Origin of the sequence: Streptomyces sp. NRRL F-5630, from assembly GCF_000719475.1 — a bacterium.
In the GTDB taxonomy this organism is placed as follows: domain Bacteria; phylum Actinomycetota; class Actinomycetes; order Streptomycetales; family Streptomycetaceae; genus Streptomyces.
Genome location: NZ_JOGO01000050.1, coordinates 1 through 55,902 on the forward strand (window position 1 = coordinate 1; position 55,902 = coordinate 55,902).

Below are 55,902 nucleotides of genomic sequence, written 5' to 3' on the forward strand. Positions count from 1 at the left end.
GGCCGGGGGCGGGGGGCCCGGGGCCGGGGGGAGGGTGCCGTCCACCGCGAAGGCGGGGGGTGGGGGCGGGGCGCTGTCCGTGGTGGCGACGGCGTAGAGGGTCGTGGTGGCGAGGAGGCCCGAGAGGGTGAGCGCCGCGCCGGTGCGGGCGCGGCCCGAGAGGCGGATGCCGGTCAGGGCCGCTTCCAGGGCGGGGGGCTTCGGCCGTCCCGGGACTTCGCCCTCCGCGAGGAAGGCGCGCAGGCGGGCTGTCAACTGCTGCGGTCGCGCGGCGAGTTCCGGCAACTGAGCGGTCAGTGTGTCGCGGGCGTGGAGCAGGCGGTGTGCCGCCGCCGGGGTGCTCGCCTCCACCTCGGCCGCCGTCTCGGGCAGGTCGAGCCCCACCCCCTCGTACAGCAGCACCACCCTGCGGTGCGGCGGAGGCAGACGCAGCAGCGCTCCCGCGAGCGCCGCCTGCGCCGCGTCGGCGGGCGCCACCCTGCGCCCCCGGCCGCCGAACCCGCGCCACGGCGACAGCGCCGACTCGTGCACCACCGCCCGCACCCACCCCTCCGGGTCCGGGTCGCGCGCCACCTCCGGCCACCGCTCCCACGCCTGCCGGAAGCCGCTCAGCACGGCGGCGAGCGCGACGCGCGGACGGCTCGTCAGGAGGTACGCCTGACGGAGCAGAGGGAGCGCGGCCCGCGCGTAGAGCACGGCGAAGGCGGCGTCCGGCGGCCCGGGGAGCGGGAGCGGCCCGGGGGCGGTGTGCGCGAGGTCGGGGGCCACGAAGGACGCCTCGGCGCGGCGGGGGGCTCCGGCGGGACGCACCGCCTCGTCGTGGGGACGCGCCGCCTCCTGGGCGATACGCGCCGCCTTCGGGGCGGGGCGTGACGCTTCTTCGGCGGGGCGTGACGCTTCTTCGGCGGGGCGTGACGCTTCGTCGGCGGGGCGTCCCGGAGCGCCGATACGGGGTTCCTCGCCTGTACGCGGTGCCTCCTCGGCAGTGCCCGTGTTCCCCGAACGCGGTGCCTCCTCGCCGGTACCTTCCGTCGCGCCCTCCGGCGTCGGCCCGGTCGTCAGTTCGGCCAGGAGGCTCGCGTACGCCTCCAGCCGCCTGCCGTGGGGGCGGGCGCGGCCCTGTTCCCAGGCGCGTAGTTTCTGCGTGCTCACGCCGAGCCGCGCCGCCGCCTGAGCGCGGGTCAGTCCCGCCCGCTCGCGCAGCAAGCGGCGGTCGGGGGCGGGCGGCAGGGCGCGGGTCGTGGGCCCCGACGCCGCGTCAGGAGCGCCTTCGCGGGGCTGGACGGACGTGCCGTGGCTCATCGCGCACCCCCGTGGCGAGGGGTTCCCTGGCGGCGCGGCGCGTCGCTCCGTAGGTAAGATCGCATAATCGCATATTGGGCGACACCTCCGGTACGCGCTTCTTGCACGGGTATCGACTGGGTCATTGGGAGCATGGCCCGGTGACCGAGATGACCGATCCGCCCGGGGCCGCCACGTCCACGCCCCGGGGCACTCCCGCCGCCCCGCCCGTCGCCGCCCGCCTCGGCAGACGGCTGCCCGCCTTCATCGCCTCGCTCCTCGGCGGGGCCTTCGCCGCCGGGCTCGGACTCGGCGCGCTCGCGGTCCTCGTCATGGTGCTGTGGATCAGTTCGCCGTTCCCCGACAGCGGGCCCGGCGGCGCGCTGCGGCTCGCCGCCTCGCTGTGGTTCCTCGGCCACGGCACGACGCTCGCCCGCTCCAGCCTCGTGACCGGGGAGACCGTCCCGCTCGGTATCGTCCCGCTCCTGCTGCCGTTGCTGCCGCTGTGGCTCCTGCACCGCGCGGCGCGCGAGGCCGCCGAACCGGAGGAGAGGGACGGCCTCCCGCCGGTACGGGCGAGGGGGCGGCTCGGCGGGCGCGGGGTCGCCGTGGCCGGGGTGTGCGTCGGCTACCTCCTCGTCGCGGGCGCCGCGCTCTTCTACGCGCGCGGCGGCGACCCGGCGCCCGAGCCGCTGAGCGCGCTGCTCCACGTACCGCCGCTCGTCGGGCTCGCTGTGGCGTCGGGTGTGTGGGCGGCGCACGGGCGTCCCGACCCGCTGCCCGCCCTCTCGGTACGGCTCGGGGCGCGGCGGGAGGTCCTGCCGACGGTCCTGCGGGCCGCGACCGCCGCCGTGCTCGGCCTCGTCGCGGGCGGCGCGCTGCTCCTCGTGACGAGCCTGAGCGGCGACTCCCACGCCGTGCGCGGCGCCTTCGACCGGGTCACCGACGACTGGTCGGGACTCGCCGCCGTCCTCCTCCTCGCCGTCGCCCTCGTCCCCAACGCGGTCCTGTGGGCGGCCTCGTACGCGCTCGGGCCCGGATTCCTCGTGGGGACGGGTCACTCCGTGGCGCTCTCCGGAGCGGCACCGCTCGGCGGGCTGCCGCCCTTCCCGCTCCTGCCCGGCCTCCCGGCCGACGGCGACCCGGCGCCCTCGACGTGGGCGGTGCTCGCGCTGCCGCCGGCCGCCGCGCTCCTCGGGGGCCTCCTGGTGGGCCGCGCGGCGGCGCCCGCCCGGCCCGAGGAGAGGGACGAGTCGGCGGTGTGGTCACGTGGCACGACGGTCCTGACGGCGGCCTGCGCCGCCCTTCTGGCGGGCCTCGTCGTCGGCGTACTCGCCACGGCGGCGGGGGGCCCGCTCGGCACGGGTCCCCTGCGGGACTTCGGCCCGGTGGGCTGGCTCACGGGGGCGGCCACCTTCGTCTGGGCCGCCCTCCTGGGGGTCCCGACGGCGCTGGGGCTGCGGGCCTGGCGGCTGCGGGGGACGGCGCCGGAGCCGGAACCGACGGCGGACGCGGTAGCCGTATCCGGGGCCGGGCTGCTGGGCCCCTCCTCGCCCTCCCGGGACCTCTCCGGCCTCGCGGTCCCGCCCGGCCGCTGGTGGCTGCCGCGTCGCGACCGCGAGGCGGGGGCGGCCGGGGGAGAGGCGGCGGGGCCGGTCGTGGAGGCGCGGGCGGCCGGGGAGACAGCGGCGGATTCGCGTACCGGGGAGGCGGTCGGCTTCCCGGAGGTCGCTGACGCCGCGGAGGCGGCTCAGGTGCCGGGGGCGGCGGATGTGCCGGAAACGGCCGACGTGCCGGAGGCGGTTGACGTGCGGGAGGTGGCCGACGTGCGGGAGGCGCGCGAAAACCCCGGCACGGGCGCGGACTCGGACTCCGGCGCGGGCGAGGCCCAGGCGGACGTCGCGAAGGACGCGGCTGGTCCGCCGGACACGAAGGACGTGAAGAGCGCCGAGGACACGAAGAGTGCGACGGACGCCGAGGGCGCGAAGGCCGGGGCCGACGAGGAGATCGAGGCCCTTCTGGACGAGCCGGGTCCGGGGACTCGGCCGGGTCCGGGGACGGCCCGTGGCGAGGGCGACGCGGGGGAGGGGCTCTCGGAGGGCGGCGCACGGTAAGGGCTGGGGCCGGGGGCGGGCACGGCGGCGCGCTGGACAGGGATACGCCCGGTCCGCCCGCCGCCGGAACCCCAGCGGCGGAGGCCGGTGGAGCCCCGGGGGCGGAGGCCGGTGGAGCTGTTCCGGCCGGTGGCCGGTGCCGCCCCCGGCCGCACGGCGGCCTGACGAGGGGGCCGGGCCGGGTTATTCGGCCAGGAGGGGGCGGAGTTCCTTCGGGAGGAGTTTCTCGCAGGCGTCGCGGGAGGCGTGGGTGGCCGCGTCGTCCACGCAGGAGAAGTAGTCGCTGTAGACGCCGTGGAAGATGAAGACGCTGGCCACCGCCGCGATGCTCAGAGCCGAGGTCACGATGCCGGTGACCGCCGAGGGCACCTGGGGGCGGGTACGGGTGACGGGGCGGCCGTAGGGCGTGGGGGACGCCGGGGCCGGGTGCCTCGCCACCTCCTCCCGCGCTCTCGTGGCCGCCTCCTCCGGGTCCTGCCCCTTCGCGACCGCGCGCAGCGCCGCCTCCGACTCCTGCGGGGTACGGGCCCGGCCGCGCAGCGCCGAGATGCCCCAGTAGAGGCCGAGGGCGCCGAGCAGCAGGGCGAGATAGGTCCAGCCGAGGAAGAGACCCAGGACGAGACCCCACGTCCCGGCCATCAAGGCGTAACGCGCGTGCCGTTGCACCGGGTCGGTCGGGTCCCAGCGGGGGATGCGGGGGAAGGGACCCCCCGGACCACCGTTGCCTTTGCCGTTGCCCGGCCCCTGGCCGGGACCTTGGCCGGGCCCCTGCTGCGGGCCGCCCTGACCGGGCCCCTGCCACGGTCCCTGCGACCCCTGCCACGGTCCCTGCCCCTGCGGCCCCTGCCCCTGCGGTCCCTGCCCCTGCGGTCCCTGTCCTTGCGGATCCTGCCCCTGCCGCCCCTGCGGCGGGGTGTCCGGGTGGTCGCCCCAGCCGCCGCCGCGCCACGGCTCGGGCTGTCGGCCGCTCCACCGCGTACCGCCGCTCTCGGGAGCGCGCGGGCGCCACGGCTGGTCCGGGCGGTCGGCGGGCGGAGCGGCGAAGGGATTGTCCGGCTCACCCTGTGCCCCGGCCCCGCCCCGGCTGCCGGACTCCTCCCGGTCGCCGGAGCCGGACGCCGAGCCCGTACCACCGGAGTCGGTACCACCCGACCCGGTACCACCGGCCCCCGCACCGGAAGGCCCGTCGCCGCCGGACCCCGCCCCCGGGGACCCCGTACCGCCGGACCCCGTACCGCCGGACCCCTCCGCCCCTGAGGGATCGCCGCCCTCCCGCAGCGCGAACACCGGCCACCTCGCGCTCTCGTGGCTCTCGTCGCCGGGGCGGAGGGCTGTGGGGAGCACGCCGAGCGGGGCTCCGGCGGCGGCGCCCGCGGGGGCGACGGTGCGGAGGCTGGGGCGGGCGGATCGGTCCGGCATCAGGAGGCGTCTTCCCCTTGCTGTGCGGCCGCCGCGGGCGGGTGCGGACGGCCTGGACTGACGAAAGGCGGCGGTGGTGCGGGCGGCGGGCGCCCGCGCGGACACCCTTGACGCTACCTGCCGCTCGCCGCCCCTTCGGGGCTGGCCCTGCCCCCGGGAGCCCTCGGGGCCGTCCGAGCGCCCGTACGGGGGCCGGTATCGTTGCTGACGGTCGGCGGCTTCGTAGAGTTCCCCGTATCGCGTGACGCCCCACCTTCGTGCGAAGCCACAAAGGAGCGGACGCGTACGGCCCGCCGGGGTGAGTCGCGTCACACCGTGGTGACGTTCCCGGTTCCCGCAGCCCGCCGCCCGCTCCGCGAAACACCGCGGTCCCGCGCCCCGGCGCCGTACCGTCCCCTTCCAGAAAGGGCCGCCTCGTGGCCTCCGCACCACCTCCCGACCACGCGTCCGGCGTCAAGCGCCTCGTCGTCCTCGTCTCCGGCACCGGCAGCAACCTCCAGGCGCTCCTCGACACCATCGAGGAGCAGGGCCCGGAGCGCTACGGGGCACGCGTCGTCGCCGTGGGTGCCGACCGCGAGGGCATCACGGGCCTGGAACGGGCCCGCGCCGCCGGTATCCCCACCTTCGTGTGCCGCGTCAAGGACCACCCGGACCGCGCCGCCTGGGACCTCGCGCTCGCCGAGGCCACCGCCGCGCACGCCCCGGACCTCGTGGTCTCGGCCGGTTTCATGAAGATCGTCGGCAAGGAGTTCCTGGACCGCTTCGGCGGGCGCTTCGTCAACACCCACCCCGCACTGCTGCCCAGCTTCCCCGGCGCCCACGGCGTCCGGGACGCCCTCGCCTACGGGGCGAAGGTCACGGGCTGCACCGTCCACTTCGTCGACGACGGCGTCGACACCGGACCGATCATCGCCCAGGGCGTGGTCGAGATCCGCGAGGACGACTCGCCGGAGGGCGAGGCCGCCCTCCACGCACGTATCAAGGACGTCGAGCGCGCACTGCTCGTCGAGGTCGTGGGGCGCCTGGCCCGCCACGGCTACCGCATCGAGGGACGAAAGGTACTGGTTCCGTGACGACCGAGTCCACGACCACCCCCACCGACACCGACGAGGCGGGCCGCAGGCCGCTGCGCCGCGCGCTCGTCAGCGTCTACGACAAGACCGGGCTCGAAGACCTCGCGCGCGGACTGCACGAGGCCGGCGTCCAGCTCGTCTCGACCGGCTCCACCGCGGGGAAGATCGCCGCGGCCGGGGTCCCCGTCACCAAGGTCGAGGAGCTGACCGGCTTCCCCGAGTGCCTCGACGGCCGCGTCAAGACCCTCCACCCGAAGGTCCACGCGGGCATCCTCGCCGACCTGCGCCTGGAGACCCACCGCGCCCAGCTCGCCGAGCTGGGCGTCGAGCCCTTCGACCTCGTCGTCGTCAACCTCTACCCCTTCCGCGAGACGGTCGCCTCGGGCGCCACCGCGGACGAGTGCGTCGAGCAGATCGACATCGGCGGCCCCTCGATGGTCCGCGCCGCCGCCAAGAACCACCCCTCCGTCGCCGTCGTGACGAGCCCGGAGCGGTACGCGGACGTGCTCGCCGCCGCGCGCGGGGGCGGTTTCGACCTGCGGACCCGCAAGCGCCTGGCCGCCGAGGCGTTCCAGCACACCGCCGCCTACGACGTCGCGGTCGCCTCCTGGTTCGCCGACGACTACGCCGCCGCCGACGACAGCGGCTTCCCCGACTTCACCGGGGCCACCTACACGCGCTCCCACGTGCTGCGCTACGGCGAGAACCCGCACCAGGGCGCCGCGCTCTACGTCGACGGCACGGGCGGGCTCGCGCAGGCCGAGCAGCTGCACGGCAAGGAGATGTCGTACAACAACTACACGGACACGGACGCCGCGCGCCGTGCCGCGTACGACCACGGTGAGCCCTGCGTCGCGATCATCAAGCACGCCAACCCCTGCGGCATCGCGATCGGCGCCGACGTGGCGGAGGCGCACCGCAAGGCGCACGCCTGCGACCCGCTCTCGGCCTTCGGCGGCGTCATCGCCGTCAACCGCCCGGTGAGCAAGGAGATGGCCGCGCAGGTCGCCGAGATCTTCACCGAGGTCATCGTCGCCCCCGCGTACGAGGACGGCGCGGTCGAGCTGCTCGCCAAGAAGAAGAACATCCGCATCCTCGTCGCGCCCGGCGCCCCGGCGTCCCGCACGGAGACGAAGCAGATCGACGGCGGCGCGCTCGTCCAGGTCACCGACCGGCTCCAGGCCGAGGGCGACGACCCGGCGCACTGGACGCTCGCGACGGGCGAGGCGCTCGACGCCGCGGGCCTGCGCGAGCTGGAGTTCGCGTGGAAGGCGTGCCGGGCCGTCAAGTCCAACGCCATCCTGCTCGCCAAGGACGGCGCCTCGGTCGGCGTCGGCATGGGCCAGGTCAACCGCGTCGACTCCGCGAAGCTCGCCGTCGAGCGGGCGGGCGAGGAGCGCGCGGCCGGTTCCTTCGCGGCCTCCGACGCCTTCTTCCCCTTCCCCGACGGCCTGGAGGTCCTGACGGCCGCCGGGGTGCGCGCGGTCGTGCAGCCGGGCGGTTCGGTACGGGACGAACTCGTCGTCGAGGCGGCGAAGAAGGCCGGCGTGACGATGTACTTCACCGGGACCCGGCACTTCTTCCACTGAGCCGGACCCGTCCCGTGCGAGGGCCCCCGCCGACGCGAGCACGTCGGTGGGGGCCCTCGCCGTTGCCGCGACGCGGCGCGCGCGGACTCCAGGGGGTCCCGCCTCCGGGGCGTGGACCGCCGTCCGTTCAGCCGCGCGGCCTGTTGAACCAGGCGGAGCCGTCGGACTTGCCGACGAAGACGGCCACCAGCACACCCATGACCAGGTGCGGGATGCCGACGATCACGAACGGGAAGAGACCGAGCACCGCCGTCACGATGCCGAAGACGAGCGTGGTGACCCGGACCCCGTTGCCGCCGCTTCGCACCTGGAGGGCCAGGACGGCTGCGCCGATCGCCCACAGGAGGGAGAAGACGGCGATGCCCCAGGCGATGCCGGCGTTCTGCGAGTCGCTGAGCGAGGACTCGAAGTTGCTGAAGTCGTCGCCGTTGGAGGCGACGGCGCCGAGGCTGTATATGACGGTGCCTATGAGGCACAGCCCGACGATGACCCACAGGAGCACCCGCGCGGTCTTCACGCCGCCCGGCATCTCCACCGGGTAGCCCGGCCCACCGCCGTAGCCGTAGCCGTAGGGCGCGTTGGGGTCGACGGGCGGTGCCTGCGGGTAGCCGTAGCCGGGCTGCTGCGGGTAGCCGGGCAGGTTCTCCTGCGGCTTGCCGGGCTGCTGGCCGCCGGGCGGGCCGTAGGGGTTGTTCGGTTCGCCGTAGCTCATCGGGTTCCTCCGTGGGACCGTTCGGGGACGGAGCGCACCGTGGGCGGAGGAACGAGCGCGTCGTGGTCCCCCGGCACAGTCCGCGCGTAGGGTGACCATCCTTCGCGTGGGGACACGTGGTGTCCAGGTGCGGACGGAGGGCGTTGCCCAAGTGAGACGCGCCGCCCCCGTCTCCGTGGCCGCTACCCCCGCTCCGCGTCCCTCACTCCCCCGCCGGTCGGGGGCCCGGCGCGCGGTCCCGGGCCGTACCGGCACCCGGATTCGTCCCCCGCCCCCCGCATCGGCGAAGATGTGGGGTATGAGCGCGCAGATTCTCGACGGCAAGGCCACCGCGGCACAGATCAAGTCCGAGCTGAAGGACCGGGTCGCGGTCCTGCGCGAGCGCGGCCTCGTGCCCGGGCTCGGGACCCTTCTCGTCGGGGAGGACCCGGGGAGCCAGAAGTACGTGGCGGGCAAGCACCGCGACTGCGCCCAGGTCGGCATCGCGTCGATCCAGCGCGAACTGCCCGCGAGCGCCACGCAGGAGGAGATCGAGGACGTCGTCCGCGAGCTCAACGCCGACCCGGCGTGCACCGGTTACATCGTGCAGCTCCCGCTCCCCAAGGGCATCGACGAGAACCGCGTCCTCGAACTCATGGACCCGGACAAGGACGCCGACGGCCTCCACCCGATGAACCTCGGCCGCCTCGTCCTCAACGAGCCGGCCCCCCTGCCGTGCACCCCGTACGGCATCGTGCGCCTCCTGCGGCAGCACGGCGTGGAGCTGGGCGGTGCCGAGGTCGTCGTCGTGGGCCGCGGTGTCACGATCGGCCGCCCGATGCCGCTGCTCCTCACCCGCCGCTCCGAGAACGCGACCGTCACGCAGTGCCACACCGGCACCCGCGACCTCTCGGCCCACCTGCGCCGCGCCGACATCATCGTGGCCGCCGCCGGGGTCCCGCACCTCATCAAGCCCGAGGACGTCAAGCCGGGCGCCGCGGTGCTCGACGTCGGCGTCTCGCGCGACGAGAACGGCAAGATCGTCGGCGACGTGCACCCCGGTGTCGCCGAGGTCGCGGGCTGGCTCTCGCCCAACCCGGGCGGCGTCGGCCCGATGACCCGCGCCCAGCTCCTCGTCAACGTCGTCGAGGCGGCCGAACGCGCCGCCGCCTGAGCGGAGTCCTCCGGGGCGCGACCGCCTTGTCCCGCTCGTCGCGGGGTACACCCGCTTCGTGCGCGGCGGTTCGCGCCTGGCGGGGGCGGGCGCGCGTCGCCGGTCGTATGGGGCGGGAGCACGTCGCCGGGGTACGGGGTGGGCGTGCGGAGGGTGCGCACCGTACTGGTGGACGACGGGCCGGAGCGCTGCCGCCTCCCCGGCACCGCTCGTGCCGCGTACCACCTGTGCTCGTCCCGCTCCTCCGTTCCGTACCGCCCCTTGATCGCCCGTGATCGCCATCCCGTCTCATCCTGATCGCCGCCCGCCGACGAAAGGCACCACCCGTGGCCGGAGAGCCGAACGAGAGCCGCACCCCCGCGTCCGCCACGGACCACCCGGACCGCACGGAGCGCGGTGAGTCCGCGCGTCCCGGCGCCGAGCGGCGGCCGAGGCGCGAGGCGCACGGGTCCACCGCCGTGACCGCGCCCGGGGTGCCGGAGGCGGGGGGCGACGAGGAGGCCCCCGTGGTGACCGAGGTGGTCAGCGCGCCGGGGCCCGACGGGCAGCCGATGCGGGCGACGCGCGTGGTCAGCGGGATCACGCGGGACACCGCGCGCCCCGAGGGCGGCGGGCGGGCGGCCCCGGCCGACGCCCCCGCGCCCGCGCGGCAGTGGCCGATCCTCAGCGTCCTCGCGACCACGGGTATGGGGCTCCTCCTCACCGGGCTCGGCCTCTTCCGCGTCGGCACGCTGCTCGTGGGACTCGCGCTGCTGCTCGGCGCGGTGCTGCGCTGGACCGTGAACGCGGTGGGGATGCTCGCGGTGCGCTCGCGCTACACGGACACGCTCACGTACGGGGTTCTCGGCCTGGCCGTCTTCTTCCTCGCGCTCATGGTCCAGCCGGACCCGTGGCTCGTGATCCCCTTCCTCGACGAGATCCTGCACTTCACCGTCGACTGACGGCGACGGCCGCCCTGCGGGCCCGCCGGGCGGCACCCGGCGGGCTCCTCGCGCGCCCCTTCCGCCCCCTGTGGTGAACCTGCGGGCCCCGGGGATCACTTGTGCGCGAAGAATGCCCGGAAGGGATCGTTCGCTGACGTGTCCTGCCCATTTCACCCTCTTCACCCGGCACGTACCGTTCCTTCCTGATTGACTGGACGTGCCGGTGTCCGGCGTGCGACGGCGCGTCCCCCGGTTCCGAATGCTCCCGTGCGCCCCCCTTGGGTGGAACTGTCGCCCTTGGCGGGGGCGTTCTGAGGGGTGGGCCGGGGCGGGACCGGTCTGTGGCCCGGTCCCGTGGGCCGGGGGAGAGCAGGCACAGGGGAAAGAGGGGGAGACGATGCCGCGTTGGAAGGCGCTGCCCGAAGGGCTCGATCCGCAGATCCGCGAGTTCACCGGGCAGTTGCGCCGGCTTGTGGACCGCGCCGGGCTGAGTGTCGCGGCGCTGGCGGACCGTACGGGCTACAGCAGGACATCCTGGGAGCGGTATCTCGGCGGGAGGCTGCTCGCGCCGAAGGGCGCGGTGATCGCGCTCGCCGAGGTGACGGGCGCCCCGCCGCACCACCTGACGACGATGTGGGAGCTGGCCGAACGGGCCTGGAGCCGGGCCGAGTCGCGCCACGACCTGACGATGGAGGCGGTGCGCGTCTCGCAGGCGCGCGCGGCGCTCGATGAGCGGCCCGCCCCGGCGCGCGCGGCGACGGCCACGTACCCGAAGCCGGTCCGCGAGGAGCCGGTCCGGGACGCCCCGGTACCAGCGCGGGAGGTGCCGGGGCCCGTCCGGGGTGCGCCGGTACCGGGCGAGGGCGCACCTGTACCGCGCCGGGGCGCGCGGTCCGGCGCCCGGCCGCCGCGGCGGCCCCCGAAGGGCCCGCCCTCGCGCGGGCGGCGGCGCGCGACGCTGCTCCTCGCCGGGGTGACGGGCGCGCTCGTCGTGCTCGGCGCGATCCTCTTCGTGCCCCGGCTCCTCGACGACCACGACACGAACGGGCGGGCCGCGCCGAGGAGTTCGGCGTCGGTACGAGCCGCCGAGCCGCCGAAGGGGGTGCGGTGCGCGGGGGCGGGCTGCGCGGGCAGGGACCCGGAGGCGATGGGGTGCGGTGGTGAGCTGGCCCGGACGACGGACCGCGCCGCCGTCGGCACGCGGCTCGTCGAGGTGCGGTACAGCGAGGTGTGCGGCGCCGCCTGGGCGCGGATCACGCGGGCGGGGCCGGGGGACACGGTGACGGCCCGCGCGGGCCGTCGCGCCCAGCGGGCCACGGTCGAGGACACGGGCGACGCCTACACGCGGATGCTCCCCGTCTCCGGGCCGGGCAGGACCCGGGCCTGCGCCGAGGTCGGCACGGGGGAGAAGGGATGCGTGGGGAACACGGGCGCCGACGCGGCGAAGTCCCGGACGGCCGGCCCCGTGGCCTCCGGGGCCGGGACGGCGAAGGGCACGGGAACGGGCTGACTCCGTACGGGAATTCCTCCGGCCGAGTGCGCATACCCCGCGTGATCCCGGGAAGACGCGGTCTTACCCCCCCACGGGAGAGTCCCCCTCCCGGCGAAGGCCGCCGCAGCACCTTGCCGCTCGGCGGCCTTCGCCGTGCGCGGGCCCGCGCCCCTGTGGGCCCCGCCACACCCGCCCTGCGGTCGCGCCCCCCACCGGCGCGATAGCCTGAGCGGCGGATCTCTCTTGACGCCAAGAGATCGATCATCCGGCGTCGGGCCCCAGATCCACCCCTTGGGGCAGGGAACCCCACCGCCAGTCGTCTGATGGAGATCGTCATGACCCGCACTCCCGTGAATGTCACCGTCACCGGCGCGGCCGGCCAGATCGGCTACGCGCTGCTCTTCCGTATCGCCTCCGGCCAGCTCCTGGGCCCGGACGTCCCGGTGAACCTGCGACTCCTGGAGATCACCCCGGCGCTCAAGGCCGCCGAGGGCACCGCGATGGAGCTCGACGACAGCGCGTTCCCGCTGCTCAAGGGCATCGAGATCAGCGACGACCCGAACGTCGCCTTCGACGGCGCCAACGTCGCCCTCCTCGTCGGCGCCCGCCCCCGCACCAAGGGCATGGAGCGCGGTGACCTCCTGGAGGCCAACGGCGGCATCTTCAAGCCCCAGGGCAAGGCGATCAACGACCACGCCGCGGACGACATCAAGGTCCTCGTCGTGGGCAACCCGGCGAACACCAATGCCCTCATCGCCCAGGCCGCCGCCCCGGACGTACCGGCCGAGCGCTTCACCGCGATGACCCGCCTCGACCACAACCGCGCGCTCACCCAGCTCGCGAAGAAGGCCGGGGTCACCGTCGACGCCATCAAGCGCCTGACCATCTGGGGCAACCACTCCGCGACGCAGTACCCCGACATCTTCCACGCGGAGATCAACGGGAAGAACGCCGCCGAGGTCGTCAACGACGAGAAGTGGCTCGCCGAGGACTTCATCCCGACCGTCGCCAAGCGCGGCGCGGCGATCATCGAGGCGCGCGGCGCCTCCTCCGCCGCCTCGGCCGCCAACGCCGCCATCGACCACGTGTACACGTGGGTCAACGGGACCGCCGAGGGCGACTGGGCCTCCATGGGCATCCCCTCGGACGGCTCCTACGGCGTCCCCGAGGGCCTCATCTCCTCCTTCCCCGTCACGGTGAAGGACGGCACGTACTCCATCGTCCAGGGCCTGGAGATCAACGACTTCTCCCGCGCCCGCATCGACGCCTCGGTCAAGGAGCTGGGCGAGGAGCGCGACGCGGTCCGCTCGCTCGGCCTCATCTGAGCCGTCCCCCTCCGGGAGCCTGCGGACGCTTACGCCCGACCGCTCCCCGAACGGGCCCGAACCCCCCTGCCGGCCAGGTGAGTTCGGGCCCGTTTTTTCCCGCGCGGGAGGGAGGCGGGTGCCGTACAGTGTTGCCTCCGTCGCGCACGGTGGCGGGGGTGAACCCCTGTGCCCGCGCACGCCGTGTCCGTCCCGGAAGGCCCGAGGTGACCGAGCAGCCATCCCCGCGAAAGGGCCAGCGGCCCGAGCCGATCCCGACGCAGGCGACGGACTCGCCCTCCACCGACGCCTCCCCGCCTCCGGACACCGGGTCGCCCGCGGCCCCGCCGCCCCCTCCGCACACGCCGCCGCCCGTGCCCGCGTCCCCGCCGTTCCTCGCCGCCCGTGCCCCCGTTCCGCCCGCCGCCAGCGAGGCGACGCGCCTCCTGTGCGTCGGCGTGCACCACGACCGTGCCTTCCGCGAGGCGGTGCTCGACGAGCTGTACGTGCACGAGGAGCGGTTCCCCGCCCCCTTGACCGGTGTCGACGCGGGCCGGGTCCTCTCGCACGCCGTTCGCGCCCGGAACCAGGACGTCGCCTGGGCGGCCGGAATCCTCGGCCTGTGGCTGCTCGGGGTCGTCGTCACCGGCGGGCTCCTCGTCGTGGGACTCTTCGGCAGCATCGGCCTCGTCGCCGCCCGGTGGATCAGGGGCACCGGCCCGCTCGACTCCGGCATCGCCCTCGCCCGCCGGGTCGTGGCCTTCTGGGTGCGCTGGATCTCGCGCCTCTACCTCGTCTACCTCCTGGTCGTCGTCCTGTTGTTCACCGTCGTCCTGGGCGGGAGTGCCTTCTTCGGCGACACCCTCTTCTCCGGAACCCTGGTGCTGGCGCGCCTCTCCGCCTTCCTCACCCTGTGCGTGTTCGGCGGCATCGTCGCCTGTGTGGCCCTGCGGCGCGGGCAGTTCGCCCGCGTGGTGAGCGAGGAACTCTCCCCGGCCCGCTTCCCCCACGCCTCCGGCGACCCCGCCGAGACCGCCGCGGGCGAACGCCTCGTCCGTCTGCGGGCCAGGCTCCGCGCCGAACAGCACCAGCCGCTCGTGATGTACGAGGAGGACTGGCCCTTCCTCGGCTTCGGCACCCCGTTCCGCACCTGGTCGCTCGCCATCGAGCTGCGCCCGCGCGGCGACCGCACGCCCGTACCGCTCGACAACGGTGAGATCCTGCGCCGCATCGTCCCGCTCGTCGAGGCGCTGCGCGTCCCCTCGACGCGCCGGGACCCGGCGGTCGCCGGGGCCGTCATCGACCGGCTGCGTGAACTCCGCGTGGACGAGTGCGTGTTCCTGCCGGCCGACGGCATCCAGTTCCGCGACGCGGCACCGTACACACCGGAGGCGTTCGAGGCGCACCGGTCGGCGGCGCTCGAAGAGGGCGGCGAGGCGCGCCGGCACTTCCTGCGCATCCGCGTCGGCGGCTGGGACGAGGGCCTCGTCGTCACCGTCTTCGTCCGGGTGCACACGCAGGGCGGGATGCTCATGGCGGAGTTCGCGCCGCATGTCCTCCCGCCGGTGCGGCGCGCCTACCGGCTCGCCGAGCGCGACGCGCGCCGCCACCGGGCGCTCACCACGGTGGGTCACGTGGCCTGGGCGATCGTGCACACCCCGGCCTCCTTCGGGCACGCCGCGCGCACACTCGGCGGCTGGCTCCGCGGCGAACTGCTGCGCCTCTTCGCCGGTTACGCGGGCGCCCCGGCCGAGGGGCCCTCGGCCGCGGTGCGGGAACTCGGCACCGACGAGGACCTCTCGCTCTTCCAGGAGATGGACCTCGACCGCTACCTCAAGACGATCCAGGACCGCGTGGCGAGCGGAGTACGCACGGCGCTGCGTGAAGCCGGCTGGGCCACCGACGAGTTCGACCAGAGGATCGTCCACGTCGCGAACGGCGGCGTCTACATCGACTCCGCCCGGGACAGCGCCATCGGTATCGGCAATGACAACACGATCAGCCACACGGCGAACGGCCAGGGGGCGAGGAAGAATGACTGAGGAAGCGGACCGGGCCCGGAGCACACCGGCCGTCCACATCGGCTCCGTCGAGGGCAGCGCCTTCGCGATCGGCGACGGGAACCACGTCTCGTACGGGCGGGGCGGGACGGCGGCCGCCGACGAGGCGCAGGCCGCGCTCCTCGCCGCCGTCGCCGCGCTGCGTGCGGACCTCGCGCGCTTCACCGAGACCCCGCACACCGTGGCTCTCGACGCCGAACTCGCGGCCGTCGAGAGTGAGATCACCGAAGGGGGTGCCGCTTCGGGGGGTCGCCTCGCGCGGCTGCGCGAGGCCGTCGATGTCGCAGGCCCGCTCGTCGCCGCCCTCGCCTCGGGGACAGCGGTCCTCCAGTCGCTCGCCCCACTCCTGGGGGCTTGAGCGTGGCGCCCGGGAGGCCGCGCTGGAACGCGTCCGCGCAGCGTTGGGAGCACGGCCGCTCCGCGGCCGCCTCCGCGCCGGTCCGCGAGGCGGCCCCGTACGTGGTCGCGCCCGCGCGGAAGGCCCGGCCATTCCCCGACGAGACCGTGCTCCCGTCCGTCACCTGGGACCCGGGGCCGCCGTCCTCACCGTCCGGGGGCCCGCCCCGGTGGCGCGACAGACGCGCGCTCACGCTGGCGACGGCCGTCGTGGTCGCCGCCGGGGCGGTCGTGCTCACCTGGTCCCTGCTCGCCAAGGGGGACGACCCGGCGGCGCACCGCCCGGCGGGGACCACTGTCGCGCCATCGGCCGCCGAGGAGGGCGACCCGTACGGCGAGTACCCCTACGAGGAGGCCCCGTCCGACGACGAACAGCCGGAGAGCGAACGGTCGGACGAAGCGGGTGACGAGCCGTCCGCAGACGCCTCCGCCCTTCCCGATGGCTTCGTCACCGCCGACGACCCCGCCGGATACGCGCTCGCCGTGCCCGGGGACTGGGAGCGCAGCGAGAAGGACGCCAGTGTCTACTACACCTCGCCCGACGGGCTGAGCCTGCTCCAGGTCTTCGAGATCACCGGCGAGGGGCTCACCCCCGAGGACGCCCTCACCGCATCCTCGGACGATCTGCGCGCCCGCACGGAGCGGTACGAGCAGATCACGCTCGGCCCGACGCGGCCCGGCCGCGAGAATCCGGCGGGCGATGAGGCCGAACTCGTCTATTCGTACTACAACAGGAAGACGGGCGGCACCCGCCTCGGCATCGAACGCGCCTTCACCGCGAGCGACGGGAAGCGCTACGCGGTCCTCGCGGCGGCCCCCGACGAGACGGAGAAGACACAACGCAAGGTGCTGGAGACGGCGTTGGCCCATTTCGAGCCGCCGAGCGATTGATCCGGGCCGAGCGCCGTCCGCACACTCCGCGTCAGCCCGCGTGGTCGCCCGGGGTGTAGTGGCCCGGCACGTTGCGGCACGTCACGCTCAGCCGGTTCCACGCGTTGATGACCGTGATCGCGCCGACGAGCTGGGCCAGTTCGCGTGGCTCGAAGACCGCCGCCGCCTTCGCCCAGACCTCGTCGGGGACGAAGCCGTCGGTGAGGACCGTGATGGCCTCGGTCAGTTCGATCGCGGCGATCTCGCGCGCCGTGTAGTAGTGCTTCGACTCCTCCCAGGCGCTGAGCTGCACGATCCGCTCGACCGACTCGCCCGCGGCGAGCGCGTCCTTCGTGTGCATGTCCAGGCAGTACGCACAGTGGTTGAGCTGCGAGGCGCGGATGCGGACCAGCTCGGCGAGCGAGGGCTCGATGCCGCCGTGCGAGGCGGTCTCCAGGCGCATCATCGCGCGGTAGAACTCGGGCGCGAGTTTCGCGAAGTTCAGGCGGGGCGTGTGCTCGGGGAGGGTGGCGGTGGTGTTCTCGTGCGTCGTCATGCGTCCACCGTAGGAGCGCGGCGGCCCAGGAGTATGGTCCATTCCCGTGGCGAACGAGTGGGCCAATCAGGGCCTCGACCTGCATCTCGACACCGGCCCGGACGTGCCGCGCGGCACCGTGCGGGCCCGGCTCATGGCCGCGCTGCGCGAGGCGGTGCGGAGCGGACGGCTCGCGCCCGGCACCCGGCTGCCCTCCTCGCGGCAGCTCGCCGCCGATCTCGGCCTCGCGCGCAACACCGTCGCCGACGCCTACGCCGAGCTGGTCGCCGAGGGCTGGCTCACCGCCCGGCAGGGCTCCGGCACCCGCGTCGCTGCCCGCACCGCGCCCGTACGGCGGCAGGCGTCCCGCCCGCGACGCCCCGCCCCGCTCCCGCTGCACGACCTGCGCCCCGGCAGCCCCGACCTCACGGCGTTCCCGCGCGCCGCGTGGCTCAGGGCCGCCCGCCAGGCCCTCGACCAGGCCCCGGCGAGCGCGTTCGGCTGGCCGGGCACGGGCCGCGAGGAGCTGCGCACGGCGCTCGCCGAGTACCTGGCACGCGTCCGGGGCGTGCGCGCGGACCCCGGGCGGATTCTCGTCACGGCCGGGTTCACCCAGGGCCTGCGGCAGCTCCTGCCGCGACTGCGGGAGCGCGGGGTCCGTACCGTCGCGGTCGAGTCGTACGGGCTGTGGGTGCACTGGGAGGTCCTGCGGGAGGCCGGGATGCGGGTCGTCGTGCTCCCCTTCGACGCCGGCGGCACCGTCCCCGTCCCGCCGCCCGGCACGCAGGCGGTGCTCCTCACGCCGAGCCACCAGTTCCCCACCGGTGGCGCGCTGCTGCCGGAGCGCAGGGCCGCGCTCGTGGACTGGGCGCGGGCGCACGACGGGCTGGTCCTGGAGGACGACTACGACGGGGAGTTCCGCTACGACCGGCAGCCCGTGGGCGCCTTGCAGGGGCTCGACCCGGAGCGGGTCGTGCACCTGGGCACGACGAGCAAGTCCCTCGCGACCGGGCTGCGGCTCGGGTGGGCGGTCCTGCCCGCCGCGCTCGCGACCGGGTCCCTCGCGCCGCAGACGGGCTGGGGCGGTACGACGTGGGAGCCCGGGGTCATGGACCAGCTGACCTTCGCGGCCTTCCTGCGCTCCGGCGCCTACGACCGGCACGTACGGGCCATGAGGCTGCGCTACCGGCGGCGCAGGGACGCCCTCGTCGCCGCCGTCGCCGCGCGCGCCCCCGGGGTCGGCGTGAGCGGGATCGCGGCCGGGCTGCACGCGGTGCTGCGCCTCCCGCCGGGCAGCGAGCCCGCCGTCCTGCGCGCCGCCGCCTGGGAACGCCTCGCCCTCACCGACCTCGGCGGGTTCCGCCACCCGGACGCCGGACTCCCGCCGGAGGATGCCCTGGTCGTCGGCTACGCGACCCCGCCGGAACACGCCTGGCCCTCGGCTCTGGAGGCGCTGTGCCGGGTGCTGCCGTGAGGCGGGAATCCCTCGCGCGCTGACGGTGGCGCGAACCCGCCCCCGCTTCTAGGCTGTGCGGTGATTTCGGGGTACACGCGGACGGGTGCCGCAGAGGTGCGCGTACGCGACGGAACACACGGGGGAACAGCATGACCACGACCGACCCGGCAGCCGCGCCCGCCGAGGCCCTCCGCCCGCGCCGGCTGCGCTCCAGCACCGTCGTACTCGGCGGCATGGGGCTGCTCGCCGTCGCCCTCTCCGCCTGCGGCTCCGATCCCGACCGCCGCTGCGTCGACCGCGACAGCTACACCGTCGACGGCTACAAGGTCCTGGCCGACAAGAACTGCCGTACGACGAGCGGCGGTCACGGGGCGAGGAGCAAGGCGGGCGCGAAGGGCGCCGCGGCCGTCCGGCCCGCCTGGTACTACGGCTCCGAGGCGAAGAGCGGGCGCGCGGACTACGGCACCTTCTCGCAGGACAGCGCGATCCAGCGCGGCGGCCTCGGCTGCGACGACGACGACAACGGCGGCGGGTACGGGGGCTGAAGCGGGACCGGACGAGCACCGATCATGGAACGCCGCACCATCGAGCCGCGCCCGGGGTGGCAGGAGACGGTCGAGGAACAGGGCCTCATCTACCCGCTGACCCGCTACCCCGACGGCGGGTTCCGCCCCTACTGGGATGAGAGCGCGTACTACGTCTTCACGCTGCCCGAGGTCGAGGCGCTGGAGGAGACGGTCGAGGAGCTGCACGGGCTGTGCCTCGCGGCGGCGGAGCACATCGTCGCCCACGACCGCTTCGCCGACCTCGGCCTCACCGACGCGCGCCAGACGGAGCTGGTCGCCGAGTCCTGGCGTCGCCGCGCCGAACTCCCGTCCCTCTACGGTCGCTTCGACCTGCGGTACGACGGCCGGGGGCCCGCGAAGCTCCTGGAGTACAACGCGGACACGCCGACCTCGCTCGTCGAGGCGGCGAGCCCGCAGTGGTTCTGGATGGAGGAGCGCTTCCCGGGCGCCGACCAGTGGAACTCGCTCCACGAACGCCTCGTCGCGGCCTGGCGCCGCCAGGCGAAGCTCCTCCCGCCGGGGCCCGTGCACTTCGCCCACTCGGTCTCGGACATCCTCGGCGAGGACCTCATGACCGTCGCCTACCTGCGCGAGACCGCCGCGCAGGCCGGGCTCGACACCGAGGCGATCGCCGTCGAGGACATCGGCTGGGACCCGCTCTCGCACCGCTTCGTCGACCTCAGACTCCGTTTCGTGCGGAGCTGCTTCAAGCTCTATCCCTGGGAGTGGCTCGCGCGCGACCGCTTCGCGCCGCACGTGCGGGAGACGCTGGACAACGGGGGAGGCACGGGCTCGACGATGTGGATCGAGCCCGCCTGGAAGATGCTCCTGTCCAACAAGGCGCTCCTCGCGATCCTCTGGGAGCTCTTCCCCGGCCACCCCAACCTGCTGCCCGCCTACCTCGACGGGCCGCGCGAACTCGCCACGAGGGGCGGCTACGCGGCGAAGCCGCTCTTCGGCCGCGAGGGCGCGGGCGTCACGCTCCACGAACCGGGCACCCCGCCCCGCCGGCGCGCCGAGGGCGAGGACCTGCTGTGCTACCAGGCCCTCGCCCCGCTCCCCGACTTCGACGGGAACAAGGTCGTGCTCGGGGCGTGGGTCGTCGAGGACGAGGCCGCCGGACTCGGCATCCGCGAGTCCTCGGGCCTCGTCACCGACGAGTACGCGCGCTTCCTGCCGCACGTGATCCTGTAGCGCGGTCGGGGGAAGCGCCCGTGACAGCGTGGGTCAGTGGAAGTGCCCGTGGCGCCCCAGGGTCGTCACCGGCCCGGCCCCGGGCCTCGTCCACTGCGGCGTGGGGCGGCTGGTCTCGCCCCACCCGGCCGTCCCCTCGGCGTCCGTGCGCCAGTACCAGCACGGCTCGTTACCCTCGGGCCACCCCTCCGGGGTCTCCTCCCAGACCTCGCCGCGCCCGTACGGCGTCCGGTCCAGGAGCGCGAACGTCCCGCTGAACGCCTCGTTGCCGCGCCCTGTCGTCGTGTACGTGAGGAAGACGCGGTCCCCGTCGCGCAGGAACGCCGACAGGTTCCCCATGCCGCCGCCGACAGGCACGCCCGTGTCGCGCAGCGAGTACCACGGCTGGCGGTACCCCATGAACTCCGCGTACGGGCCCAGTTCCTCCCAGGCGCCGGAGGCCAGGAAGGCGAAGGAGACGCCGCGCGTCTCCAGGTAGGGCGTCGTGACCTGGAGGTGCCAGGCCGCGTTCGTGCACCCCTCGCACTGGCCCTGCGGCGGCGCGCCCTCGTACCACATGTGCTGGTAGGTGAGCAGTTCGTTCCGTCCGTCGAAGAGGTCGAGGAAGGGCACGGGCCCCTGGGCGCCGACCACTTCGGCCCTCCCGTCGACCTCGGTCATCGGCAGCCGGCGCCGCGCCGCCGCGAGCGCGTCGCCCTCGTGCGTGTACGCCTTCTCACGCACGAGCAGCGCGTCCCTGGCCTGCTGCCAGGTCTCCCTGTCCACCACGGGCGGCTGGGCGGGGGGTGTCGTCATGGGTGTCCTCCGTCGTGTCGGGTCTGCAGGAGGGACCGGTGCGGCGGGCGGAACTCATCGGTCCGCGGAACGGCCCCTCCGGGGGGTGAGGGCGGGGCGGGCCCCGGGAGACGCCCGTCGGGGCGGCGGGGCTCAGCCGACCACTGCCGCGAGCTGGTCGAGCCCCCAGTCCAGGTCCTCCTCGCTGATCACGAGCGGCGGCGCGAGCCGGATCGTCGACCCGTGCGTGTCCTTCACGAGGACCCTGCGGTCCAGGAGCTTCTCGGACAGCTCGCGGCCCGTGCCGAACGCGGGGTCCACGTCCACGCCCGCCCACAGCCCCCGCCCGCGCACCTGCTCGACCGCCCCGCCCCCCGCGACGAGTTCCGCGAGCCGCGCGTGCAGCCGCTCCCCGAGCCGCGCCGCGCGCGCCTGGAACTCACCGCTCTCCAGAAGCGCGATCACCTCGATCGCCACCGCGCAGGCGAGCGGGTTCCCGCCGAACGTCGAGCCGTGCTCCCCAGGCCGGAAGACGCCGAGCACGTCCCAGTCGGCGACGACGGCCGAGACCGGGACGACCCCGCCGCCGAGCGCCTTGCCGAGGAGGTACACGTCGGGGACGACGCCCTCGTGCTCGCAGGCGAAGGTACGGCCCGTGCGGCCCAGGCCCGACTGGATCTCGTCCGCCATGAGCAGCACTCCGCGCTCCCGCGTCAGCTCCCGCACCGCCGGGAGGTAGCCCTCCGGGGGGACCAGGACGCCCGCCTCGCCCTGGATGGGCTCGATGAGCACGGCGACGGTGTTGTCCGTCATCGCCTCGCGCAAAGCGGTGAGGTCCCCGTACGGGACGAGGTCGAAACCCGGCGTGTACGGGCCGAAGTGGTGGCGGGCCTCGTGGTCGCTGGAGAAGCTGACGACCGTCGTCGTGCGGCCGTGGAAGTTGTTCCGCGCCACGACGATCTTCGCCGTGCCCTCGGGGACGCCCTTGACCTCGTAGCCCCACTTCCGCGCCGTCTTCACCGCCGTCTCGACCGCCTCGGCGCCCGTGTTCATCGGCAGTACGGCCTCCTTGCCGCACAGCGCGGCGAGCCGCGTGCAGAACTCGCCGAAGCGGTCGTGGTGGAAGGCGCGGGACGTGAGCGTGACCCGGTCGAGCTGGGCCTTCGCGGCGGCGATGAGGCGGGTGTTGCCGTGGCCGAAGTTGAGCGCCGAGTAGCCGGCGAGCATGTCGAGGTAGCGGACGCCCTCGATGTCGGTCATCCAGGCGCCCTCGGCGGAGGAGATGACGACGGGGAGCGGGTGGTAGTTGTGGGCGCCGTGTTCCTCGGCGCTGGCGATCTGCTGCTCGGTCTGGGTGGCCATGGGTGCGGGCTCCGTCCGTCGGGCGCTACGGGGTACGCCTCTCTGTACCGCCGCGGACGGGCGGAGCGCCGCAACTTCGCCGGAATTCACTCCACCCGGTCGACCCGGTATCCCGGCACCGACGGCCACCGCACCGTCAGGACCACCGACTCCTCCTCCGCGATCCAGGAGTGGTCCACCCCCTTGCCCCACACCACGTAGTCGCCCTGCTCCTCCAGCAGCACGCTGCGGCCGGGCAGTTCGACGCGGAACCGGCCGCTGATCAGCACCAGCAGCGCCTCGCGGACCTCGCCCCGCACCCACCGCGCGCGCGTGTCGCCCGGCGGGTGCACGCCCCATTTGATCTCCACGGCCTCGCTGTGCCGGGGATCACCCTCCGGCTTGAAGTGGCCGAGGAGCCAGCCGCGGTCCAGCGCCGCGTCCTTGCCCGCCTTGCCCACATACACGCTGTCGGGCGTCACGGGGACGTTCTCGTCGTTCATGGGCCCGGACGTTACCGGCGCCCTCGCCGCCACCCGCGCCCGCGCTGCGAAACCTGCTGCCGTTTCCCGTGCCGTACCTGAGACAATGTGCCGCATGGCCTCTGAACGTTCTCGTGTGCTCTCCGGAATCCAGCCCAGCGCGGGCTCGTTCCACCTCGGCAACTACCTGGGCGCGGTCCGCCAGTGGGTGGCCCTCCAGGAGTCGCACGACGCCTTCTACATGGTCGTGAACATGCACGCCATCACGATCCCGCAGGACCCGGACACGCTCCGGGCCAACACCCGGCTCTCCGCCGCCCAGCTCCTCGCCGCCGGCATCGACCCCGAGCGCAGCGCCCTCTTCGTGCAGAGCCACGTGCGCGAGCACGCCGAACTGGCCTGGATCATGAACTGCCTCACCGGCTTCGGCGAGGCGTCGCGCATGACGCAGTTCAAGGACAAGGCCGCGAAGCAGGGCGCCGAGGGCACGACGGTCGGGCTCTTCACGTACCCCGTCCTCCAGGTCGCCGACATCCTCCTCTACCAGGCCCACCAGGTCCCGGTCGGCGAGGACCAGCGCCAGCACGTCGAGCTGACCCGCGACCTCGCCGAGCGCTTCAACGCGCGCTTCGGCGAGACGTTCGTCGTCCCCGAGGCGTACATCCTCAAGGAGACGGCGAAGATCTACGACCTCCAGGAACCGACCGCCAAGATGAGCAAGTCGGCCGCCTCGCCGAAGGGTCTCGTCAACCTCATGGACGAGCCCAAGGTCACCGCGAAGAAGATCAAGAGCGCCGTGACCGACACGGAGACCGAGATCCGCTTCGACCGCGAGAACAAGCCCGGCGTGAGCAACCTCCTCGGCATCTACTCCAACCTCACCGGCGTGACGGTGCAGGCGCTGGAGGAGAAGTACGCGGGCAAGGGGTACGGGGCGCTCAAGTCCGACCTCGCCGAGGTCGTCGTGGACTTCGTCACCCCCTTCCGCGACCGGACGCTGGAATACCTCGACGACCCGGCCGGGCTCGACAAGATCCTCGCCGTGGGGGCCGAGAAGGCCCGCGCGGTGGCCGCCCCGTCGCTCGCCGAGGCGTACGAGAAGGTCGGTTTCCTCCGCCCGGCGCTCTGAACTGCGCCTTTTCAGCGCCTTTCGGGTGCCTGACGCCCTTTCGTCCCCCGGTCCCCCGCCTTGCCCGGGACCGGGGCGGGCGTGCGCGGGGGAGGCGCGCCGGTCGGCGTGGGGGCGCGGCGCGAGGGCTCGCGCGCGGAGCGCGTGCGGCGCACGGGCGGCGCGTGACACCAGGCACACACCGGGGGCCTTGGCCGTGCCGGGTACGGGCGCGACACTTGCCGTACCGGACCGGGCCCGTACAGACCGCGCACAGCGGACACACCGCGCACGCGGCGGGACCGCCCGGGGAGACTGACACGAGGAGATGGGAGTGGACGTGGGCTCGGTCACGCTCGGCGTTTCGATCGCGGTCCCGGAGCCTCATGGCAGCCGCCTCCAGCGACTGCGCGCGGACTTCGGGGACCCGGCCGCGCACGGTATCCCCACCCACATCACGCTGCTTCCGCCCACTGAGGCGCCGGCGGACGCGCTGCCCGCCGTCGAGCGGCACCTCGCCGAGGTCGCCGCGAACGGCAGGGCCTTCCCGCTGCGCCTCGAAGGCACCGGGACCTTCCGCCCCGTCTCGCCCGTCGTGTACGTGCGGGTCGTCGAGGGCACGGACGCGTGCACCTGGCTCCAGAAGCAGGTGCGGGACGCCTCCGGGCCCGTCGCGCGCGAGCTCCAGTTCCCCTACCACCCGCACGTGACGGTCGCGCACGGCATCGCCGAGGAGGCGATGGACCGCGCGCAGACCGAGCTGGCCGATTACGCGGCCTCCTGGGACTGCACGGGCTTCAGCCTCTACGAGCAGGGCCGCGACGGCGTGTGGCGCCGCCTGCGCACCTTCTCCTTCGGCGCGGGCGCGGTCCCGAGCCAGCCCCTGAGCCCGGACGAGGCCCCGCACCCGATCGGCTGAGCGGCCACGCCGGGGCCCGTCTCCGCCTCCGTACCGGGCTCGGAGCGTCCGTACCGGGGCTCAGACCGGCAGCCGCCGGAAGAGCGGGCGCGGGACGTGCCGCAGCCCCGCCATGACCGGGCGCAGCGTCGCCGGGACCCACACCGTCTCGCTCCCGCGCCGCAGCCCGCGCTCCACCGCCTCGGCGACCGCCTCCGGTGTCGTCGCGAAGGGGCCGTCGAGGCCGAGCACCCCGTTCGCGTACTCCTCGGGGACGGCCTGGCCCTGGCGGCGGCTGCGCACCACGCCGGGGCGCACGACGAGTACGCGCACGCCCGTCCCGTACAGCGCGTCGCCGAGCCCCTGCGCGAAGGCGTCGAGCCCCGCCTTCGACGAGCCGAAGATGAAGTCCCCGCGCCGCACGCGCTCGCCCGCGACCGAGGAGAGCACGACGAGCGCCCCGTGCCCCTGCGCCTGGAGCCCCATCCCGCAGACGAGCCCCGCCGAGACGGCGCCCGTGTAGTTCGTCGCGGCGACGCGGGCGGCGGCGGCCGGGTCGGCCTCGTCGTTGAGCTGGTCGCCCGTGAGGCCGAAGGCCAGCAGGACGAGGTCGACGGGGCCCTCGGCGAAGACCTTGCCGAGCGCCTCGGCGTGCGAGGCGGGGTCGAGCGCGTCGAAGTCGACGGTGTGCGTCGTGGCGCCGAGGGCGCTCAGCTCGGCCGCCGCCGCGTCGAGCGCGGGGCCGGGACGGCCCGCGAGCCACACGGTGCGGGTGCGGCGGCCGATCATGCGGCGCGCGGTGGCGAGACCCAGCTCCGACGTGCCGCCGAGCAGCAGCAGTGAACGGGGCGGGCCGATCGGGTCCTGCATGGCGTACTCCTCGGGGTGGGGTGCTCGCCCGGGGGGTGCGGCGGGCGCGCGGTGACCGTATCGCCCACCGCTTCCCGAATACGCCCAAACCGACCGAAAACTCACCGTATCGGGCTACCGTGAAGGCCCCTTCCCGCCCCGCCGGACTGCGGGGGCCCCTCCCGGGGCAGATGGTGGCCACACCCGCGTGCGGGACCCGGCGACCGGGCCCGCTGCGGGGCAGGTGATCGGCACGGCGCTCGGGAGGGGCGGAGAACACCCATGGACTGGCTCACGAAACTCCCGGTGGTCGGGCCGTGGTGCGCGCGGCTCATGCGCACGCGCGCCTGGCGCTGCTACGAGCGGCTCGACGAGGTGCGCTGGGCGCGGCTCGCCGCGGCGATGACCTTCACGAGCTTCCTCGCCCTCTTCCCGCTCCTCACCGTCGCCGTCGCCGTCGTCGCGGGCGCCTTCGGGCAGGACCGCGTCCACGACCTCGAATCGCGCGTCAAGGAGCAGATCCCCGGCATCGCGAACCAGCTCGACCTGCAAGGACTCGTCGACAACGCGGGCACGGTCGGGATCGTCGCGGGCGCGGCGCTGCTCTTCACCGGGGTCAACTGGGTCGGCTCGATGCGGGAGTCGCTGCGCGCCGTGTGGCGGCTGCCCGAGGACCCGGGGAACGCCGTCATGGCGAAGGTGCGGGACACCGGCGTCCTGATCGGCCTCGGCGCGGCGGGCCTGATCACCGTCGTCGCCTCGGCCGCGTCGACGACGGCGATCGGCTGGACGGCCCACCACCTCGGCATCGCCGAGAACGGCGCGGGCGGCATCCTGCTGCGCGTCCTCTCCTTCGCCGTCGCGGTCGGCACCGACTTCCTGCTCCTGCTCTACGTCCTGAGCCTGCTGCCCCGCGTCCACCCCCGGCGCCGCCGCCTCGTCTTCGCCGCGCTGATCGGTGCGATCGGCTTCGAGCTGCTGAAGCTGCTGATCGGGGGCTACATCTCGGGCGTCGCCTCGAAGAGCATGTACGGCGTCTTCGGCGTCCCGATCGCCCTGCTCCTGTGGATCAACTTCACCGCGAAGCTGCTCCTGTACTGCGCGGCGTGGACGGCGGTGGAGGGCCGCGCGGAGACGGCGGAGAGCGAGCGGGCCGAGGAGGCCGAGGCGGCACGCCTCACGACGGTGACGGAAACCCCGGCGGCGGCCCGGAGCGGCAGGTTCCGCAAGCGGGGACACGTGGGAGCGACGCGGGACCCGGGAGGGGCCGAGGGGTAGGGCGGCTCCCGGAGCGTCCGGCGCGGCCGCTTCCCGGGAGCCGGGGCGGTCCCCGGCCGGTGCCGGGTGGACGGGGCCGCTTCCCGGCGGTGCCGGGTGGACGGGGTGGGGCCCGGGACGCCTGTGGTCCCGGGCCCCGCCCCGTCGTCGCGCGGACGGCCGCCGGTCAGTCGCGGGGGGCCGGGCCCGCGCCCGTCCCGGTGGCGTCGGGGTCCGGAGCGGTTGTCTCGGCACCCGGGCCCGTACCGCCGGGCCCGGCCGTACCGCCCGTGCCGATGCCGCCGTTCGTGCCCGGGCCCGCCGGGAGGGGGCGTCGGCGGCGGACGACGAAGACGACGCCCGCGAGGGCGACGAGGACGCTGCCGGTGACGGCGAGGGCGGTGCCGAGACCGCCGGAGCCGGAGTCCGCGCCCGTGGCGCTCGCCGCGCCGCCGCTGCCCCCGCCCCCGGCCGCGTGCTTCGGCGCCGCCTCCTTGCTCGCCCTGGCCCGCTCGGCGACGACGCCGCGCGGCGGGACCAGTTCGCCGACCGGGGCGACCTTGCCGTCGGCGGCGAAGCCCCAGTCGAGCAGCCGGGCGGCCTCGCGGTAGACGGCCTGGGTCTCGTCGTAGTCGGGGTGCATCACGGTCACGAGCAGCTTGCGGTCGCCGCGCTGCGCGTACGCCGTGTAGGTCGCGCCCGCGTTGGTCGTGTTGCCGTTCTTGACGCCCGCGATGCCCTGGTAGGGCTTGAGGTCGACGGTGCCGGTGAGCAGGCGGTTCGTGTTCTGGATGCCGAAGTGCTCGCGCGGCTTCTGCTCGGGCCCGGCCTGCCCCTTCGTCGCCTTCTCCTCGCCCTTTTCCTTGTCCTTCTTCTTGGCGAACTCGCCGGGGAACTGCGCCTCCGCCGTCGAGCAGTACTCGCGGAAGTCGGCGTTCTTGAGGCCGTCGCGGGCGAAGAGCGTCAGGTCGTACGCGCTCGACACCTGGCCCTTCGCGTCGTAGCCGTCCGGCGTGACGACGTGCGTGTCGTCGGCCTGGAGCTCGTGCGCCCGCGCCCGCATGTCCTGGACGGTCCGCGCGACGCCTCCGTTCATGGAGGACAGGACGTGGACCGCGTCGTTGCCCGACCGCAGGAAGACGCCGAGCCACAGGTCGTGCACGGAGTAGGGCAGGTCCTCCTTGATGCCGACGAGGCTGGAGCCCTCGCCGATCCCGTCGAGGTCCTTGAGCGTGACCTGGTGCACCTTGTCCTTCGAGAACTTCGGCAGCAGCGTGTCCGCGAAGAGCATCTTCAGGGTGCTCGCGGGCGCGAGTTTCCAGTGCGGGTTGTGCGCGGCGAGGATCTCGCCCGACTCGGCGTCGGCGACGACCCAGGAGCGCGCGGTGAGCTTCTTCGGCAGCTTGGGCGCCCCGGCCCGCGGCTCGACCTGCGTGCCGGGCAACGCCAGCCGTGCCCCGCCGATCGCGGAGGCACGGGCCGGGGGACGGGGACTCGCGGAATCCTCGCCCGAATCGGCCAGGGCGGGGCTCGCGACCACGGAGAGGGACAGGGCGGCGGCGGCAGCGCAGGCGGTCAGGGAGAGCACCGGTACGCGCTTTTTCGTAGCGGACACGTTCAGGAACGTACCTGTGCTGTCAGAAGGGGCAAGCGGGGAGGGGACGGAGGGGGCGGCCGATCGGGGGAGAGAGGGAGCGGCGAGGCGTCGGCCGTTCGGGCGGTACGGAGCGGGGGCGGCGGCGCGGGGGCTTGCGCCCCCCGGCTCCCGGCGCTCGTTTCGTCCGGTCCCGGGTGTCTTGTCCGCACCCCGGCGCAGGGCGCGCGGAACCCGGCGCGATACTGGGCCCATGAAGCTCAGCCGCCCGGTCTCCTGGTTCCTGCTCGCGTTCGGGGTGTGGAGCTGGATCATCTGGATCACTTTCGCCAAGAATCTGTGGAAGGACGGCAGCGGTCTCGCCTTCGACGACGCCGGCGACCCCACCACCTACTTCTGGGTCCACCTGCTGCTGGCGATCGCCTCCTTCCTTCTGGGGACGGTTGTAGGCGGCATCGGGTTCCGGGGGCTGCGTGCGCTGCGGAAACGTGATCTTCCGGTGTGAGTCCGCGAGCGATACGGGAACCAGCCGTGGGTGACGGGCCGTTGACGCGGCATGGTGATCCTTATCGGCGCGGTGCTGCTGCTCGTGCTCGCGGTGCTCGGACTGGCCCACTGGTACCTGTGGCGCCGCCTCGTCCGTGACACGACGCGCGGCCCCGGTCCCGCCCGCACGCTGGGCACGGTCTTCTTCGTCGCGGCCCCCCTGCTCATGCTCGCCGCCTTCGCGGGCTCGCGGACCCTCCCCTTCGGCGTGCTGCGTGTCATGGCATGGCCGGGGTACCTGTGGGCGGCCGTCCTGCTGTACCTGCTCCTCGCGGTGGCGGTCGGCGAACTGCTCCGTCCCTTGCTCTTTCGGGTGATGCGCGGGCGGTACGGCCGGGAGGGTGAGGGCGCCGCGCCGGTGGCGGCCACCGAGGGGGCACCCGCCGGGGCGCGGGGCGCGGCGAAGGACGCGGTCACGGCGGGCGACCCCGCGCCACCCGCCCCCGCCCCCGCACCCGTCTCCGGTCCCGCGCCCGACCCCGGTCCGGCACCCGTCTCCGGTCCCGACACGGCCGAAGGTCCCGCTCCCGCGCCCGCGTCGGAGCCCGCGCGGGAGGGGGCGCCGCGTCCCGGGCCCTCCCGCCGGCTCTTCGTCTCGCGGATCGTCGGCGGCGCGGCGGGCGCGGTGGCGCTCGGCACGGTCGGCCACGGCGCGTACGGCGTGCTGCGCGGCCCGCGCCTCAAGCACGTGACGATCCCGCTCGCGAAGCTGCCGCGCTCGGCGCACGGCTTCCGGATCGCGGTGGTGAGCGACATCCACCTCGGCCCGATCCTGGGCCACGCGCACACGCGGCGGATCGTGGACACGATCAACGGGGCGCAGCCGGACGCCGTGGCGGTCGTGGGCGACCTCGTGGACGGCTCGGTGGCGGAGCTGGGGCACGCGGCGCAGCCGCTGAGCGGTCTGCGGGCCCGGCACGGGGCGTACTTCGTCACGGGGAACCACGAGTACTACTCGGGCGCGGACGAGTGGATCGACGAGGTGCGCGAGCTGGGTCTGCGCCCGCTGGAGAACGCGCGCGTGGAGCTGCCCGGCTTCGACCTCGCGGGCGTCAACGACATCTCCGGCGAGGACCACCACGCCGCCCCGGACTACGAGAAGGCCCTCGGCGACCGCGACCAGGCCCGCGCCGCCGTGCTCATGGCGCACCAGCCGGTGATGATCCACGAGGCGGTGAAGCACCACGTGGACCTCCAGCTCTCCGGCCACACCCACGGCGGCCAGCTCTTCCCCGGCAACCTGCTCGCCCGCGCGGCCAACCCCACGGTCGCGGGGCTCGACCACTACGGCGACACGACGCTGTACGTGACGCGCGGGGCCGGGGCCTGGGGGCCGCCGGTACGGGTGGGCGCGCCCTCGGACATCACGGTGGTGACGCTGGCGGCGAAAAGCGCCTGAGCGCCGGTGCGACGGGGGAGTGGTACCGGAGCGGCGCGGGTGCGGTGAGCCCTCGGCCCGGGGGTGGCGAGGGCGAGGGCCCCGGGGGTGTCTCCCCGGGGCCCTCGCCTGTCACCGCGTCGCGCGAGGCGTCACGGCACGATGTTCAGGAGGCGGTTCGGGCTGCCGGAACCGGGGCTCGTGACGACGCCCGTCGCGGCGCCCGCGACGAGGGCCGAGGAGACCTGCGCCGGGGTCGCCGAGGTGTGGCCCGCGAGGTAGACGGCCGCCGCGCCCGTGACGTGCGGGGTGGCCATCGACGTGCCGTTGATGGTGTTGGTCGCGGTGTCGCCCGTGCCCCACGCCGAGGTGATCGAGGAACCGGGTGCGAACAGGTCCACGACCGAACCGTAGTTGGAGTAGCTGGCCTTCGCGTCCGTGCTCGTCGTGGCGCCGACGGTGATCGCCTCGCTGACGCGCGCCGGGGACTTGGTCGAGGCGTTCGTGGACTCGTTGCCCGCCGCGACCGCGTACGTGACGCCGGAGGCGATGGAGCGGCGCACGGCCGCGTCGATCGTCGAGTCGGCGCCGCCGCCGAGGCTCATGTTGGCGACGGCCGGCTTCACGGCGTTCGCCGTGACCCAGTCGATTCCGGCCACGACCTGCGCCGTCGTCCCGGAGCCCGCGTTGTTGAGCACGCGGACCCCGACGACCCTCGCCTTCTTCGCGACGCCGTAGGACGTCCCGGCGATCGTCGCGGCCACGTGCGTGCCGTGCCCGTTGCCGTCCTGCGCCGTGTTGTCCCTGTCGACGGCGTCGTAGCCGTACGAGGCCCGGCCGCCGAAGTCCTGGTGCGTGATCCGCACGCCGGTGTCGATGACGTACGCGGTCACCCCCTGCCCCGCCGAGTCCGGGTAGGTGTAAGCGCCGTTCAGCGGAAGGCTTTTCTGGTCGATGCGGTCCAGCCCCCAGGAGGGCGGGTTGGACTGCGTCGCCTCGGCCGTGAACACGCGGTCCTGCGCGACCTTCGCCACCGCCGGGTCGGCCGCGAGTCTCTTGGCGGCGCCCTCGTCGAGGCGCAGCGCGTAGCCGTTGAGCGCGGCCGAGTAGGTGCGGTCGATGGTGGCGCCGTACTTCTTCGCGAGCGCCTTGCCCTCCGCCGAAGCCGCTTTCGGGGCACCGGACTTGAGGGTCACGACGTAGCTGCCGGAGACGGTGCCGGCCACTCCGGCGTTCTCGATCACGCCTTCGGGCGCCGCCGAGGCGGGCAGCGCGACGACGGTGCTGAGCGCGAGCGCGGCGACCGCCGCCGCGCTCAGCCCGGCCAGGGTGCGGCGGGTGGTGCGGGGGCGGTGGTCTGTCTGAGGTGCCATCTGAAGGGTTCTCCTCGTGGATGGTGGTGTGGGGGTACGGGCGCGAACGCGAGTCAGTCCCTGTTGTGCGCATGACAAACCAGCGTCCGGATGGCCCGGCAGGTGTCGTGCCGGGCCCCGCCGAACGGAATACTCCCCACCGTCACCACTTCCGCACAAGACCGTCCCGCCCCGCTTGGCCGGATGTCATGCGACAGCCATCGTGCGGCAACACAGCTTCACGGGCGGCCGGTTGAGAAATGCGGCCAGGTTCTCCGCGACTCGCCGATGAGTGGGGCGCCCGGCCGCGGTCATCCCTTCCGTACGGCACGCCGTCGCGAAAGGACGCACGTCATGAGCACCGCATCCCTCCCGCCCGCCAAGGGGCCCGCCTCCTACTTCCCCTCGATCGAGCGCGCCTACGGCCGCCCCGTCGCCGAGTGGCTCGACCTCGTCCGCGCCTCGCCCCTCACCCGTCACGGCGAGCTCGTGACCTGGCTCAAGACCGCTCACGGGATGGGGCACGGCCACGCGAACGCGGTGGTGGCGTACGTGCGCCGGGAGAACGGGGCGGCGTGAGGGCGGCCCGGTCGGCGGGGCCGTGTGCGGCGGGCGGGAGCGGCGTGCCGCGCCGCCGAGAGTGCCGAGGCGGCCACGAAGCGCTCACACGCCCGTGGCCGCTCCTTCACCGTTACCGCCGGTAAATTCCATGTCACCCCTCTACTCTTACCGCGCTGACCTGCGTGAACGCGGGCCGCACGGCAGAGAGTGGGAGAGCGTGGAGCCGGGATACCTGACTGTGGACCACGGGGTGCGGACCAAGGCCGCCCCCGACGAGGCGGGCGCCGGACCCAACCGGCTCGCCGTCGCGGGGCTCGTCTTCGGCCTGCTCGGCCTGCTGCCCCTGCCCCTGCTCGGTTCCGTGCTCGCGCTGTCCTTCGGCGTCGCGGGCGGGCGCAAGGCGGACCGGGGCGAGGCCGGCGGGCGCGGGATGGCCACCGCGGCGATCGTGCTCGGCATCGTCGGCTGCGTGTGCGGGGTGCTCGGGATCGTCGTGGTTTTCGTCCAGTTCACCGGCCGCCGGGGCTTCTAGACCCTCACTTCCCGGGCCGTGACGGGCTGGCCACGCTCTTCGCGCACGGCCGGACAGACCGCCGGGCGGCCCGCCCCCGCCGCGCGCCGGGTCGGGGCCCGGCCGTCAGCCACGGTCCGGGACTGCCCGCCCCGAGACGGCCCCGTCCGGCGGAACAGGCCCCGGCCCCTCGGCTGCCGGGCCCGGCCCGGCGGCCGAGGGGGGCCTCGTCCCTCGCTACGCGCTCAGCGACCGCGCGTAGTGCACCTGTTGCATGACCTGGTGGAAGCTCCACGGCCCGAGCGCCGGGACCATCGTGGAGTGGTGGCGGCCCGCGCTCGTCACCGTCACCTGGATGAAGCCGCTCGTCTTCCGCTCCTTCATGAGCAGGAAGAGGAGGCCGAGGCCGCACAGCAGGATGCCGAGGATGATGGCGAGGACGATGCCGGTCTGGCTGATCTTCTCCTCGGTGTGGGACAGGTCGCTCGCGTTCCACACCGAGCCCTTGAGCGGCATCGTCCCCGCGGGTGTGGTGATCTCCGTCTGCGTCACGATGATGTCGCCGATCGCGAGCAGCGGCGCGGGCCCGCCGTGGTGCGGGGCACCCGGACCGGGCGGCGCGAAGCCGTATCCGGCGGGCCGCTGCTGCGGGAAGCCGTATCCGCCCGGGGGCTGCTGCGGGTAGCCGTACCCGGGAGGCTGTCCCGGAGCGCCGTACGCGGGCGGCGGGCCCGCCTGCGGACCGTCCGGCCCCGGCGCCCGGCCCTGCGGCGGCACTCCCTGCGGGGCCGCCGGCCCCTTCGCGAACGGATCGCTCCTGTCGGGACCGGGCGGCGGTGTGGTCATCGGTGGTGTCCCCCATGGGCGTGTGCGGCTGAGTCGGAGACGAGCATCGTGACATACGAGGAGGCCGCCACCCCCGTGAGGGGTGGCGGCCTCCTCGTGCGCGGGAGCCCCGTGACGCGTCCCGGGGGCCCGTCAGGACTTCAGTAGCGGCGCGTGATCAGCGCCCGCTTGACCTCCTGGATCGCCTTCGTCACCTCGATGCCGCGCGGGCAGGCGTCGGTGCAGTTGAAGGTGGTGCGGCAACGCCACACGCCGTCACGGTCGTTGAGGATCTCGAGCCGCTGGCTGCCCGCCTCGTCGCGCGAGTCGAAGATGAAGCGGTGCGCGTTGACGATCGCGGCCGGGCCGAAGTACTGGCCGTCGTTCCAGAACACCGGGCACGAGGACGTGCACGCGGCGCACAGGATGCACTTGGTGGTGTCGTCGAAGCGCTCGCGGTCCTCGGCGCTCTGGAGCCGCTCGCGGGTCGGCTCGTTGCCCGTCGTGACGAGGAACGGCATGACGTCGCGGTACGCCTGGAAGAACGGCTCCATGTCCACCACGAGGTCCTTGAGGACCGTGAGGCCCTTGATGGGCTCGACCGTGATGGGCTTGGCGGGGTTCAGGTCCTTGATGAGCGTCTTGCACGCGAGGCGGTTCTTGCCGTTGATCCGCATCGCGTCCGAGCCGCAGATCCCGTGCGCGCAGGAACGGCGGAACGTCAGGGTGCCGTCCTGCTCCCACTTGATCTTGTGGAGGGCGTCGAGGACGCGCTCCTTGGGGTCCATCAGGAGCTGGAAGTCCTGCCAGGCGACGTCGGCGGAGACCTCCGGGTTGAACCGGCGGACGCGCACGGTGACCGTGATGAGGTGGTCCGAGGCGGACCCGGCCTCCTCCACCTTGTCCATGATCGCGGTAGTCATCAGTACTTACGCTCCATCGGCTGGTAGCGGGTCTGCACGACCGGCTTGTAGTCGAGGCGGATCGCCTCGGTGCCGTCCGCCGAGACCTCGCGGTACGCCATCGTGTGACGCATGAAGTTGACGTCGTCGCGGGTCGGGAAGTCCTCGCGGTAGTGACCGCCGCGCGACTCCTTGCGGGCGAGCGCGGAGGTCGCCATGACCTCGGCGAGGTCGAGCAGGTTGCCCAGCTCGATCGCTTCGAGGAGGTCGGTGTTGAAGCGGCGGCCCTTGTCCTGGATCGCCACGTTCTTGTACCGGGCGCGCAGTTCGGCGATCTTCTCGACCGCCGTCTTGATCGTCTGCTCGGTGCGGAACACCATCACGTTGGCGTCCATGCACTCCTGGAGCTCGGTGCGCAGCACCGCGACCTTCTCGGTGCCCGTCGAGTTCCGCAGCCGCTCGACCTGCGCGACGACCTGCGCCTCCGGGTCCTCCGGAAGCGGCACGAAGTCGTTGGCGTGCGCGTACTCGGCCGCGGCGATGCCCGCGCGACGCCCGAAGACGTTGATGTCGAGCAGCGAGTTGGTGCCGAGCCGGTTGGCGCCGTGCACGGAGACGCAGGCGACCTCGCCGGCCGCGTACAGGCCGGGCACGACCGTCGTGTTGTCGGCGAGTACCTCGCCCTCCACGTTGGTCGGGATACCGCCCATCGCGTAGTGCGCGGTCGGCTGGATCGGGATGGGGTCCGTGTACGGCTCGATGCCGAGGTACGTACGGGCGAACTCGGTGATGTCCGGGAGCTTCGCGTCGAGCTGCTCGGGCGGCAGGTGCGTCAGGTCCAGGTACACGTGGTCGCCCTCGGGACCGCAGCCCCGGCCCTCGCGGATCTCGGTGTAGATCGAGCGCGAGACGACGTCGCGCGAGGCGAGGTCCTTCATGACGGGCGCGTACTTCTCCATGAAGCGCTCGCCGTCCTTGTTGCGCAGGATGCCGCCCTCGCCGCGCGCGCCCTCGGTGAGCAGGATGCCCATGCGCCAGATGCCCGTCGGGTGGAACTGGAAGAACTCCATGTCCTCCAGCGGCAGCCCGCGCCGCCACACGGCGGCCTGCCCGTCACCGGTCAGGGTGTGCGCGTTGGACGTCACCTTGAAGAACTTGCCGGTCCCGCCCGAGGCGTAGATGACCGACTTCGCCTGGAAGACGTGGATCTCGCCGGTCGCCAGCTCGTACGCCACGACACCGGCCGAGCGCTTGACGCCGTCGACCTCGGTGAGGAGCTGGTCGAGCACGTAGAACTCGTTGAAGAACTCCACGCCCTCCTTGACGCAGTTCTGGTACAGCGTCTGGAGGATCATGTGACCGGTGCGGTCCGCCGCATAGCACGAGCGGCGCACGGGCGCCTCGCCGTGGTTGCGGGTGTGCCCGCCGAAGCGGCGCTGGTCGATCGTGCCGTCCGGGGTGCGGTTGAACGGCAGGCCCATCTTCTCCAGGTCGAGGACCGAGTCGATGGCCTCCTTCGCGAGGATCTCGGCGGCGTCCTGGTCGACCAGGTAGTCACCGCCCTTGATCGTGTCGAAGGTGTGCCACTCCCAGTTGTCCTCCTCGACGTTGGCGAGGGCCGCGGCCATGCCGCCCTGCGCCGCGCCGGTGTGGGAGCGGGTGGGGTAGAGCTTGGTCAGCACGGCGGTACGGCTGCGCTTGGTCGCCTCGATGGCGGCGCGCATGCCCGCGCCACCGGCGCCGACGATGACGGTGTCGTACTTGTGGATCTTCAGCTTCATGATTCTCGTGGCCCCGGCTCTAACGGATGTTCGGGTCGAAGGTGAAGATCACCAGCGTGCCCAGCAGGACGGTGAAGAGGGTCGCCGCCCACAGCAGGCCCTTGAGCCACATGCGGGTCGCGGGGCGCTCGGCGTAGTCGTTGATGACCGTGCGCAGGCCGTTGGCGCCGTGCAGCATCGCGAGCCACAGCATCAGCAGGTCCCAGCCCTGCCAGAACGGGGAGGCCCAGCGGCCCGCGACGAACGCGAAGCCGATCTTCTGCACCCCGCCGTCCAGGAAGAGCTGGATGAGCAGGTGCCCGAGGACGAGGACGACCAGGACGACGCCCGACAGGCGCATGAACAGCCAGGCGGCGAGTTCGAAGTTGCGCTGCGGGTTCTTCTTCGTCTTCTTGGTGCGCTGCCGGGGCGGCTCGATGACCGGCGCCGGATTGTCGACGTCGTAGAGCGAGGCGCCCTCGACGGGGCCGATCGCGGAGGAGGTCTCGGTGGACATCGCGTCAGCTCCCGAACAGTTGACGTGCGGCGTGGCCGAGGACGGAGTAGAGCGAGCCGAGCATCAGCACGACCCACACCACGAGGACCGTCCACAGCATCTTCTTCTGGTGGCGGGGGCCCTGCGACCAGAAGTCGACGGCGATGATGCGCAGGCCGTTGAGCGCGTGGAAGAGGATCGCGGCGACGAGGCCGTACTCCAGCAGCGCGACGACCGGATTCTTGTAAGTGGCAACGACGTCGTCGTACGCCTCGGGGGAGACACGCACGAGCGCGGTGTCCAGGACGTGTACGAACAGGAAGAAGAAAATGAGGACGCCGGTGACTCGATGAGCCACCCAGGACCACATTCCTTCCCGGCCGCGGTACAGCGTTCCAGCCGGCACGGAAGAACCCTCCGGGGAAAGGATTGGGAGCCTGCCGCGATCCATTCCTGTCGACGGTCGGCCCGGCCGGGTACGGTCCACCGGCCCCGGCCATCGTAGTCACGGGCCGGGGCACGCCCCGCACGGGGGCATCCGGTGTGATCAAACTGGCACGTACGGGTGAAGGAGTCGGCCGAATGGGTGGGTTCGGCCCCCCCATCAGGCGTCCGGTCAGGGCGGATGCCTGCCGTTATGCCCGCCGGCCGCCGCTCCGTGACGGCGCTTCGGCTCGCCCCAGGCGGCTGTGCGCGCGCTGTGCCTCGCGTGTCGGACACGGCCGTACGGGGCAGACGCCGCCCGGAGCGGCGGGCCCGGGGGCCGCGCGCGGCCCCCCGCCGCCACCGGGAAGTCATCCGAACGAGGGGCCGGGCGCCCGGAGTGACACCACGTCCGCCGTCGCGGGAAGGAGTCCCGTACGGCGGCGCGAGCACCCTGCGGCCCGCACCGCGCAGCCCCCGCACCCGAGCGACGAGGACGTGACCTGTGCCCGAGCACCGCCGTCAAGGCTTCCCCGACACGGGCGGACGGCGTCGCCGCGCCGCGTGGGCCTCGATCGCGGCCCTCGTCGTCGCCGCGGCCGTCGCGCTCGGCCTCACGGTGTGGCCCGGAGGCGACCACGGCAAGGACAAGGGCGGCTCGGGCGCGGTGAGCGGCGGCGACGCGCTCACCGTCTCCCCGACCCCCGCCGCCTCGTACCCCGTCTCGAAGCCCCCGCGCACGATCCCCTCCGTGCGCGCCTTCGACGCCGCGCGCGGCCCCGGCTGGAAGCCCGCGAAGTCCGGGCGGGTCCTCGCCGGTGACGACGCGCTGGCGGACGAGGCGAAGCTCCTCGCGGGCGAACTCGGCATGACGTACGGCGGCGCCGCGGACCCGAAGCGCGGGGACGTGTGGCTCGGGCTCGACGAGAACGCGAAGGACGACGGCGACGAGGCGTACACCCTGCGCGTCGCCGCCGGTCAGGCGCGCATCACCTCGGCGGGGCAGGACGGGGTGTGGTGGGGCACCCGTACGCTCAAGCAGGCCGTGCGCGCGGACGGCAAGGCGCCCGAGGGCACCGTGCGCGACCGGCCCGCGAAGCCGCAGCGCGGGCTCATGCTCGACATCGCCCGCAAGTGGTACGACGAGGCGTGGATCAAGGCGCGGATCGCGGAGATCGCCGACCTCAAGTACAACCAGTTCGGCCTGCACTTCTCCGACGACCAGGCGTTCCGCGTCGAGTCCTCCTCGCACCCCGAGATCGTCTCGGCGCGGCACCTGACGAAGGCGCAGGTCCGCTCGATCGTCGCGTACGCGGCGGCCCGGCACGTCACCGTCGTCCCCGAGATCGACTCGCCCGGACACCTCGGCACCCTCATCAAGGCGCACCCGAAGCTCCAGTTGCGGGACGCGGCGGGCAAGCCCGTCGAGGGCGCCGTCGACATCGGCAACCCCGGCTCGGCCCGCCTCGTCGACGACCTCCTCAAGGAGTACGCGAGCCTCTTCCCCGGCCGGTGGTGGCACCTCGGCGCCGACGAGTACCAGGCCCTCGTCCGCTCCGACCCGGAAGCGTCCTTCCCGGAGCTGGCCGCGCTCGCCCGCAAGAGGTACGGGGCGGACGGCCGGGTCCAGGACCTCGCGCAGGCGTGGCTCAACGACCGGGCGAAGACGGTGCGGGACGCGCGCGAGGGACGCGTCCCGCAGGCGTGGAACGACGGCTTCTTCGCGCAGGGCCAGGTCGTGGCCGACCGCAGGATCGAGGTCGTCTACTGGACGGGCAAGGAACTCGGCGCCCGCCCGCCCTCCGCGTACCTCGCCGAGGGCCGCCAGGTCCTCAACTACAACGACGAGTTCCTCTACTACGTCCTCGGCCAGCCCAACACCTTCACCTACCCGACAGGGCAGCGCATCTACGAGTCCTGGACCCCGCGCGTGCTGCGCGGCACGAGCGCCGTGCCCGCGCGCTACGACCACCTCATCGAGGGCGGCGGCTTCGCGGTCTGGGGCGACTTCCCGAACGCCCAGACGCCGGAGCAGGTCGTGGCGGGCATCCGGATGCCGCTCCGCGCCCTGGCCGAGAAGCTGTGGCCGCAGGCGGCGGAACCGGCACGGAGCTGGGCCGATTTCCAGGCGGTGTCACGGGCGATCGGCTAGCCGGAACGCCGATGAGCGGTCTCCGGTGGCCGCTCCCCGGCCCGCGCGGCGGGTCGCGCACGCCGTGAACGCCCGTGTCCTGCCCGCTCGCGGCGGACGCGGGAAGGCGAACGGCCGGGTCGCCACCCCCCACAGGAGAGACCCGGCCGTCGCACGGCACGGACCGCTTGAGGGCCCGTACTTCCTACAGCGCCATGGTCTCCCGAGACGTCACACCCGGACGGTCACGTGTCGGTAACGCTTCGTGGTGCGCGGGGCGGGGGCGAAGGTCCGGCTCGGCCTGAAAGGGTGGAGTACTGGCCAACTGACCGGTAGCGTGCTGATTCGCGCCGGACCGGACACGGGCCCGGTGGGGACGCGACTGGGGGCAGGCTGAGGGGTGCTGGGGGACGACGCGGAGCTGACCGCCGCGGTACTCGCGGCTCAGCGGGGGGACGAGGCCGCTTTCCGTACGGTGTACCGCGAGGTGCAGCCGCGCCTTCTCGGCTACATCAGGACCCTCGTCGGCGAGGCCGACGCCGAGGACGTCGCCTCCGAGTCCTGGTTGCAGATAGCCCGTGACCTGGGCCGCTTCGACGGCGACGCGGACCGGTTCCGGGGCTGGGCGGCGCGGATAGCGCGCAACCGCTCCCTCGACCACATCCGGATGCGGGGCCGCCGCCCCGCCGTCGGCGGTGACGAGTCCGAACTCACCGTGCGTCCGGGGGACTCCGACACGGCGGGCGAGGCCATCGAGGCCCTGGCGACCGGCGAGACCCTCGCCCTCATCGCCCGCCTCCCGCAGGACCAGGCCGAGGCCGTCGTCCTCCGCGTCGTCGTGGGCCTCGACGCGAAGAGCGCCGCGGCGACCCTCGGCAAACGGCCGGGCGCGGTACGCACGGCGGCCCACCGGGGACTCAAGAGGCTGGCCGAACTCCTGGGCGGGCGCGAGGCGGACGGCAGGGGCGGGACCACCGGTGGCGGCACGGGCATCGCCGACGCGGGGGAGGGCCCCGACCCCGCCGGGGCCGTGGGAGCCCCCGGACCCGGTGGCCCCGCCGCTCCCGGGGGCCGCGGAGGAGCGGCCGGCGCGGACGGCCCCGGCGGGGCCGGGGTGCCCGCCGGGGCGCGCGGCGCGGGCGGGCGGCTGCCCGGCGCCCCGCGCGGCACGAGGGGCACGACGGGCGCGGTGCGCGACGGCGTCCCCGGCGGTACGGGACTCCCGCCCGGCGAGAGCGAGCGCGAGCGCGGCGGGGCGCGTACGTACGGTGAGGCGGCGACCTCCGGCCGTCCCGCCCCCGCGCAGTCCGCCCGGCGTGCCGCCGTGCCCGCGCAGCGGCGGGGCGAGGGGCAGAGCGTGCGGCAGTCGGTGCCCGCCGCGGCGACGTCCTGCCCGGCCGTGGTACAGAAGGAGGCGTGATGGCCGAGGAGTTCGAGGGACACCGGGCGAGTGGCGCGCCCGGCGGCCGTCCCGCGCGCGTCCCGCGCGCCGTCGCCCGCACGGCGCGGGCCGCGCTGCTCGCGGAGCGCCCGTACGAGACGCTCGACCCCCGTGCGCGGACCGAGGCCCGCCGCGTCGAAGCGGCGCTCGGCACCCTGACGCGTTCGACCGGGCCGTCCGGTCCCCTGGAGCCGCCCGCCGAACTGCTTGCGGTGTTCCGCGCGAACGCCGGCCGCGACGCGCGGAGCGCGGAGGCCGCCGCCAAGGCAGGTTTCGCCGCGCGGCGGGCGCGGCTGCTCGCCACCGGGGTGCTGAGCCTCGGCATGGTCGGCGGCGTCGCCGTCGCGGGCGGGACCGGGGTGCTCACCTCCTTCCCGGATGCCCCGGACGCCCCGCGCACGGTGCGGCCCCGTGATCCCGCCCCCGAGGCCCCCAGCGTCCCCGGGGGCGTGGTGCCGGGCGCCACCGCGCTCCCCGGCCCGGCGGAGGAACTGCTCGCCCCCTCCGGCGGGCCGTCCGGCTCGTCCGCCGGTCCCTCGCCGAGCGGCACGCGGCGCGCCCCCGGCGCCTCCGGCACCGCGAACGCCTGCCGCGCGCACCTGCGCGGACACGTCGAACGGGCGGCGGAGCGACGGCTCGCGGCGCTCGCGGGCGGTACGGGACGGATCGAGGCGTACTGCGCGTCGCTCCTGCGCGCCAGGACCCGCGTCCCGGGCCCCGCCCGGTCCGCCCCCGCCCCGGTGGCGCCCTCGCTGACGCTTCCGGACTTCCCGACCACGTACCCGACCTTCGGCTTCGAGGAGCCCTCCGGCGGTCCGAGCCGGAGCGCGTCCCCCACGGAGGAGCCGGGCGGCGGCGCCTCGCCGACGCGGAGCCCGCACGAGACGAGGCCGGACCCGCCGGACGAAGCGTCAACACCGCCCGGGCCCCCGGAGTCCCCGGCGCCCTCCCAGCCGTCAGCGGAGGATGCCCCGGACCTCCCCTGAGACCGCCGCGCCGGGACGCGCGCGAACGGGGTGTGACACTTTTCGCGCCCTTGACGCAGAGAGAAGTGAGCCGACTGGTCATCGGCTGTCGCACGAGCCGGGGTTCCCCCCGTACCACCGGCTCGTTGCCACCGGCGCGGGCGGGACACGTTCCCCCGGTCCCGTCCGCGCCTCGGCACACACAGAGCCCGCGTTCAGTAGACGACCACCTTGTCCCCCGTGCGCACGGTGTCGAAGAGAGCGGCGACCTTCGCCTTGTCCCGTACGTTGACGCAGCCGTGCGAGGCGCCCGCGTAGCCGCGCGCGGCGAAGTCGGGGGAGTAGTGCACGGCCTGGCCGCCGCTGAAGAACAGCGCGTACGGCATGGCGGTGTGGTAGAGCGTCGAGACGTGGTCGCGGGACTTCCAGTAGACCTTGAAGGTGCCGTCACGGGTCGGCGTGTACGCGGAGCCGAAGCGCACGTCCATGACGGAGACGACACGCCCGTCCACCATCCAGGAGAGCGTCCGGCTCTTCTTGCTGACGCACAGCGCGCGCCCGGTGAGGCAGCGGGGATCGGGCTTCGCGGGCGGCAGTGTCGTCTCCGGGTACAGCTCGGCCTTCGTCGGCGCGGGCCCCGCCGCCCTGAGCCGCGCCCACGTCGCGCTGTCGAGCACGCCGCTCGCCCCGAGCCCCCGGTCCCGCTGGAACGCGGCGAGCGCCCGCGCGGTGACGTCCCCGAAGTACCCGGTCGGCTGCTGCCGGAAGAACCCGAGCGACCAGAGCCGGGCCTGGAGGGCGCGTACGTCGGCGGTGCGCTGTCCCTTGCGGGGGAGGGCGGGGGCGGTGGTGCGGGGCGGAGCGCTCGGACGCCGCGCGTCGGCGCGGGGCACGGCGCCGGTACGGGCGGGCACGGGGCTCGTACGGACCGGGGCCGGGCTCGTACGGAGCGGGGCGGGGCTCCCGGGCGCGGGGCTCGACCGGCCCTGGGCGGGCGTCGCCACGGAACCGGGCGCCTTCGCGTCACTCGGGACCCCCGCCCCGGCCACCCCGTCCACCCGGCACGCCGCGAGCACGAGCACGCCCAATACTCCCGCCACACCCACCGCTCCGCGTCGCATCCGCGTCCCCCTCGTCGTCCGGACGCCTTCTGGATTCCCCGGACAGGCGGGGACGAACCCCCTCACCGTCGGCCCGGCCGCTCAGGCGGTTTATCCCACGAATCGCTGAATGGAGTGAACGAAGGCGGAACGTCTGCGCGCCCGGTTACTCTCCCTGAAGAGTTTTCCCGCAAAGGAGGACACCGTGGCTGTACTGCAACACGAGCTGACGTTGAGCGAAGCTGCCGACCTGCTTGAGCAAGGGCTGCCCGGTCACCGTGTGGAGATTCTCCAGGGGAGGCTCACTGTGACACCGCCGCCGGACGGTTCGCACGCGCTGTCGTTGAGTTGGCTGGTCGAGGCGTTCGCCGGGGCGGGCGCGAGGAAGGCCGGGCTGAGGTACGTCCAGGGTCTCGGCCTCTGGCTCCCCACCCGCCCGGACGACTTCGCGATCCCGGACTTCTCGATCGTCGAGGCCCACTTCCGCGACGCCCTCGTGCGCCGCAGCTGCTACGCCCCCGAGGTCTTCCGGCTGGTCCTCGAAGTGACGTCGAGCAACTGGTCCGACGACTTGGGCCCGAAGGTCGAGAGCTACGCCGCCGCCGGGGTGCCGGTGTACGTCGTGGTGGACCGCAAGCACGACGAGGTGCTGCTGCACCGCGACCCGGAGGACGGGGTGTACACGCGGGTGGAGCACTTCAAGCGGGGCAGCTTCGTGCCGGTCCCGGAATCGGTCGGCGTGGCGCTCGACCTGCCGGTGGACACGCTGCTCGACGGCGACTGAGAGGGCGGCTGAGGCGGCGGCTGTCCGGCTGCCGGAAAGGGAGTGTTCGCGGGGGTACGCGCGTGCGACACTGCCGCCATGTTCGGCGTCATAGACCTGCCCACGTACCTCGCGGGCGTGGCACTCATCGTTCTGCTGCCCGGGCCCAACTCGCTCTACGTGCTCTCGGTGGGCGCGCGGCGCGGGGTGCGGACCGGGTACAAGGCCGCTGCCGGGGTGTTCCTCGGGGACACGGTGCTCATGACGCTGTCGGCCGCGGGCGTCGCCTCGCTGCTCCAGGCGAACGAGATGCTGTTCTCACTCGTCAAGTACGCGGGCGCCGGGTACCTGACCTGGCTCGCCTACGGCATGATCCGCTCCGCGCTCGCGCTGTGGCGCACGCGCCAGGAGCGGGCCGCCGAGGCGGCGGGCGAGGAAGCTCCGGCGGAGCGCGAGCGCCCCTTCCGCCGGGCCTTCGTGATCAGCCTCTTCAACCCGAAGGCGATCCTCTTCTTCATCGCCTTCTTCGTGCAGTTCGTTCCAGCGTCAAACCCACTCCCGGGCTTCATCTTCCTGGGCTTCCTTGCCCAGGTCGCGAGCGCTCTGTACCTGTCGGTCTTGATCTTCAGCGGCGCTCGCCTCGCAGCGGCCTTCCGCAAGCGCAAGGCGCTCAGTGCGGGAGCTACCTCCGCAGCCGGGGTCGTCTTCCTCGGGTTCGCCTTGAAGCTGTCGTTGGCAAGCGCGTAGGGGGCGTCGTGTCCGATCTCGTCCGTGTTGCATCCCTGTTCGCCCACATGACCCGCGCGGATGCCGTGATCAGGGGAGTGGAAGAGCCCCGCCCTGACACGCAATCAGGACGAGGCTCTTGGCGTGAGAAGTGGCCTGGTGCGGGCGCCCTTCGGGACGCTGGTGGGGTCTACGCGTCAGTGCGCAGCTCTCCCGGCATGGGGCCGGCTCCGAGGACCATGGCGTGCGGGGGACAGGCGAAGAGAGTGAAGCCGGGGCCAGGCTGCTCCCCTACTGCCGTTGTCTCAGCGACTCTGATTGAGCGCGACGCTCAACAGGAGTTCGACCAGCCTGTGCGCAGCGTCGGGCTTGCCCATTGAGCGCGCCGCTCCCGCCATCGTCTCCCGGCGCTGTGGGTCGGACAGAAGAGGTTCCAGGGCGCCCCGCAGCGCGGACGCGGTGGCCCTGTCTCCGGTCAGCGCTACAGCGGCCTTCGACCCAGTTCGGCCCGCACTGGTGGATGACGTTGGCGACGGACAGCAGCCACGGGAGGTTTTCACGGATCACGCCGTTGATCTGCTCGCTGCCCTGGGCTCCGCCGGTGATGTAGACGGTGGGCAAGTCGGGGTCGTATCCGGTCATGCCGAGGGCGGGAACGGCCTTGGCGGGGTCGCCGGTGAGCACGGTGGGCCGGACAGGGTTGCCGGTGACGACAGCGGCAGCGGCGACGGAGTCGGGGAGAAGGCTCAGCGAGTTCTCCGACGACAGCGCGACGGCGGTCGCGGAGCGGGCGAGGACCCGGTTGGCCAGGCCGAGTCGGACGGTCTGCTCATGGATGACCAGCGGAGTCTTCGTCGCGCGGGCAGCAAACCCCACGGGGACAGCGACATACCCCCCGGTGGAGAGGATCACGTCGGCCTGGAAGCGGCGAGCGATGGTCCGGGCCTCCAGGACGCCCTTGGGAACGCGACCCACGTCCCGCATGTTCTCAGCATTGATCATCTTCAGCGGGTTGCTGGAGCGGCGTAGCTTGCCGGTCGGCACGGTTTCGAAGGGGATGCCCTCGGCAGGGGCGACGCGGGATTCGAGCCCGGTGGCGGTGCCGACCCATAGGACGTCCACGCTCGCGCCGTGGTGGTGCATGACGGTCTGCATCTCGCGGACCGCTGTCAGGGCGGGATAGGTGTGCCCACCCGTTCCGCCTCCCGTCACCATCAGCTTGAAGGGACGGCGAAAGGAGGCGAAACGGGTGGCGAGGGCGTCGACGGTCACAGCGTGACGGCATCCGATCGTGAGGGCTCCGCATCCGACGAGCCGGAGCCGACGGCGGTCATGCGAACCTCCCGGACGATATCAGGCAATCTGACCTTGGTGAGGAGCCAGCCGACCCCGGCGGCTGACGCGGCTGGAGGCTGGTGAGAACTCGGTTGTCGACATCGCGGACGTGATCGCGCTCTGCGAGAACTACGCGGCGCCGCGAGAGAAGCGTGCTCTGCTGCTCGAATACGCCGCGGTGACGAAGAGCAAGCGAGACTGGTGGCAGACTCCCGAGTTCCGACTGGCCATCCCGCCATCGTTCAAGGCTTACCTGGGTCTTGAGGCGACTGCCGAGAGTCTGAACAACTACAAAGCCGAGTTCGTGCCCGGCCTCCTTCAGACGGAGGGGTACGTATGGACGATCCACGAGCGCTCGCACGAAAGGCTCCCAAGCGACGAGATCGACCGCATCGTTGCCGTCCGCATGACTCGACAGGAGGCTCTTCACCGTGTGGAGGCCCCCTTGCAATTCGCTGCGATCATCAACGAGGCCGTCTTGTACCGTCAGGTCGGTGGTCCGGACGTCATGCGGGCTCAGGTACAGCATCTGTGCGAAATGGCCATGCAGCCGGGCGTTCGGATTCAGGTCGTGCCGTTCAAGGCCGGCGCTCATGCCGGTGTGAACGGTTCGTTCATGCTCCTGCGGTTCGAAGATGCTCAGCCGATCGTCTACCTGGAGAACCTAGGCGGTGCGTCAGTCATGCGTAAGCCTAAGAGCGTTGACCAGTACGAACGAGCGTTCACCGACCTCCAGATTCTTGCCTTGGGAGAACGAGATTCCCTCGGCATGATGAAAGAAGCAATCAAGGAGCATTGATTCAGATGACCAACCACGCCGCACTGACCGGGGCTCGCTGGTTCCGTTCAAGTTACAGTAATGACCAGGCCGGGAATTGCGTCGAGGGCGCAAGGCTCGAAGGTGCGGCCATGGCAGTGCGGGACTCGAAGGACCCGAACGCCGGGGCGTTCGTTTTTCGAGCAGATGCCTGGGGTGCTTTCCTCAACACAGTTAAGGGACGCACCGCAGAAATGTAGCCCCGATGTGGGAAGACGGAGCCCCGAGCGCAACGCTCGGGGCTCCTGTCGTTTCCCCCCCCACATGGGATGTGTGTGTCAATTCATTCATGAGCGGTCGTGACGGGTCTCGATTGTGCTGAGAACCACGGAAGCGGCCATTGATTCATTCATGAGTGCCATCCGTGTAGCCCAGAATGCCGAGAAGGGCTCTTGGGGGGAGGTGGAATAGGGTGCCTTCTTGGTGGCTGAGACCCCCAAGTCCCGGGCGACTCCCACCAGGCGGATACCTTCGCGGAGCGAGTGGCGGCGTAGATCCAGCTCCTGTCGTGCCAGGCTGGTGGTCTCCTCCGTGAGCACGGACAGGCGCACGGACAGCAGTCCTCGGAGTGCGTCCTCCGGTAGGGCGTCGTTCGCTGCCTCCAGCTCGGCAAGCTCCAGGAGTTCGTCTGCGGTCCAGTCGGGGGCGGTCGTCTTCGGTGCCATCCGGCGCAGCCGTACGCGCAGTTGGATGCTGGAACTATCTTCATTCGGTTCGTTGACCCCGCCTATGCCCACCCCGCGCTCTCCTTCGTCGTGCTCGGCTTCTTCGCCCAGCTCGCCAGCGCCCTCTACCTGAGCGTCCTCATCTTCACCGGCACCCGCCTCGCCGCCGCCTTCGCCCGCCGCCGTCGCCTCCGCGCCACCGTCACCTCCGCGGCGGGCGCCCTCTTCCTCGGCTTCGCGGTGAAGCTCTCGCTGAGCGGCGTCTGAGCCGCCCGCTCCTCCGGCAGCCCCGGCTCCCGGCGCCCTTGGATCCGCCGTCGGCGCCGGGGGCGGCCGTCGTTGGTTCCTCGCCCGGAGGGGCTCAGGCCGCCGCCGGGGAGGCGTGGGCCGCCGCTCCCAGGTGCCGGTCCAGCCACCTCGCCGCGCCCCCCGGGTCCGTGCCCGTCCAGGCCACGTAGCCGTCGGGGCGGATGAGGAAGAGGCCCCGGCCGTAGGGGGCGCAGGAAGGGAGGGCGCGGGTCCGGACGTGGGCGGGGAGACCGGGCACGACGGGGGCGGCTCCCGCCTCCGGGGTGCGCTCCGTGCTGATCGCCAGGAGCGTCCAGTGCGGGCCCCGGTACAGGTCGAAGAGGCGGTCCCCGCCCGCGCGCCCGTCCGGCGCCCGGTCGCCCGCGTGAAGCGGTGCCCCGGCGGCCAGGGTGTGGTCGCTCAGGGTCGACGCGCGGTAGTGCAGGCCCAGTTGGCGCGTCTCCTCGCCCCTGCGGGTCTCGCCCCTGTGGACGCGTGTGGAGAGGTCGAGCATCCCGGCGGCGACCGCGCGGCGTTCCTCCTCGTACGTGGCGAGCAGCGCCCGCGGCGCGCCCGCGAGCACCGCGCCGAGCTTCCAGCCGAGGTTGTACGCGTCCTGGATGCTCGTGTTGAGGCCCTGGCCCCCGGCCGGTGAGTGGACGTGCGCCGCGTCCCCGGCGAGGAGGACGCGGCCGTCCTGGAAGCGGTCGGCGAGCGCCGCGCGGGCGGTGAAGGCCGAGGACCAGGTCACGGCGGTGACCCGCTCGGGCGCGAGGTGGGTGCGCGCGGCGAGTGCCGCCCGTACCGCCTCCGGGTCCGTGGCGACGGTGGTGCCCTCGGGGAAGGCCGCGACGAACTGGAAGTCCTCGGTCCCGGCGAGCGGGCACAGCGCCGCGAAGCCGCCGTCCGCGCCCGGGAAGACGTGCCAGTGGGTGCGGGGCAGCGTGCCCCGGGCGAGCCGCACGTCTGCGACGAGCACCGGCCTCGGGTCCACCGTCCCGCCCGTCATGCCGATCCCCAGGAGGCGCCGCACGGCGCCCCGCGCCCCGTCCGCGCCCACGACGTACCGGGCCCGTACGGTCCCCGTGCGCTCCGCGAAGCGCAGGGTCACGCCCTCGGCGTCCTGCTCCAGTCCGGTCAGCTCGTGCCCGTACGAGACCTCGCCGCCCAGCTCCACGAGCCGTTCGCGCAGGAGCCGGGCCGTGCGCCACTGCGGCAGCATGAGCGTGCCGCCGTACGGCTCGCTCTCCGTCGCCTCCCTCTCCTCGACCATGCGGAACTCCTCGCCCGGCGTGCCCGCCGTCCACCGCCTGTTGGGCGGGTAGGGGCCGCCCGCCGCGAGGAAGCGGCTCGCGAGGCCGAGGTCGTCGAGCACTTCGAGGGTGCGGGACTGGATGCCCTTGCCGCGCGAGCCCGCGAAGAGGTCCGTGCCGCGCTCGGCGAGCAGGACCCGTACGCCGCGCCGCACGAGGTCGATGGCGAGGGTCAGCCCGGTGGGGCCAGCGCCGATGACGGCGACGTCGAAGACGGGGGAGGTGGCGTGGTTCCGCATGGCACTCCTTAACGGTGTTAAGTGCTGGTGTTCGCAAGGATGCGCTTAACGGCGTTAAGGAGTCAAGCGACGCCCGTCGGCGCCGTCTACATTGGGGGCGTGGCCAGCAAGCATCAGACGCCCCGGCTCGACCGGGCCCAGGTCGTGGACACGGCGCTGCGACTGCTCAACGAGGTCGGGCTCGACCGGCTCAGCCTCCGGCTCATCGCGGGGGAACTGGAGGTGAAGGCGCCCGCGCTCTACTGGCACTTCCGCGACAAGCGCGAACTGCTCGACGAGATGGCCACGGAGATGTACCGGCGGATGACCGCGCGGGGCGACGAACCGGCCGGGATCGCCGCCGGCGACTGGCGCGGGCGGCTCACCGCGACCGCGCACGCGCTGCGCGCGGGCCTGCTCTCCTGGCGCGACGGGGCCCGGGTCTTCTCGGGGAGCCGCTTCACGGGCGACGAGCACGGCCCCGGCATGGAGGCCCAGCTCGCGGCCCTCACGGGGGCGGGCTTCACGCTCGCGCAGGCCGCGACGACCACCACCACGCTCTTCACGTACGTCCTCGGCTTCGTCACCGAGGAGCAGGGCATGATCACGTACGCCGACGATCCGCGCCCCGCGCTCGACATCGCCGAACGCGAGCGCCGCCTCGCCGCGACCCCCCTCGCGGCCGAGGTGGGCCCCCTCGTCTTCGGCGACTACGACGCGCGCTTCACGGAGGGCGTCGCCCTGCTCGTGACGGGAGTGGGGGCGCGGTACGGGGCGGGGTGAAGGGCGCGGGGCTCAGCGCCCCGTACGCGTACCGGCGACCCCCCGCGCCACCGCCCGCCGCAGCTTCGGCGTCAACGGCCGTTCCACGCACCGGTGCAGGAGCCAGGCGAGGAGCAGCATCGCGCCGATCGTCGCGGGGAAGGTGACGGCGGCGGGGACGCCGAGCGAGACGTGCAGAGCGTGCACGACGACCCAGCCCAGGTGCTCGTGGACCAGGTAGAACGGGTACGTGAGCGCCCCCGCCACCGTCAGCCAGCGCCAGTCGACGCGGTCGAGCCAGCCCACCGCGATCGCGGCGACGGCCGCGAAGCCGAGCGTCACGAGCGCGATGATCACGACGGTCGAGCGGTACGAGAAGGCGCCGGGCCCGTCCGGGTGCCACAGGTCGCCGACCGCGTAGTGCTGGCCGAGGAGCAGCCCGAGCAGCGCGAAGCCCCAGCCGAGGACGTCACGGCGGTCGCGGTGCACGAGGTAGAGGCCGATCCCGCCGACGAAGAACGGCGCGTAGCGCGGCATGAGGACCTGGTCGAGCAATGCCGAGTCCGCCGCGTCGCCGAGCGCCGCCGCGAGCGTCCACAGCGCGCAGAAGAGGACCACCCTGCGCCGCGTGACCCCGGGCAGCACGACGCACACCGCGAAGAGCGCGTAGAACCGGACCTCGGCCCACAGCGTCCAGCACACCCCGAGCACGCGGGGGGCGCCGAGCGGCATCTGGAGCAGCGTCAGGTTGAGGAGCGTGTCACTCGGCGAGAGCGCGTGCCACAGCACCCACGGCAGTGCGAACACGCCGCTGACCAGCAGGATCGCCGCCCAGTACGCGGGCATGAGGCGCGCCACGCGCGAGGCGAAGAAGTCCGTGAGGCCGCGCCCCCAGCCGCTCATGCAGATCACGAAGCCGCTGATGACGAAGAAGATCTGCACCCCGAGCGGACCGTAGGCGAACCACTCGTGCAGGCGCGGGAACTGGGCGGCGGGCGAGGCGCCCCAGGCCCGCGTGATGTCGCCGCCCCGGCCGCCGTAGTGGTAGCACGCGACCATGAGCGCGGCGAGGAGGCGCAGGCCGTCCAGGGCGCGCAGACGGGGACGCCGGGGCGGCACGGGGCCGGTCGCCGCCGGGCCGGGAAGCGCGGCCTCGGTGGGGAGCGCCGCCTTGGTGGGAGGACCGGCCTCGGTGGGGAGCGCGCGGGGGAGCGGGGCCGCGGGGGCGGGCTCGGCGGGTGCGGACATGCGCGCCTTCTTAGGGACGGGCGGACGACGAGGCCGCCGGTCCCGGTCGGGGGAGGCACGGCGGCCCTGGCAGCGTAGGGAGCGCGACCGCCTCCCGTACGGCCCCCGCGGCTCCGTTCGCCAGGTCTTCGGCGAGAGTTCACCGGCGGCTCCCGCGCCCGGCGACCGCCACGGGAACGGGATTCGCCACCCCTTCGCCCCCCGTTCACCTTGACGTGGCGGCGCTTTCCCCCGCGCGCCGAAGACTGCCGCACGCCGCCGTCCGCGTCCACGCGCCCCCCGGGGGCTTCGCACCCGTTGGCGCACCGCACACCCGCACCACCGAACCGCCAGGAGAGCCATGCCGAGAAGCCGAGCCCTCAGTCCGCAGGAGGAGCGGGGCGCCGTCAAGGAGCCGCCGCCCACCCTGGAGGAGTGCCTGCGGGCCTGCGCCACGCACAGCGGGAAGCTCGTCGCGGGCCTCGACCGGCGGCGCGGCGAACTCGCGGAAGCCCTGCGGGCCCTGCTCGCCCTGCACGCCTCGCGCGCCCTGCCCGCCGGAGCGCCGCGCGCCGAACGCGGCCCGGTCTCCGCGCTGTTGCGCCGCGCCCAGGCCACCGCCTCGGGCACCCCCACCGCCGCCCCCGGACCGCTCACCCTCGACAACCCGCTCCTCGACGCGCTCCTCACCGTCGGCGGCAAGGCGCTGGACTGCGGGTACGAGGACGAGCGCGCCCTCGCCGATGTCGTCTCGCGCTGCCTGGTCGCCCTGCGCAAGGGCTCGCGGGCCGCGTGGCGGCTGCGCGGGCGCGTACTGGAGGCGCAGGGCGCGTACGCGGAGGCGGCCGACGCCTACGACGCGTACCTGAGCCGGACCGAGGAGGACGGCTTCGGGGTGCGGGCCCGCGTCGCGGGGCTGCGGCTCGCCGCGGAACGCGAGCGCGACCTCGCCGGGCTGCTCGCCCTCGCCCGCCCGGCGGCGGAGGCGTTCCGCGCGGAGCCCCTCACGGAGACGTGGTTCGACGGCCTGGAGCACCTCGACCGCGGTGAACCCGACGCCGCCCACGACCGGTTCGCCGGGGCGCTGCTCGGTCTCGCCGACCGGGGCGAATGGCGCGAGTTCCAGGAAGCCCTGGGCCGTACGCTCGACGCGAGCCTCCACGACCTCGACAGCCGCGTCACCGCGCCGGGACCGGACTCGCCCGTCCCCGGCGGCGCGGACGGCGAGCCCCGCGCCGCGCTCAACGCCCTCCTCGCCCACTACGCCGACCTCACCCGCTCCCGTCAGCGCGGCCCCGTCGACGAGCCCACCTTCGGCGGCACCACGTGGCTCTCGCTCGGCGAGTTCCGCAACAGGATCGCCGGGCGCTCGGTCTGCCTCGTGGCCAACTCCGGCCGCGTGGGCTCGGGGACGCTCGGCGCGGAGATCGACGCCTACGACCTCGTGGTGCGCTTCAACTCGTACCGCATCGACGCGCCGGCGACCGGCGCGCGCACCGACATCCACGTCACGATCCACAAGCATGCCTTCAACTGGGACCAGCACGTCGACACCCGCCTCGTGTTCGGCGGGGACGTGGGCGCCTGGCGGTCCTCGCTGCGCAACCGGCTCGTCCCGGGGGCCCAGAAGCACCTCGGCGACGACTCGCTGCGGTGGCCGCTGCGCGAGATCGGCAAGGTGGGCCCCGAGGAGTGGCCCGGCATCCCGACCACGGGCTTCAACACGCTCTTCCTCCTCGACTTCCTCGACGTGAACCCCGTCATCGACCTCATCGGCTTCGACTTCTACGAGAGCGGCGCCTACCGCACGAGCGAGGCGATGCGGATGCCGGTGACCTCGGTCCACGAGTACGCCGACGAGAAGACGTGGGTGCTCGACCGCGCGACGAAGGTGACCGAGCACCGGATCAGCCTGCGCTGAGCCCCCGCCCGGCACCCGTGACCCCTGTACTCCCTCGCAGACCTGAGGACTTCACCCCGCCATGTCCCGTACCACCGCCTCCGCCGCCCCGCCCGCCGTCCACACCCCCCAAGCGCCCGTGCGCGAGGCCGCGGCGGACGACGTGCGCGACCTCACGGGCAAGCGCCGCGTCGCCTTCGCGAGCTTCGTCGACGAGAACTACCTCCCCGGCTTCCTCGCCCTGCTGCGCTCCCTCGCCCTGAGCAACCCGGAGGTGTGCGAGGACTTCCTCGTCCTCCACGACGGCCTGCGCCCCGCGTCCCTCGCGCGCATCCGCGCCCTGCACCCGCGCGTCAAGCCGCGCCGCGTGGACGCCGCCCGCTACGACGCCTACGCCAAGGGCGACCAGAGCAACTACCTCGTCCGCAAGGCGTACTTCCTCCTCGACGTCTTCCGCGTCCGCGACTACGACACGATCATCACGCTCGACACGGACATGGTCGTCCTCGGCGACCTCTCCGAACTCCTGCGCCTGCGCGAAGGACTCGCCGCCGTACCGCAGTTCTTCTACGGCACCCACAAGCTCAACAGCGGACTCCTCGTCATCCAGCGGGAGTTCCTCTCCGACGCCTTCTGCGAGCGCATCGACGAGACCGGCCTCGCGGGCAGCTACGAACTCGACAAGCACGACCAGGGCATCCTCAACGCCGTGCTCGACGGGGACTTCGTGCGCCTGCCCGCCCGCTACAACTTCGTCAAGCGCCGCCTGTCGGGCGACAAGCCCGTCCCGGACGACACCGCCGTGCTGCACTTCACCGGACGCCACAAGCCGTGGCAGGGCGGCGAGAACGGGTACGCGGAGGCCGAGGCCCGCTGGCGCGAATTCCACCTCACCGAGCGGGAGTTCCAGGACGCGTACCTCGCCCTGCCCGGCGCGAAGCACCCCGACCTCCTCGTGCACCTCGGCACCCCGTACGTCCACCGCACGGGCGACGTCGAGGCGGCCCGCAGGATCGCCTCGGCGCACATCGGCGCGGGGCACTTCGAGGAAGCCGTCGAGATCCTGCGCGCGGTCCGCATACCCGTGCACGACGCGTGGCCGCACGAGGTGCTCGGCCACGCCCTGCTCAGCGTCTCGCGCTACGCGGAGGCCACGAGCCACCTGCTCCTCGCGGCCACCTCGCCGAACCGCGCCCCGACCGCGTACAGCCGCCTCGCGCAGATCGCCTGGATACACCACCGCGACGAGGAGGCCCACGCGTACGCCGAGAAGGGCCTCTCGGTCGACCCGACGCACCGCGCCTCGCGCATCTGGCACCAGCGCACCCGCCACGCCGCCCCCGGGGGCCAGCCGCCCCACCGGACCGAGGGCCCCGCGCACGAGCAACTGGCCCATGTCGCCTTCTACATGGAGGGCCAGGGCAACGCGGGCGACAAGGTCCTCCCCGAGTCGGTGCGCCTCGCCCTGGACGCCGACCCCTCCGCGCGCCGCTGGCACTCCCTGCACGCGCACCGCCTCTTCGACCGCGACGCGCTCGCCGAGGTCAACAGGCGGCGCGGGCTCGTCATCGGCGGCGGCGGCCTCTTCATCCCCGACACCGCGCCGAACGGCAACAGCGGCTGGCAGTGGAACGTACCGCCCGAGCACCTGCGCGCGATCGAGGTGCCCGTCATCGTGCACGCAGTCGGCTTCAACGCCTTCGACGGCCAGTCCTACCGCCACCGCCGCTTCCACGAGAGCCTGCGGCTCCTCGCCGAGCAGTCCTCCTTCTTCGGCCTGCGCAACCACGGCTCGGTGGAGAAGGTACGGGCCCTGCTCCCGCCCCACCTGCGCGAGCGCGTGCGCTGGCAGCCCTGCCCGACGACGGTGACGCGCCACCTCGTGCCCGGCTGGACCGATCCCGTCGCGCGCGAGGACACGATCCTCCTCAACGCCGCCTACGACCGCGCGGGCCTGCGCTTCGGCCACGACTACCCGTACTTCCTCGACCAGATGGCCCGCGCCGTCCGGGGCCTCGGGGCGCTCGCCCAGGTGAAGATCGCCGCGCACGCGCTCGACGACGAACGCCTCGCCCACGATCTGCGCCGCACGCACGGCATCTCCCTGCCGGTGCTGCCGATGTACGACTGGGACAACGACGAGATCCGCGCGGCCTACGCGAAGACGCGCCTGGTCATCGGGATGCGCGGCCACGCGGGCATGATCCCCTTCGGCTGCGGCACCCCGATCCTGAGCCTCGTCTCGCACCCGAAGATGGCGTACTTCCTCGCCGACATCGACCGCCCCGAGTGGGGCATCAGCGTCCACGACCGCCACCTGGCCGACCACCTCACCGAGGCCGCCCGCACCCTGCTGGCCGACCACGGGGCGAGCGTGGCGGACGTGCACGAGCGGCAGCGGATGCTGTGGGAGGTGACGCGCGGGAACGGGGCGGACATCAGGGCGGTGCTGGCCTGAGGGACGGCGGCGGGAGGACGCCGGGGACCCGGGAGGCGAGGGGCGGGCCGGGGACCTGAGAGGCGGGGCGGGAAGGAGCCGGGGGGCGGGCCATGCCGGGGGTGGCCCGCCCCCCTCCCGTGCCCCTACTTCCTCCGTACCACCCGTGACCGCAGCGCCCGCGTCCTGCGGGCCACCTTGCGGACCGTCGCGTTGCGCGGCAGGAAGCCGAGCTGCTGGGGCATTCCGCCGGGGAGGCCCAGCGTCGTCAGGCGCTTGCGCTTGATGTAGCGCCTGGCCGCCTCCTCGCCGCAGGCCGTGAGGTGGGCCTCGGCGCGGGGGCGCAGCCCGGGGTGGATCTTGGGCTGCATCGCGAAGCCGACCGCGACGAGGAGTTCCTGCGTCGCCGGGCTCGCCGCGAGGTCCTGGGACGCGACCGCCTCCGGGTCCGACAGGTCGGGGAGGAGGGCGTCGACGAGCGTCACGGGAACGCGGTTGCTGTTCTCGAACGGCGTCAGGCGCTCCAGGAGCCGGCCCGTCCCGGTCCGCGCGACCGGCAGGCCGTAGAACGTCCCCGCCGTGAGCAGCGCCGTCGAGAAGCAGCCCACGACGAGCGCCGG

Annotated in this window: 49 protein-coding genes and 3 pseudogenes (1 of these 52 only partly in view); 31 read left to right on the forward strand and 21 right to left on the reverse strand. The window is 73.7% G+C overall.

Going from position 1 to position 55,902, the window contains the following annotated elements; translation table 11 throughout:
• Positions 1-1,302: helix-turn-helix domain-containing protein (locus IF99_RS0121420; protein ID WP_030998235.1), on the reverse strand; the 1,302-nt coding region annotated here is incomplete at its 3' end.
• Between the two features lie 149 nt (positions 1,303-1,451).
• Between IF99_RS0121420 and IF99_RS0121425 the strand changes: the two genes are divergently transcribed.
• A complete protein-coding gene (locus tag IF99_RS0121425) occupies positions 1,452-3,395 on the forward strand; it encodes a DUF6350 family protein (protein WP_234340797.1) in 1,944 nt (647 codons plus the stop codon).
• A 183-nt stretch (positions 3,396-3,578) separates the two neighbouring features.
• On the opposite strand, the gene IF99_RS35085 is transcribed toward IF99_RS0121425, so the two are convergent.
• Positions 3,579-4,034, reverse strand: a complete 456-nt coding sequence (locus tag IF99_RS35085; protein WP_234340794.1) for a CagY family CD-EC repeat-containing protein — start codon at positions 4,032-4,034, stop codon at positions 3,579-3,581.
• 1,196 nt (positions 4,035-5,230) lie between these two features.
• Between IF99_RS35085 and purN the strand changes: the two genes are divergently transcribed.
• Positions 5,231-5,887: a phosphoribosylglycinamide formyltransferase gene (gene purN / locus IF99_RS0121435; protein WP_030998242.1), complete on the forward strand. Its 657-nt coding sequence runs from the start codon at positions 5,231-5,233 to the stop codon at positions 5,885-5,887.
• Complete coding sequence (gene purH, locus IF99_RS0121440) at positions 5,884-7,476, forward strand: bifunctional phosphoribosylaminoimidazolecarboxamide formyltransferase/IMP cyclohydrolase (RefSeq protein WP_051703607.1); 1,593 nt, start codon at positions 5,884-5,886, stop codon at positions 7,474-7,476. Before purN ends, purH begins: the two co-directional genes overlap by 4 nt.
• 127 nt (positions 7,477-7,603) lie before the next feature.
• Here the strand turns inward: purH and IF99_RS0121445 are convergent, their stop codons facing one another.
• Positions 7,604-8,188, reverse strand: coding sequence for a hypothetical protein (locus tag IF99_RS0121445; protein ID WP_030998246.1), 585 nt, complete (start codon positions 8,186-8,188; stop codon positions 7,604-7,606).
• Positions 8,189-8,486: 298 nt separating this feature from the next.
• On the opposite strand from IF99_RS0121445, the gene IF99_RS0121450 reads away from it, so the two are divergent.
• The 7 genes from IF99_RS0121450 to IF99_RS0121480 all read left to right on the forward strand — a co-directional run bounded on the left by IF99_RS0121450 (position 8,487) and on the right by IF99_RS0121480 (position 16,407).
• A complete protein-coding gene (locus tag IF99_RS0121450; protein WP_030998247.1) occupies positions 8,487-9,341 on the forward strand; it encodes a bifunctional methylenetetrahydrofolate dehydrogenase/methenyltetrahydrofolate cyclohydrolase in 855 nt (284 codons plus the stop codon).
• A 326-nt stretch (positions 9,342-9,667) separates the two neighbouring features.
• Positions 9,668-10,282 (forward strand): DUF3017 domain-containing protein, encoded by a 615-nt coding sequence (locus IF99_RS0121455; protein ID WP_030998249.1) that lies wholly within the window; start codon positions 9,668-9,670, stop codon positions 10,280-10,282.
• 379 nt (positions 10,283-10,661) lie between these two features.
• Positions 10,662-11,774, forward strand: coding sequence for a helix-turn-helix domain-containing protein (locus IF99_RS0121460; protein WP_037827276.1), 1,113 nt, complete (start codon positions 10,662-10,664; stop codon positions 11,772-11,774).
• A gap of 317 nt (positions 11,775-12,091) precedes the next feature.
• Positions 12,092-13,081 (forward strand): malate dehydrogenase, encoded by a 990-nt coding sequence (locus IF99_RS0121465; RefSeq protein ID WP_030998253.1) that lies wholly within the window; start codon positions 12,092-12,094, stop codon positions 13,079-13,081.
• A gap of 206 nt (positions 13,082-13,287) precedes the next feature.
• On the forward strand, positions 13,288-15,102 hold the full coding sequence (locus IF99_RS0121470; RefSeq protein WP_030998255.1) for a hypothetical protein: 1,815 nt from the start codon (positions 13,288-13,290) through the stop codon (positions 15,100-15,102).
• The gene (locus tag IF99_RS0121475) at positions 15,095-15,478 is read left to right on the forward strand and encodes a hypothetical protein (protein ID WP_030998257.1); all 384 of its coding nucleotides are present in this window, start codon (positions 15,095-15,097) and stop codon (positions 15,476-15,478) included. The genes IF99_RS0121470 and IF99_RS0121475 overlap by 8 nt, the downstream gene beginning before the upstream one ends.
• 2 nt (positions 15,479-15,480) lie before the next feature.
• The gene (locus IF99_RS0121480; RefSeq protein WP_030998259.1) at positions 15,481-16,407 is read left to right on the forward strand and encodes a hypothetical protein; all 927 of its coding nucleotides are present in this window, start codon (positions 15,481-15,483) and stop codon (positions 16,405-16,407) included.
• A gap of 31 nt (positions 16,408-16,438) precedes the next feature.
• On the opposite strand, the gene IF99_RS0121485 is transcribed toward IF99_RS0121480, so the two are convergent.
• Positions 16,439-16,942 carry a carboxymuconolactone decarboxylase family protein gene (locus tag IF99_RS0121485; RefSeq protein ID WP_030998261.1) on the reverse strand — a complete coding sequence of 168 codons (504 nt, stop codon included), beginning with the start codon at positions 16,940-16,942 and terminating at the stop codon, positions 16,439-16,441.
• A gap of 46 nt (positions 16,943-16,988) precedes the next feature.
• Between IF99_RS0121485 and IF99_RS0121490 the strand changes: the two genes are divergently transcribed.
• The 3 genes from IF99_RS0121490 (at position 16,989) to IF99_RS0121500 (ending at position 20,137) form a co-directional block, all read left to right on the forward strand.
• Positions 16,989-18,395 (forward strand): PLP-dependent aminotransferase family protein, encoded by a 1,407-nt coding sequence (locus tag IF99_RS0121490; protein WP_030998263.1) that lies wholly within the window; start codon positions 16,989-16,991, stop codon positions 18,393-18,395.
• Positions 18,396-18,526: 131 nt separating this feature from the next.
• Entirely contained in the window at positions 18,527-18,922 is a 396-nt protein-coding gene (locus IF99_RS0121495; RefSeq protein WP_030998265.1) for a hypothetical protein, read from the forward strand.
• Positions 18,923-18,946: 24 nt separating this feature from the next.
• Entirely contained in the window at positions 18,947-20,137 is a 1,191-nt protein-coding gene (locus IF99_RS0121500) for a glutathionylspermidine synthase family protein (RefSeq protein WP_030998266.1), read from the forward strand.
• Positions 20,138-20,170: 33 nt separating this feature from the next.
• On the opposite strand, the gene IF99_RS0121505 is transcribed toward IF99_RS0121500, so the two are convergent.
• The 3 genes from IF99_RS0121505 to IF99_RS0121515 all read right to left on the reverse strand — a co-directional run bounded on the left by IF99_RS0121505 (position 20,171) and on the right by IF99_RS0121515 (position 22,755).
• Positions 20,171-20,932 carry a DUF899 family protein gene (locus IF99_RS0121505; protein WP_030998269.1) on the reverse strand — a complete coding sequence of 254 codons (762 nt, stop codon included), beginning with the start codon at positions 20,930-20,932 and terminating at the stop codon, positions 20,171-20,173.
• A 132-nt stretch (positions 20,933-21,064) separates the two neighbouring features.
• Positions 21,065-22,273, reverse strand: a complete 1,209-nt coding sequence (gene rocD, locus IF99_RS0121510) for an ornithine--oxo-acid transaminase (protein WP_030998271.1) — start codon at positions 22,271-22,273, stop codon at positions 21,065-21,067.
• An 86-nt stretch (positions 22,274-22,359) separates the two neighbouring features.
• Positions 22,360-22,755, reverse strand: a complete 396-nt coding sequence (locus IF99_RS0121515; protein WP_030998273.1) for a signal peptidase I — start codon at positions 22,753-22,755, stop codon at positions 22,360-22,362.
• A 94-nt stretch (positions 22,756-22,849) separates the two neighbouring features.
• Between IF99_RS0121515 and trpS the strand changes: the two genes are divergently transcribed.
• The gene (gene trpS, locus IF99_RS0121520) at positions 22,850-23,863 is read left to right on the forward strand and encodes a tryptophan--tRNA ligase (protein WP_030998275.1); all 1,014 of its coding nucleotides are present in this window, start codon (positions 22,850-22,852) and stop codon (positions 23,861-23,863) included.
• 313 nt (positions 23,864-24,176) lie between these two features.
• Positions 24,177-24,761: a 2'-5' RNA ligase family protein gene (locus IF99_RS0121525; protein ID WP_030998277.1), complete on the forward strand. Its 585-nt coding sequence runs from the start codon at positions 24,177-24,179 to the stop codon at positions 24,759-24,761.
• Positions 24,762-24,821: 60 nt separating this feature from the next.
• Here IF99_RS0121525 and IF99_RS0121530 read toward each other — a convergent pair whose 3' ends face one another.
• Entirely contained in the window at positions 24,822-25,610 is a 789-nt protein-coding gene (locus tag IF99_RS0121530) for an SDR family NAD(P)-dependent oxidoreductase (protein WP_030998279.1), read from the reverse strand.
• 261 nt (positions 25,611-25,871) lie between these two features.
• Here IF99_RS0121530 and IF99_RS0121535 point away from each other — a divergent pair, with 261 nt between their 5' ends.
• The gene (locus tag IF99_RS0121535) at positions 25,872-26,867 is read left to right on the forward strand and encodes a YihY/virulence factor BrkB family protein (RefSeq protein ID WP_030998281.1); all 996 of its coding nucleotides are present in this window, start codon (positions 25,872-25,874) and stop codon (positions 26,865-26,867) included.
• A gap of 166 nt (positions 26,868-27,033) precedes the next feature.
• On the opposite strand, the gene IF99_RS0121540 is transcribed toward IF99_RS0121535, so the two are convergent.
• Positions 27,034-28,461 (reverse strand): D-alanyl-D-alanine carboxypeptidase family protein, encoded by a 1,428-nt coding sequence (locus IF99_RS0121540; RefSeq protein WP_420705693.1) that lies wholly within the window; start codon positions 28,459-28,461, stop codon positions 27,034-27,036.
• A 232-nt stretch (positions 28,462-28,693) separates the two neighbouring features.
• Between IF99_RS0121540 and IF99_RS0121545 the strand changes: the two genes are divergently transcribed.
• A complete protein-coding gene (locus IF99_RS0121545) occupies positions 28,694-28,945 on the forward strand; it encodes an SCO4848 family membrane protein (RefSeq protein ID WP_007826232.1) in 252 nt (83 codons plus the stop codon).
• Positions 28,946-28,996: 51 nt separating this feature from the next.
• A complete protein-coding gene (locus IF99_RS0121550) occupies positions 28,997-30,385 on the forward strand; it encodes a metallophosphoesterase (protein ID WP_030998285.1) in 1,389 nt (462 codons plus the stop codon).
• Positions 30,386-30,516: 131 nt separating this feature from the next.
• Here the strand turns inward: IF99_RS0121550 and IF99_RS0121555 are convergent, their stop codons facing one another.
• Entirely contained in the window at positions 30,517-31,737 is a 1,221-nt protein-coding gene (locus IF99_RS0121555) for a S8 family peptidase (protein ID WP_030998287.1), read from the reverse strand.
• 333 nt (positions 31,738-32,070) lie between these two features.
• On the opposite strand from IF99_RS0121555, the gene IF99_RS0121560 reads away from it, so the two are divergent.
• Together IF99_RS0121560 and IF99_RS0121565 are read left to right on the forward strand one after the other, a co-directional pair.
• Complete coding sequence (locus IF99_RS0121560) at positions 32,071-32,295, forward strand: DUF4287 domain-containing protein (RefSeq protein WP_030998290.1); 225 nt, start codon at positions 32,071-32,073, stop codon at positions 32,293-32,295.
• A 199-nt stretch (positions 32,296-32,494) separates the two neighbouring features.
• Positions 32,495-32,809, forward strand: a complete 315-nt coding sequence (locus IF99_RS0121565) for a DUF4190 domain-containing protein (protein WP_030998294.1) — start codon at positions 32,495-32,497, stop codon at positions 32,807-32,809.
• Between the two features lie 216 nt (positions 32,810-33,025).
• Here the strand turns inward: IF99_RS0121565 and IF99_RS0121570 are convergent, their stop codons facing one another.
• The 5 genes from IF99_RS0121570 to sdhC form a co-directional block, all read right to left on the reverse strand.
• Positions 33,026-33,634 (reverse strand): membrane protein, encoded by a 609-nt coding sequence (locus tag IF99_RS0121570; protein ID WP_030998295.1) that lies wholly within the window; start codon positions 33,632-33,634, stop codon positions 33,026-33,028.
• Positions 33,635-33,774: 140 nt separating this feature from the next.
• Complete coding sequence (locus IF99_RS0121575; RefSeq protein ID WP_030998297.1) at positions 33,775-34,536, reverse strand: succinate dehydrogenase iron-sulfur subunit; 762 nt, start codon at positions 34,534-34,536, stop codon at positions 33,775-33,777.
• Entirely contained in the window at positions 34,536-36,290 is a 1,755-nt protein-coding gene (gene sdhA / locus IF99_RS0121580) for a succinate dehydrogenase flavoprotein subunit (RefSeq protein WP_030998298.1), read from the reverse strand. Before sdhA ends, IF99_RS0121575 begins: the two co-directional genes overlap by 1 nt.
• 25 nt (positions 36,291-36,315) lie before the next feature.
• A complete protein-coding gene (locus IF99_RS0121585; protein WP_030998299.1) occupies positions 36,316-36,792 on the reverse strand; it encodes a succinate dehydrogenase hydrophobic membrane anchor subunit in 477 nt (158 codons plus the stop codon).
• Between the two features lie 4 nt (positions 36,793-36,796).
• Positions 36,797-37,177, reverse strand: coding sequence for a succinate dehydrogenase, cytochrome b556 subunit (gene sdhC / locus IF99_RS0121590; protein WP_008747624.1), 381 nt, complete (start codon positions 37,175-37,177; stop codon positions 36,797-36,799).
• A gap of 522 nt (positions 37,178-37,699) precedes the next feature.
• On the opposite strand from sdhC, the gene IF99_RS0121595 reads away from it, so the two are divergent.
• The 3 genes and pseudogenes from IF99_RS0121595 (at position 37,700) to IF99_RS0121605 (ending at position 41,752) form a co-directional block, all read left to right on the forward strand.
• Positions 37,700-39,346 carry a beta-N-acetylhexosaminidase gene (locus tag IF99_RS0121595; RefSeq protein WP_030998301.1) on the forward strand — a complete coding sequence of 549 codons (1,647 nt, stop codon included), beginning with the start codon at positions 37,700-37,702 and terminating at the stop codon, positions 39,344-39,346.
• Between the two features lie 379 nt (positions 39,347-39,725).
• A pseudogene (locus IF99_RS35090) lies at positions 39,726-40,508 on the forward strand (RNA polymerase sigma factor); the annotation flags it as partial.
• A 236-nt stretch (positions 40,509-40,744) separates the two neighbouring features.
• Positions 40,745-41,752: a hypothetical protein gene (locus IF99_RS0121605; RefSeq protein ID WP_051703609.1), complete on the forward strand. Its 1,008-nt coding sequence runs from the start codon at positions 40,745-40,747 to the stop codon at positions 41,750-41,752.
• A 194-nt stretch (positions 41,753-41,946) separates the two neighbouring features.
• Here IF99_RS0121605 and IF99_RS0121610 read toward each other — a convergent pair whose 3' ends face one another.
• Positions 41,947-42,852 carry a L,D-transpeptidase family protein gene (locus tag IF99_RS0121610; RefSeq protein WP_030998304.1) on the reverse strand — a complete coding sequence of 302 codons (906 nt, stop codon included), beginning with the start codon at positions 42,850-42,852 and terminating at the stop codon, positions 41,947-41,949.
• A 184-nt stretch (positions 42,853-43,036) separates the two neighbouring features.
• On the opposite strand from IF99_RS0121610, the gene IF99_RS0121615 reads away from it, so the two are divergent.
• Both IF99_RS0121615 and leuE read left to right on the forward strand, forming a co-directional pair.
• Positions 43,037-43,615 (forward strand): Uma2 family endonuclease, encoded by a 579-nt coding sequence (locus tag IF99_RS0121615; protein ID WP_030998305.1) that lies wholly within the window; start codon positions 43,037-43,039, stop codon positions 43,613-43,615.
• 78 nt (positions 43,616-43,693) lie between these two features.
• Entirely contained in the window at positions 43,694-44,341 is a 648-nt protein-coding gene (gene leuE / locus IF99_RS0121620) for a leucine efflux protein LeuE (protein ID WP_030998307.1), read from the forward strand.
• A gap of 284 nt (positions 44,342-44,625) precedes the next feature.
• Here leuE and IF99_RS31000 read toward each other — a convergent pair.
• Positions 44,626-45,535, reverse strand: a pseudogene (locus IF99_RS31000) (UDP-N-acetylglucosamine--N-acetylmuramyl-(pentapeptide) pyrophosphoryl-undecaprenol N-acetylglucosamine transferase).
• A gap of 229 nt (positions 45,536-45,764) precedes the next feature.
• On the opposite strand from IF99_RS31000, the gene IF99_RS0121630 reads away from it, so the two are divergent.
• Positions 45,765-46,454: a DUF5753 domain-containing protein gene (locus tag IF99_RS0121630; protein ID WP_051703610.1), complete on the forward strand. Its 690-nt coding sequence runs from the start codon at positions 45,765-45,767 to the stop codon at positions 46,452-46,454.
• A gap of 5 nt (positions 46,455-46,459) precedes the next feature.
• Positions 46,460-46,672 carry a DUF397 domain-containing protein gene (locus IF99_RS32720; protein ID WP_078655198.1) on the forward strand — a complete coding sequence of 71 codons (213 nt, stop codon included), beginning with the start codon at positions 46,460-46,462 and terminating at the stop codon, positions 46,670-46,672.
• Positions 46,673-46,759: 87 nt separating this feature from the next.
• Here the strand turns inward: IF99_RS32720 and IF99_RS34420 are convergent, their stop codons facing one another.
• Positions 46,760-47,137, reverse strand: coding sequence for a hypothetical protein (locus IF99_RS34420; protein ID WP_037827277.1), 378 nt, complete (start codon positions 47,135-47,137; stop codon positions 46,760-46,762).
• An 18-nt stretch (positions 47,138-47,155) separates the two neighbouring features.
• On the opposite strand from IF99_RS34420, the pseudogene IF99_RS31005 reads away from it, so the two are divergent.
• Positions 47,156-47,404, forward strand: a pseudogene (locus IF99_RS31005) (LysE family transporter); the annotation flags it as partial.
• A 94-nt stretch (positions 47,405-47,498) separates the two neighbouring features.
• On the opposite strand, the gene IF99_RS0121645 reads toward IF99_RS31005, so the two are convergent.
• Positions 47,499-48,977 carry an FAD-dependent oxidoreductase gene (locus IF99_RS0121645; protein WP_030998313.1) on the reverse strand — a complete coding sequence of 493 codons (1,479 nt, stop codon included), beginning with the start codon at positions 48,975-48,977 and terminating at the stop codon, positions 47,499-47,501.
• A gap of 99 nt (positions 48,978-49,076) precedes the next feature.
• On the opposite strand from IF99_RS0121645, the gene IF99_RS0121650 reads away from it, so the two are divergent.
• On the forward strand, positions 49,077-49,739 hold the full coding sequence (locus IF99_RS0121650; RefSeq protein WP_030998315.1) for a TetR/AcrR family transcriptional regulator C-terminal domain-containing protein: 663 nt from the start codon (positions 49,077-49,079) through the stop codon (positions 49,737-49,739).
• Positions 49,740-49,751: 12 nt separating this feature from the next.
• Here the strand turns inward: IF99_RS0121650 and IF99_RS0121655 are convergent, their stop codons facing one another.
• A complete protein-coding gene (locus IF99_RS0121655) occupies positions 49,752-50,966 on the reverse strand; it encodes an acyltransferase family protein (protein WP_030998317.1) in 1,215 nt (404 codons plus the stop codon).
• A gap of 340 nt (positions 50,967-51,306) precedes the next feature.
• Here IF99_RS0121655 and IF99_RS0121665 point away from each other — a divergent pair, with 340 nt between their 5' ends.
• Both IF99_RS0121665 and IF99_RS0121670 read left to right on the forward strand, forming a co-directional pair.
• The gene (locus tag IF99_RS0121665) at positions 51,307-52,866 is read left to right on the forward strand and encodes a glycosyltransferase family 29 protein (protein ID WP_030998319.1); all 1,560 of its coding nucleotides are present in this window, start codon (positions 51,307-51,309) and stop codon (positions 52,864-52,866) included.
• A 61-nt stretch (positions 52,867-52,927) separates the two neighbouring features.
• Positions 52,928-55,303: a glycosyltransferase gene (locus IF99_RS0121670; protein ID WP_030998321.1), complete on the forward strand. Its 2,376-nt coding sequence runs from the start codon at positions 52,928-52,930 to the stop codon at positions 55,301-55,303.
• Positions 55,304-55,428: 125 nt separating this feature from the next.
• Here the strand turns inward: IF99_RS0121670 and IF99_RS0121675 are convergent, their stop codons facing one another.
• Positions 55,429-55,902: the 3' end of a polysialyltransferase family glycosyltransferase gene (locus IF99_RS0121675; protein WP_030998323.1), read on the reverse strand. 873 nt of this gene lie beyond the right edge of the window; 474 of the gene's 1,347 nt are visible here — the last part of the coding sequence; its start codon lies beyond the right edge, outside the window; the stop codon is at positions 55,429-55,431.

What these genes read in the sequence shown, in the direction of transcription:
- IF99_RS0121425 (WP_234340797.1), top strand. Translation starts at nt 1,452, where the DNA reads ATGACCGATCCGCCCGGGGCCGCCACGTCCACGCCCCGGGGCACTCCC.
- IF99_RS35085 (WP_234340794.1), bottom strand. Translation starts at nt 4,034, where the DNA reads ATGGCCGGGACGTGGGGTCTCGTCCTGGGTCTCTTCCTCGGCTGGACC.
- IF99_RS0121445 (WP_030998246.1), bottom strand. Translation starts at nt 8,188, where the DNA reads ATGAGCTACGGCGAACCGAACAACCCCTACGGCCCGCCCGGCGGCCAG.
- IF99_RS0121450 (WP_030998247.1), top strand. Translation starts at nt 8,487, where the DNA reads ATGAGCGCGCAGATTCTCGACGGCAAGGCCACCGCGGCACAGATCAAG.
- IF99_RS0121460 (WP_037827276.1), top strand. Translation starts at nt 10,662, where the DNA reads ATGCCGCGTTGGAAGGCGCTGCCCGAAGGGCTCGATCCGCAGATCCGC.
- IF99_RS0121465 (WP_030998253.1), top strand. Translation starts at nt 12,092, where the DNA reads ATGACCCGCACTCCCGTGAATGTCACCGTCACCGGCGCGGCCGGCCAG.
- IF99_RS0121475 (WP_030998257.1), top strand. Translation starts at nt 15,095, where the DNA reads ATGACTGAGGAAGCGGACCGGGCCCGGAGCACACCGGCCGTCCACATC.
- IF99_RS0121485 (WP_030998261.1), bottom strand. Translation starts at nt 16,942, where the DNA reads ATGACGACGCACGAGAACACCACCGCCACCCTCCCCGAGCACACGCCC.
- IF99_RS0121495 (WP_030998265.1), top strand. Translation starts at nt 18,527, where the DNA reads ATGACCACGACCGACCCGGCAGCCGCGCCCGCCGAGGCCCTCCGCCCG.
- IF99_RS0121500 (WP_030998266.1), top strand. Translation starts at nt 18,947, where the DNA reads ATGGAACGCCGCACCATCGAGCCGCGCCCGGGGTGGCAGGAGACGGTC.
- IF99_RS0121505 (WP_030998269.1), bottom strand. Translation starts at nt 20,932, where the DNA reads ATGACGACACCCCCCGCCCAGCCGCCCGTGGTGGACAGGGAGACCTGG.
- rocD (WP_030998271.1), bottom strand. Translation starts at nt 22,273, where the DNA reads ATGGCCACCCAGACCGAGCAGCAGATCGCCAGCGCCGAGGAACACGGC.
- IF99_RS0121515 (WP_030998273.1), bottom strand. Translation starts at nt 22,755, where the DNA reads ATGAACGACGAGAACGTCCCCGTGACGCCCGACAGCGTGTATGTGGGC.
- trpS (WP_030998275.1), top strand. Translation starts at nt 22,850, where the DNA reads ATGGCCTCTGAACGTTCTCGTGTGCTCTCCGGAATCCAGCCCAGCGCG.
- IF99_RS0121530 (WP_030998279.1), bottom strand. Translation starts at nt 25,610, where the DNA reads ATGCAGGACCCGATCGGCCCGCCCCGTTCACTGCTGCTGCTCGGCGGC.
- IF99_RS0121535 (WP_030998281.1), top strand. Translation starts at nt 25,872, where the DNA reads ATGGACTGGCTCACGAAACTCCCGGTGGTCGGGCCGTGGTGCGCGCGG.
- IF99_RS0121545 (WP_007826232.1), top strand. Translation starts at nt 28,694, where the DNA reads ATGAAGCTCAGCCGCCCGGTCTCCTGGTTCCTGCTCGCGTTCGGGGTG.
- IF99_RS0121550 (WP_030998285.1), top strand. Translation starts at nt 28,997, where the DNA reads ATGGTGATCCTTATCGGCGCGGTGCTGCTGCTCGTGCTCGCGGTGCTC.
- IF99_RS0121555 (WP_030998287.1), bottom strand. Translation starts at nt 31,737, where the DNA reads ATGGCACCTCAGACAGACCACCGCCCCCGCACCACCCGCCGCACCCTG.
- IF99_RS0121560 (WP_030998290.1), top strand. Translation starts at nt 32,071, where the DNA reads ATGAGCACCGCATCCCTCCCGCCCGCCAAGGGGCCCGCCTCCTACTTC.
- IF99_RS0121570 (WP_030998295.1), bottom strand. Translation starts at nt 33,634, where the DNA reads ATGACCACACCGCCGCCCGGTCCCGACAGGAGCGATCCGTTCGCGAAG.
- IF99_RS0121575 (WP_030998297.1), bottom strand. Translation starts at nt 34,536, where the DNA reads ATGACTACCGCGATCATGGACAAGGTGGAGGAGGCCGGGTCCGCCTCG.
- IF99_RS0121585 (WP_030998299.1), bottom strand. Translation starts at nt 36,792, where the DNA reads ATGTCCACCGAGACCTCCTCCGCGATCGGCCCCGTCGAGGGCGCCTCG.
- IF99_RS0121605 (WP_051703609.1), top strand. Translation starts at nt 40,745, where the DNA reads ATGGCCGAGGAGTTCGAGGGACACCGGGCGAGTGGCGCGCCCGGCGGC.
- IF99_RS0121610 (WP_030998304.1), bottom strand. Translation starts at nt 42,852, where the DNA reads ATGCGACGCGGAGCGGTGGGTGTGGCGGGAGTATTGGGCGTGCTCGTG.
- leuE (WP_030998307.1), top strand. Translation starts at nt 43,694, where the DNA reads ATGTTCGGCGTCATAGACCTGCCCACGTACCTCGCGGGCGTGGCACTC.
- IF99_RS32720 (WP_078655198.1), top strand. Translation starts at nt 46,460, where the DNA reads ATGACCAACCACGCCGCACTGACCGGGGCTCGCTGGTTCCGTTCAAGT.
- IF99_RS34420 (WP_037827277.1), bottom strand. Translation starts at nt 47,137, where the DNA reads ATGGCACCGAAGACGACCGCCCCCGACTGGACCGCAGACGAACTCCTG.
- IF99_RS0121645 (WP_030998313.1), bottom strand. Translation starts at nt 48,977, where the DNA reads ATGCGGAACCACGCCACCTCCCCCGTCTTCGACGTCGCCGTCATCGGC.
- IF99_RS0121655 (WP_030998317.1), bottom strand. Translation starts at nt 50,966, where the DNA reads ATGTCCGCACCCGCCGAGCCCGCCCCCGCGGCCCCGCTCCCCCGCGCG.
- IF99_RS0121665 (WP_030998319.1), top strand. Translation starts at nt 51,307, where the DNA reads ATGCCGAGAAGCCGAGCCCTCAGTCCGCAGGAGGAGCGGGGCGCCGTC.
- IF99_RS0121670 (WP_030998321.1), top strand. Translation starts at nt 52,928, where the DNA reads ATGTCCCGTACCACCGCCTCCGCCGCCCCGCCCGCCGTCCACACCCCC.